The organism is Neisseria animaloris, from assembly GCF_900637855.1.
GTDB classification, from domain to species: Bacteria; Pseudomonadota; Gammaproteobacteria; order Burkholderiales; family Neisseriaceae; genus Neisseria; species Neisseria animaloris.
Genome location: NZ_LR134440.1, coordinates 403701 through 458153, shown reverse-complemented (window position 1 = coordinate 458153; position 54453 = coordinate 403701). Strand labels below are relative to the sequence as shown.

The window sequence follows — 54453 nt, the reverse complement described above, 5'->3', positions numbered from 1 at the left end:
TCAAGAGTGAAAACAGCTTTTATCCACATTGGCAGTATCGTGATATGACACCTCTACGGTAAGAAGGCTTGACAACTTTAAAAACAATTTAACCATTTGATAAATATAAATTTTATAAAAAGGCTTAAATTTTGTGCAACTATGTAGACACCCTGATTTTTCGGGAAAAGTGCCTGTATTTCACATACTGTCCACAAACTTATCCACAGCTTTTGTGAGTAACCGTGAAAGGCTCGATGGGGCTTGATTTTAGGAGTTTAGCATATTTGAAAAGGGGCTAAATCGGGCTGCGTAAGAATAAAAATTTTATGGTTACGGCCTTTGTAGGCCGTCTGAAATCCGAGTTTTTACTTCAAAATAGCAGCTGAATAATGTTATCTGTTTTCAGCCGTATTCATGAGCCGCAAAGCTTTCAGACGGCCTTGCTCGGGCAGATATTCCGCCAGACCGATAAAATTGCCGTCTTCTGCATAAACCCGAACTGGTGTACTTTCCGGCACTTCCTCCTGATAGTCGGGCCGTTGGCCGAATTTCAGCATTTTCACCCTGCTTTCGGGTAGGGTGATGCGGGGCAGGTGGGAAATCAAAACGTCGCATGGCAATAGCAGAGCATCACGTTCGGGTTCGCTTGAAGTTTCCAATTGTTGGAGAGTATGGGTTTCGCCGATGGTAAAACCGGCGGTTTCGGTACGGCGCAAGGCGGTCAAGTGGGCGAAAGTGCCGATGTGTTTCGCAATATCTTCGCTCAGGGTACGGATGTAAGTGCCTTTGCTGCAACGCACGTTAATAACAGCTTGCGGAGCGGTAAAATTTTCAATATCAATGGAATAGATGATGATGTCGCGCGGTTTGCGCTCGATAACGATGCCTTTGCGGGCATATTCGTAAAGCGGTTTGCCTTCGTGCTTGAGCGCGGAAAACATCGGCGGCACTTGGTGGATGGCTCCGGTAAGTGCTTGGCAGGCCGTCTGAAATTCTGTAAGGGAAATATCGGCGCGGGCGGTAGCAATGATTTCGCCTTCGATATCGCCGGTGCTGGTAGCCTCACCCAGCTTTAAGGTGGCGGTGTAGGCTTTGTCGGCATCAAGCAGGTACTGGGCAAACTTGGTGGCTTCGCCGAAGCAGACCGGCAACAGGCCTGTAGCCAGCGGATCGAGTACGCCCGTGTGTCCGGCTTTTTCGGCACGGTAAAGGCGGCGGGCTTTCTGCAAGGCGGTGTTGCTGGACAAGCCGGTGGGTTTGTCCAGCAGAAGCACGCCGTTTACGGGGCGTTTTTGCGGTTTGTTCATGCTTTCGGACGGCCTTAGTCTTCTACCGGTTTTTCTGCTGCAACTTGTTCGATCAGATGTGAAATGCTCATGCCGCGCTCCAGCGATTCGTCGTATTTGAAGTGAAGCTCGGGGATTCGGAAAAGCTTGATGCGTTTGGCCAGTTCGCTGCGCAGATAGCCTTTGGAATGCTCCAATGCTTCTTTGGTGATTTCACGGGTGCTGTCGTCGAGCACGGTGTAATACACGGTGGCGTGGCTGTAATCGCGGGTAACGTCTACTTCGTTGATGGTGATGAAGCCTGCGCGCGGGTCTTTCAGGCCGGTGCGTACCAGCTCCGCCAGTTCGCGCATAATCTGCTCTTTTACACGGTCTTGGCGGGCATAGCCGCGTTGTGGTTTTCTCATGATATTCCTTAATAATCAATGATGCCGTCTGAAAAAAGTTTCAGACGGCCTGAGTAATCAATAGCCGTAATTATAGCTTAAAAGCGGATGGGACGGATAAGGTAAGGCCGTCTGAAAAAGGTTTTCAGACGGCCTCGGTTATTTATGCCAAACCTAAATAACTTTTTAAGTCTTTCCAGAATTGCGGTTCCAGCTTCAGCAGATAAGCAATCAACGGCAGGTTGCCCAAAGCCACGGCGAGATAAAGCAGCGTAATGCTGTCAAACAGCCACAGCAGCGCGGCACTTATCAGCGCGGCGGTTACCATAAACATACCGTTGACGATGTTGTTGGCAGCAATGGCGTGGGCGCGGAAGGTGTCGGTGCTGGCGGTTTGCAGCCAAGTGTAAAGCGGCACGGAAAAGAAGCCGCCGAAAAAGCCGATGGCAATCATGGTGAGCATGACCGGATAGGCATTGGCTTGCGATAGAAACCACATGATTCCCTGCAGTTCGGTAAAGCGCCGGCCGTGGGTCAGCCAAACCAGCAGCAGGCCGCCGGCCGTTAATCCGATGGCACCGACCGTTACCAAGCCCAGATGCAAACGGTGGTGGCTGATTTTGGCACACAACACCGAACCTGCGGCAATGCCTATCGAAAACAGGGCCAGCATCATGTTGAACACATTGTCGTTGCCGCCGAGATGGATTTGCGTGAAGGTCGGCAGTTGGGTGGTATAAACCGAACCGACAAACCAAAACCACGAAATGCCGATAATCGCCGCATACAGTTTGCGTTGGGCGAAGGTGTGTCGCAGCAGCGCGAATGTGCCGCGGATAATGTTCGGCTCGATACGGGTTCCGGTGTCTTTAGCCGGTACGGAAGGCATAAACAGGCTCGCCAACGTGCCGCCGACCGCCACCAGCATCACCAGAGTGCCGACAATATGCGGCGGCACACCTGCCACGGCGGTGCCGAGAATCTGGCCGAGCAGAATGGCGATAAATGTGCCCGATTCAATCAGACTGTTGCCCATAATCAGTTCTTTATCGTTGAGGTAGTCGGGCAGGATGGCATATTTCAACGGGCCGAACAGTGTCGACTGTGTGCCCATGCAAAACAGGCAAAACAAAAGCAGCGGGGCGGATTGGATGTAGAAACCGAAAGCCGCCACCGACATCACCAAGATTTCCAGCAGCTTGATTACCCGCGCCAGAAGGGCTTTGTCGAATTTGGTACTGAGCTGCCCGGAAATGGCGGAAAACAGAAAATAAGGCAGAATAAACAGCAATGCGCCGAGATTTAGCATTTGGCTGGCGGGTAAAATATCGTTTTTGCCCAAGCCGTAGAAGCTGATCATCACAAAAAGCGCGGTTTTGAACAGATTGTCGTTGAATGCGCCGAGAAACTGCGTGCCGAAAAGCGGTGCGAAACGGCGGCCGGTGGAGAAGTTCAGATTATCTTTCAGGCTCATTTTGATTGTCTTTTTCTTGATCAAAGTCGGGATTCAGCCTGTCGGTAGAGTCGTCATCCATCAGGATGCGGTGGGCAGGGCCTTCAAGGTCGTCGAATTGTCCGGTTTTACCAGACCACCAGAAAAAATAAGCAATCAGAAAAGCCAAAATAATGCTGATAGGAATCAGGATGAATACGCTTTCCATTACACCATTCCCGTTAAATCGTTAAGCACCAACGTTTGGCCGCCGATGCTGAAATATTCGTTGCGGATTCGGCCGATAGCGGATTCGTCGTCGAACAAAGCGACGCAATCTTTCTCGACCGCCCAATAAAGAGGCTGCGCGGCATTTTGATAAGGTTCCAGCGCATGTACGGCGGCGGTGTTTTGCGGAGGTTGCTCGCTTTGCAGTTTTACCGCAAAACGGCCGCTTTGCGGCGGATTTTCCGATTCGTTGTCGGGCAACATAATCAAAAAGCCCAGATGTTCGCCTGCTTGGGTGTGGATACTGAAGTAGTGCATGATGGTTTTCAGACGGCCTCAGATAAAGAATTCAAGTAATGCAATAGATTGAAGTATAAAGGATTGCTCGGAAGCGGAAGGTTTCAGACGGCCTTTTATCCTCACCCGCTGATTTTGTCCGACAAACCCACTTCGTGCGGATTGATGCGGGCATTGTCTTCCTGCCCCAAACCAATCAATTTGCGTAGGCGCGTGATGTAGGCATTGACATCCAACCCGCGTCCGAAACGTTGTGCTTCCCAAATCGTTTCCGCCAGCGCATCGGCCATATCGTGTTCAGCTTTCACCCAGTCGCCCGCATGTTTCGCACACAGTTTTTCATGAATGGCGCGGATGCCCGGCGGTTGGTCTATCGCCGCCTGCTCCTGTATTGAAAGGTGCAGCGACATATGCAGAAAAGGATTGGTTTCGCCTGCTTCCGGTGTCCAGTTTTTATCCAGATAGTCTTCGATGTTTTCCAAGTAATGATGATATTCGGGATGCGCTTCGATAATCCGCAATGCTTTTTGCTGTAAAGCATCCATTTGCAAAGGCAGCATACGCCGCTGCCAGACTTGCGCAAAAAAACGGCGCACATCGTGGGTGTTCACATCATACATGGTTTGAAATCCGCGGCTGTTGTTTTCAGACGGCCATTATAACCGATAAGGCCGCCTGAAAGCCTTCATATGGTTTTCAGACGGCCTCGTTACTTTCATTGGCAATTTACCCGCAACACGCGTATAATTACCCGTTCCTATCTGGGGGCGATCTTGGTTTCGACGGGGGTTGCGAAGCAGATGCGGGCATACCGGGGTCTCAGATTCCCGTAAAACACTGAACGAAAATAGTCGCAAACGACGAAACTTACGCTTTAGCCGCTTAAGGCTAGCCGTTGCAGCAGTTGGTCAATGGGCTGTGTAGCGCAAGCTACCGCAACGTCATTTTACATTGACTGGTTTTCTGTCGGGTTACTTGGCAGAGAATAAGATTTAAGGTAACTGGTTTCCAAACAGCCTGTCTGTCGGCGGAATGGGAACGAGATTCTAAGTAGGCAAGACTAAGTATGTAGAACGCTTTGTAGAGGACTTTCGGACGGGGGTTCAATTCCCCCCGCCTCCACCAGCTTAATACCCGTAAAACTTTTTGGTTTTGCGGGTTTTTTGTTGCTTGAAAAGAAAAAGATTTGCGAAAAGAGTGAATTTGAGAACTGGATTTCTATTTCCGCTGTGTGCAAAAGAAGCGGATAAATTGAAATACGCGATATTAAAGTGAATTTATCTGCACAATTTACATTATCTATACTTGCAGTAAGAACGGTTTTTATTTATATTTTCTCCTAATAATAAAACTAAGTCTCATTAAGATTACGGAATTAGGAGCACACAATGTTTGTATGTATCTGCAATGCTATTACAGACCGTCAAATTCAGGAAACCGTAGCAGCCGGTGCGAGCAGCTTGAGCGATTTGCAGGCTCAATTGGGCGTGGCCACTTGCTGCGGATGTTGCAGCGATCTGGCTGCCTCTTACTTAAATGGCAGCAATCCAACACAAAGCACTGTTACCGCAGGCATCAACGTACAAAGTTGATTGCCGGTTGTTCATCTTTTCAATGCAAAAGGCCGTCTGAATAATTTCAGACGGCCTTTGTTGTTTGATGATTCGGAGTTTAGTAATGTATCACGCTGCGGATGGATTTTCCTTCATGCATCAGATCGAATGCTTTGTTGATGTCCTCCAACGGCATGGTGTGGGTAATGAAGTCGGAAAGGGCGAATTCGCCGTTCATGTATTGCTGGATGATGCCCGGCAGTTCGCTGCGGCCTTTGACACCGCCGAACGCGGAACCGCGCCATACGCGGCCGGTAACCAGTTGGAACGGGCGGGTGCGGATTTCCGCGCCGGCGGGTGCCACACCGATAATCACGCTTTCGCCCCAACCTTTGTGGCAGCATTCCAGTGCCGCGCGCATGATGTCCACATCGCCGACGCATTCAAATGAAAAGTCCACGCCGCCGTCGGTTATGTCGATAATCACTTCTTGAATGGGTTTGTCGAAGTCTTTCGGATTGATACATTCGGTGGCACCGAGTTTTTCTGCCATCGGGAATTTAGAAGGATTGATGTCGATACCGATAATCCGGCTTGCTCCCGTCATTCTGGCACCGATGATTGCAGCCAATCCGATGCCGCCCAAGCCGAAAATGGCTACGGTGTCACCGCGTTTTACTTTGGCCGTGTTCATCACCGCGCCCATGCCGGTGGTTACGCCGCAACCGAGCAAGCACACTTCTTTTAAGTCGGCTTCGGGTTGGATTTTGGCTAAAGACACTTCGGCCACGACGGTATATTCCGAAAAGGTGGAGCAACCCATGTAGTGGTAAATCGGCCGGCCGTCTTTAAAGAAACGCACGGTACCGTCGGGCATCAGGCCTTTGCCTTGCGTGGCGCGTACCGAAGAGCACAGATTGGTTTTGCCGGATTTGCAGAATTTGCATTCGCCGCATTCGGCCGTGTAAAGCGGAATTACGTGGTCGCCGGGCTTGACACTGGTAACTCTTTCGCCCACGGCTTCCACAATGCCTGCTCCTTCGTGGCCGAGCACGCAGGGAAACACGCCTTCGCTGTCTTGCCCGCTTAAAGTATAGGCATCGGTGTGGCATACGCCGGTGGCGATAATGCGTACCAGCACTTCGCCTTTTTGCGGCGGCATCAAATCCAATTCTTCGATTTTCAGCGGTTCGTTCGGTGCCCAAGCAACCGCGGCACGGGTTTTAATGTAGTTCATAATGTTCTCCTGTCGGCTATGAATATTTCGGAAAGGTTTTGACATACCCCACCCACTATATTTATTTGATATACGATTTCACCAATGCGATTGCATCGTCAATGCTTTGGTGCAGAGTTTGGTGTTGCGGGTTATCGCAGTTTGCATGACCGAAAGATTCTCTCAGATGGCTTTCCATCACATCGCGCATCAGGCCGTTCACCGCACCGCGAATGGCGGCAAGCTGTTGCAATACCTCGGAACATTCGGCTCCGGATTCGATTTGTCTACTCAAGGCTTCGGCTTGTCCTTGAATGCGGCGGAGGCGGTTACTATGGGGAGTATATACAGAGAGTGGGACAGAGTAAAGGAAACGGATAGTCGGATTTAACTAAAAAATGATATAAAACAAAATATTGAAATTTCTGCATGCTCTAAAGAAGCAATAAGCAAGAGGCCGTCTGAAAATCAATTTCAGACGGCCTCTCGAGAAAAAGAATATTGGGGAAAGTTATAAAAACTTATACCACTCCTTTTTTCTCCAAATAGCTTTCGTAATCGCCCAGATAGTGTTCGTAACCGCCTTTGCCGTCCAGCTCGATGATTTGCGTGGCCAACGAAGACACAAACTGACGGTCGTGCGATACGAAAATCAGCGTTCCTTTGTATTTTTCCAAAGCCATGTTTAAGGATTCGATACTTTCCATATCCATGTGGTTGGTCGGTTCGTCCATAATCAACACGTTCGGTTTCAGCAAAATCAGCTTGCCGTAAAGCATGCGGCCTTTCTCTCCGCCCGAAAGCACCTGCACTTGTTTAACCACGTCGTTGCTGCCGAACAGCAAGCGGCCGAGCGTACCGCGGATAACTTGTTCGTCGTCGCCTTCCTGACCCCATTGGCGCATCCATTCGGTGAGGTTCATGTCAACATCGAAGTCATTTTCGTGATCTTGCGGATAGTAGCCGACGTTGGCTTTTTCCGCCCATTTGATGGAGCCTGAATCAGGTTGGACACCTTCGCCGTATTCGGGATTGAATGCACCGGCCAACAATTTCAGCAAGGTGGATTTACCGGCACCGTTGGGGCCGATAATCGCCAAACGCTCTCCGGCTTCCAAAATAAAGCTCAGGTTTTTAAACAATTGGTTTTCAAAGCGTTTGCTCAAACCTTCCACTTCAACGGCTTGGCGGTGCAGCTTGGCTTTTTCGTCGGTTTCAAAGCGGATATAAGGGTTTTGACGGGTAGACGGTTTAACCTCCACCATTTCGGCTTTGATTTTATCGGCCTGTTTCAGACGGCTGGTCGCTTGGCGGGCTTTAGATTTGTTGGCCGAGAAGCGCGCCACGAATTCTTGCAGTTCTTGCAGCTTTTCTTTGGCTTTGGCGTTGTCGCGCATGGCGCGCTCGCGGGATTGTGCAGAAGCCAGCATGTAATCATCGTAGTTGCCGGGGTAGATGGTGATGCTGTTGTAATCAACATCGGCCATATGCGTGCAGACTTCATTCAAAAAATGGCGGTCGTGCGAAATGATGATCATGGTCGAATCGTATTCGTTCAACACACCTTCGAGCCAACGGATGGTGTTGATGTCCAAGTTGTTGGTCGGCTCGTCGAGCAGCAATACGTCGGGCTTGGAAAATAAGGCTTGTGCCAGCAATACGCGCAGTTTGAAGCCGGGAGCCACTTCGCTCATTTGGGCATTGTGCAATGATTCTTCGATACCTACACCGCTCAACAATTCGGCCGCGCGCGCTTCGGCGGTGTAACCGTCGTATTCGGCAAACTTGGCCTCCAATTCGGCAGCGTGCATGTAATCGTCTTCGGTGGCTTCCAAATTGGCGTAAATGGCATCACGCTCGGTCATCGCCGACCACATTTCGGTGTGCCCCATCATCACCACGTCCAGCACGCGCATATCTTCATAGGCAAATTGGTCTTGGCGCAGTTTACCCAAACGCACGCCGTTTTCGATAGCTACTTCGCCGCTGGTCGGCTCCAAATCGCCGCCGAGAATTTTCATGAAGGTGGATTTACCCGAACCGTTGGCACCAATCAGCCCGTAGCGGTTGCCTTCGCCGAATTTGACAGACACGTTTTCAAATAGCGGCTTCGCGCCGAACTGCATGGTTATGCCGTTGGTAGAAATCATTGATGTAAACCTTTTGGAAAATGAAACATTTAAAGGGTGTAATTATAGCATATTTTGAAAAATTTCTTGATGATAGGGCCGTCTGAACATACCGTTTGATTTAAAAACAGTATGTCTAGACGGCCCGATACTGCTGTTGGCGCGATTAAGATGCAAGGCTGCCGAAACGGCCGTTGTTGAAATCGTTGATGGCTTCGCGGATTTCTTCCACGGTATTCATCACAAACGGGCCGTAGCCGACCACTGGCTCTTTAATCGGCACGCCGGAGAGCAACAGTATTTTCACTTCTTCGTTGCCTGCGGCGATATCCACTTCACCGCCGCCGTTTTCAAAACCGACCAATTGGCCTGCACCGGCACTGTCTTTGCCGTTAAACACTGCTTGACCGCGCAGCACAACCATAGAAAGGCTGTGGTCGGCGGGGATGGTTAAGGCAGCTTCTTTACCGGGGCGGATAACCACGTCCCACACGTTCATTTCGGTGTGGGTATCGGCCGCACCTTTGATGTTTCCGTGTTCGCCTGCAATCAAACGCAGATGGCCGGCACCGTCGGGCAGCTCCACTACGGGAATGTTCTCTTTAGCGAGATGTTGATAGCGCGGCGGTGTGTTTTTGTCTTTTGCCGGCAGGTTTACCCACAGTTGCACCATCTCGAAAAGGCCGCCCGCTTTGCTGAATGCTTCGGAATGGAACTCTTCGTGAATGATGCCGGCACCGGCGGTCATCCATTGTACGTCGCCTTCTTTAATCACGCCGCCTCCACCTGTTGAATCGCGGTGTGCCACTTCGCCGTGATAAGCAATGGTAACGGTTTCAAAGCCTTTGTGCGGGTGTTGGCCGACACCGCGGGGGCTGCGTGCTTCGTTGGGCGCGAATGTGTAAGGTGCGGCGTAGTCGAGCATCAAAAACGGGTCGGTGCCGCGGTCGGCATCCATGTGTGAAAACAGGGGTTGAACCAAAAAGCCGTCTCCAACCCAGTGTTGGCTGTTGGCGCGGTAGATTTGTCGCACGTTTCTCATGGTGTTTCCTTTCGTTATTTTAATTTTTAATGATGTGTGTTTGCTCGTGTTATAGTCAATCAAATTATTTTTAATGCAAGGCAGCAAGCCGCAGACAGTACGGGTAGTACGGAACCGATTCTGTTACCGCTTCAGCGGCTTACACAATCGTTCTCTTTGAGCTAAGGCGCAGCAACGCCGTAGTAAAACAAGTTGATTGACTTTAGTGCATTTGCTGCATACCCGCGGCTTGCGCTTCCCTCAGTTTGGCGGGGGTAACGTCGGTGCCTTCGGGGTCAACCACGGTTACGGTGGAGAGCATATTGTTGATTTGTCCACACACTTGGCGGATGTAGGCTTGGCGCAAAACATCGCGTTCGGCGGTTTCGGCTTCGCTCAGGCCTACGGTTTTGGCTTTGCGGGCCAGCTCGTTGATACGGTCTAATTCTGCAATACGCATGATCGGCTCCTTGTGTGGTTGAGGCCGTCTGAAATCCGGTTTGCCGTTTTTCAGACGGCCTCTTCGGTTATTTGTCAATTGCCCGTTATTTTTTACTGGGCTTTTTTTATCGTTAGGCGTATTATACGTAGTACAAATTTTTATACAAGTACGCACATTTTTTATACTGTAAACAATACGGCAACAGAGTGGAATATGAACAGCTATCACGAATTAAACGGTAACTGCTGCCCGGTCAGCACCACGCTCGATATCATCGGCGGAAAGTGGAAAGTTTTGATTTTGCATCATTTAAATACGGAAACCCGCCGTTTCAACGAATTGCAGAGGCTGATGCCCGCTGTAACCCAGCGCATGTTAACCCTGCAACTGCGCGAACTGGAAGGCGACGGTATCGTTCATCGCGAAGTGTATCCGCAGGTGCCGCCCAAAGTGGAATATTCGCTGACCGAGTTCGGGTTGACGTTGATGCCGGTAATCGAAGCCATGCACCGTTGGGGCACGGAATATGCGCTGGAGTGTGCAAAACACAAGGCGCAGAAAAGCTGACGGCAGGCCGATTGACACTTTTATAAGCATGGGCGGATGCGGATATAGTTCAAGGTGTTAAGGTGCAGCGGGTGCAGACCGATGAAACGAGCGGGTAGGGCGCAGAACAGCAATGTGCCGCAGGCGGTAAGTTTGCAAAGTTTTCTTGTTTGAAAAATGAAAACCGCCCGCAAAAGCCGGAAATTTATCCGACTTTTGCGGGCGGTTTGATGTTTCAGACGGCCTGATGCCGTTTAACGCTTGTTTATTTAGCTTGGGCGTTCCAGCGCTCGATCGATTCTTTAATTACTTCTTTGGCTTCGGCCACATCACCCCAGTGTTCCACGGTGGTGGAACCGGGTTTTTTCAGGGCTTTGTATTGGTTGAAGTGGAATTCGATTTGTTGGATCAACTGCTTGGGCAAATCGGCCAAACTGTTGTAGGCGTTGCCGTTGTTACGGTCGTCGGCGGGTACGCACACGATTTTGTCGTCCACTTCGCCGTCGTCCACAAACTTCATCACGCCGATGATTTTGGCTTCCAAAAATACGCCGGTAGCCAAAGGCTGTTCGGTAATCAGCAATACGTCAAGCTCGTCGCCGTCTTCATCGAGCGTTTGCGGGATGAAACCGTAGTTGGTGGGTTTGGCGAAAATGGCGGGTTCTACGCGGTCGAGTTGGAAGGCGGCCAGTTTGCGGTTCCATTCGATTTTGTGGTTGCTGCCTGCGGGAATTTCGTTCACTACGTTGATGATGCCGCCGTCAACGTCGCCGGGAGTAAGAATCTGATTGAAATCAGCCATGATGAATCCTTGTTTCGAGATGGTTTTTAAACGGGTGCGAGTATAACATAAGCTGCATTGAGAGGCCGTCTGAAAGCTCACTTTCAGACGGCCTCGGTTATTGTGCAATCAAACGTGGAAGCTCTCGCCGCAACCGCATTCGTCTTTCACGTTCGGGTTTTGAAACTTAAAGCCTTCCTGCAAGCCTTCTTTGGTGTAGTCCAGCTCGGTGCCGTCGAGATACACATGGCTTTTGGGGTCGACGAATACTTTCACGCCGTAGCCTTCAAACACCAAATCTTCGGGCTGGATATCGTCAACAAATTCCAAAGTGTAAGCCATGCCCGAACAGCCGCTGGTTTTCACGCCCAAGCGGATGCCTTCGCCTTTGCCGCGTTTGGTGAGAAAGTTTTGGATATGGTTGGCGGCTTTTTCGGTTAATGTAATCATCGTCTTAATCCTTTACGCTTACTATGCGGGTGTTTCTTTGCTGAGGGTATTCGTTGTAGGGCAGAGATACCTTCCTTACATGTTTCTCACAGCTCTACGGCTTTTCAGACGGCCTTTATAAACTGTGAGGCCGTCTGAAAATCAGCTTTGCGTTTTAGCCCATTCTACCGCTGCAACAATAGCCGCTTTGGCTTGCGGGCTGTTTTTCCAGCAGGTCGAACCGGTTAACGCCGCGCCTTGCTGCAAAATATCGTCCACATCTGCTGCGGCGAGTTTGGCGGTATCGTCCAAGCCCATTTGCTGCAAGCGTTGCAAAATGGTTTTGCCTACACCTTTTTGTGCCAGCAGCGATTGGGTTTCGGTTTCGGTAAAAGGCATAGCAGGTTCCTTTTTGTAAACAGACTGATTGCCTAGCTGCATGAAACCTTTTGCAAAGATTACACGCCTTTTTTCTTTTTGTAGTCCGAAACAGCGGCTTTAATCGCGTCTTCGGCCAAAATCGAGCAGTGTACTTTCACCGGCGGCAGTTCCAATTCTTCGGCGATGGCACTGTTTTTAATCGCCAAAGCTTCATCAAGGCTTTTGCCTTTTACCCATTCGGTAATCAATGAAGAAGAAGCAATGGCCGAGCCGCAACCGTAGGTTTTGAACTTGGCATCTTCAATCACACCTTCGTCGTTCACTTTGATTTGCAGTTTCATCACGTCGCCGCAGGCAGGCGCGCCCACCATGCCGGTGCCGACCGATTCGTCGTTTTTGTCGAACGAGCCGACGTTGCGGGGGTTTTCGTAATGATCAATCACTTTATCGCTGTATGCCATGATGTGGGTTCCTTGTGTATATATTGGCTTATTCGGTTTATCTAAGGCCGTCTGAAAGGAAATTCAAGACGAATTAAGTTTTTGTTTTAAAAAATATAGTATGTGGTTAGTGATGGCTTTTGCGCGTTATTTCGTCCAGTCTTCTACCGATAAATCAGCAATCTGTTGGAAAGCGGCATCGTTGCTGACCAACACTGCGCTTACGGCGGAAGCATGGGCGGCAATCATCATATCTAAAGATGCCAGATTTTTACCCGACTGCTCTGCCTGCGCTTTAAATTTTCCGTAATGCGTGCTTGCTTGCTCGTCGAACGGCAATACGCCTATACGCAATAAAAGTTCATGCACTGCACGATGCAGCTTGGCCGCATCAGGTTTTTTCGCCAAGCCGTACATTAATTCGGCATGAGTAACCGCTGAAATATATAAATCAGACATCGGCACGCTTTGCAATTTTGCCATCACATTCGGCTGACGGCGCAGGATATGGCTCACAATGTTGGTATCCAAAAGATAGCGCATGTTTTATTCCTGCCAGTCTGCAAACGGATCGCGTTGCTGTATGGAGGTATTGCGTTCAATGGTATCGCTTTCGTCAAGCTCCGATGCTGCGGCGATAAAACCCTGCCAGTCGCCCGGACGTTGCGACAGAATCACATCGCCCGTGGCTTCGTCTCGGCGGATATACACTTCATCACCCGTAAATCGGAATGCAGCAGGCAGCCGCACGGCTTGACTACGGCCATTTTGAAAAAGTTTGGCGGTTTGCATGGCGGTTTCCTTGTGTGGGTAGGGATAATTTTAGTGTAAGGGTTTAATTGGTATTTATCAAGGTATATATCTTTCGGTTTCAGACGGCTTCATAAACATGAATGTTAATGTTCTGCCCATTCAACCGTATTCAAATCAATTCCTTCTTTAAACATTTCCCATAGCGGAGAAAGTTCGCGCAGTTTGCCGATTTTGGATTTAATCAGTTCGGCGGCGAAAGCTACTTCTTCTTCGGTGGTCATGCGGCCGAAGGTGATGCGCAGGGAAGAGTGCGCCAGTTCGTCGTTGCGGCCTAATGCGCGCAAAACGTAGCTGGGTTCCAGCGAGGCGGAGGTACAGGCGGAGCCGCTGGATACGGCGAGTTCTTTTACGGCCATGATCAGGCTTTCGCCTTCGACGAAGTTGAAGCTCACATTGAGGTTGGTGGCGACGCGGTGTTCCAAATCGCCGTTGATATACACTTCTTCAATGCCTTCGATGCCTTTGAGGAAGATTTCGCGCAGCTTGAGGGCGTGGGCGATGTCTTGTTCCAATTCCAAACGTGCCAAACGGAAGGCTTCGCCCATGCCGACGATTTGGTGGGTGGGCAGGGTGCCGGAACGGAAGCCGCGTTCGTGGCCGCCGCCGTGGATTTGGGCTTCGAGGCGTACGCGGGGTTTGCGGCGTACATAGAGTGCGCCGATGCCTTTGGGGCCGTAGATTTTGTGGGCGGACATGGAAAGCAGGTCGACTTTGGCGGCTTCTACGTCTACAGGGGTTTTTCCGCAGGCTTGGGCGGCGTCAACGTGGAAGATAATTTTGTTTTCGCGGCAGATTTCGCCGATGGCGGGAATGTCTTGAATCACGCCGATTTCGTTGTTGACCCACATCACGGAAATGAGGATGGTGTCGGGGCGGATAGCGGCTTTGAGTTCTTCCAAATCAATCAGGCCGTTTTCCTGCACGCCGAGGTAGGTTACTTCAAAGCCTTGGCGTTCGAGTTCGCGCATGGTATCCAAAACGGCTTTGTGCTCGGTTTTAACGGTGATGAGGTGTTTGCCTTTGGTTTTGTAGAAGTGCGCCGCGCCTTTGATGGCAAGGTTGTTGGATTCGGTGGCGCCGCTGGTAAACACGATTTCTTTGGAATCGGCGTTAATCAGTTTGGCAATTTCGAGGCGGGCATTTTCTACGGCATCTTCTGCCACCCAACCGAAGCTGTGGCTGTTGGAAGCTGGGTTGCCGAAGGTTTCGGTTAAGTAAGGAATCATTTTTTCGGCCACGCGTTTGTCAACGGGGGTGGTGGCGGCGTAGTCGAGATAAATGGGGGTATGAACGGTCATGGTTTGGTCTCTTTCGTTTTTATATTTCGGTATCTTTAGTGGATGTGGGTGAAGGTAACGACTTTGCCGTTGCTTTCGTTTTTCTGGTCGACAATGTTTTGCAGGGTAACGCTGCTTAGGTAGTCGTGAATGGTTTTGTTCAGGCTTTCCCACAATTCGTGGGTTAAGCAGGCGGTGCCGTTGTTGCAGTTGGCTTTGCTGCTGCACTGCGTGGCATCGAGTTTGTCTTCGGCTGCGGCGATAATTTGGGCAATGTTGATTTCCTTCGCCGGCGCAGCCAAGATATAACCGCCGCCGGGGCCGCGCAGGCTTTCTACCAAACGGGCGCGGCGCAGTTTGCTGAACAGCTGCTCCAAATAGGATAGGGATATGTTTTGCCGCTCGCTGATGGCGCTGAGTTTGACTGCGCCGTTTTGCGCGTTCATCGCCAAATCAATCATAGCGGTAACGGCAAACCGGCCTTTGGTGGTTAATCGCATAATGGTTTTTGTGGTTTATGTATTAGTATACTGTTGCGAATTGTCTAATATCTGAGTGTTTCAGTCAAGTATATAAAGGCTGATGTGATTGCTTGTTTTTATGAGAGGAATAAAAATGTTTGTAGTGCTTTGTTGTTTAGATTTTGTATTTGCAGGCGATTTAGACCGGATATATTTCAGATGAGCTCAGGAGATGATGTAGTAAGGAAAATTCAGGTGAAAAAAGCATTTGCAATATTTGGTGGCTTGGTATAGATTTATGTCCGATTGTTTTCGGATTCATAATTATGCCGTCTGAACGTTTTTAAGACGGCTTTGTTTTATAGTTTTATATCCGAAATGCAGCTATTCCAATAACACCATACAACAAACAATACACCGAGGTGAGCTAAGTATGAAACGCGATTTGAGCAAAATGACCTGTATTGAAGACTTGCGCCGTGTTGCACAGCGCAAAGTGCCGAAAATGTTTTACGATTATGCCGACTCAGGTTCGTGGACTGAAACGACTTATCGTGAAAATACTACTGATTTTCAAAAAATTAAATTCCGCCAGCGGGTATTGGTAAATATGGAAGGCCGCAGCTTGGCGACTAAAATGGTTGGCCATGATGTAAAAATGCCGGTAGCCATCGCTCCAACCGGCTTTACTGGTATGCAGCATGCCGACGGTGAAATTCTGGCTGCGCGTGCGGCGGAAAAGTTCGGCATTCCGTTTTCTCTGTCTACTATGTCCATCTGTTCGATTGAAGACGTGGCTGAAAATACCAGTGCACCATTTTGGTTTCAGCTGTATGTGATGCGTGACCGCGAGTTTATGGAAAACCTGATTAAACGTGCCCAGGCGGCGAAATGTTCTGCTTTGATTCTGACCGCAGACTTGCAGGTTTTGGGTCAACGCCACAAAGACATCAAAAATGGTCTCTCAGCACCGCCTAAACCCACATTGACTAATTTGATTAATCTGGCTACCAAACCCGAATGGTGCATGAAAATGCTCAACACCGAGCGCCGCACATTCCGTAATATTGTCGGTCATGCAAAAAACGTGGGTGATCTGTCTTCATTGTCTTCTTGGACTTCGGAGCAGTTTGACCCGCGCTTGAGCTGGGATGATGTAGCCCGCATTAAAGACTTGTGGGGCGGTAAGCTGATTATTAAAGGCATTATGGAGCCGGAAGATGCCGAGTTGGCTGTGAAAAGCGGCGCGGATGCAATTGTAGTGTCCAACCACGGTGGTCGTCAGCTCGACGATACCATTTCTTCTATCAAAGCTTTGCCGGATGTGGTGAGTGCGGTTGGAAGCGATATCGAGGTATGGTTGGATAGCGGTATTCGCAGTGGCCAAGATATCCTCAAAGCATGGGCACTGGGTGCTCGTGGTACCATGATCGGCCGTGCATTCCTTTATGGTCTGGGAGCTTATGGCGAAGACGGTGTAACCCGTGCATTGGAAATCCTGTATAAAGAAATGGATGTTTCTATGGCATTTACCGGCCATCGTGATATTCAAAATGTAACTGAAGATATTCTGGTAAAAGGCACTTATTAATTTAATTTTTCTTTTAGTGGTAATGAAACGGCTAAATCATTTTTGAGAAGATTTAGTCGTTTTTTTTCTGGATGTATAAAATACGAAAGGTGGTTTCAACTTGCAGGTAAGAATACATCCGAAAAGAAAGCTTCGGAAGGCAGCTTGCATTTTTCTTCCAGCAGTTTTTTTGCATCCGTTATCATCGCCGCTGAACCGCAGGCATACACTTCATAAGCATGTAAATCAGGATAATCCTTGGCAGCAAGATCTTGAACATAGCCTATAGCTCCCTTCCAATTATTTTGTGGGCGGGAGAGCACAGGAGTGAAACGGGCTTGGGGTAATTGAGAGATCAAATCAGCAGCAGTTTGCAATTGGTATAAATCGGTTTCTGTTCTCGCTCCCCAGTAAAAATGTACAGAACGTTTATCGCCGTTAATGATCATGCTCCGCAATATACTGGCAATAGGAGCAAATCCTGTGCCGGTGGCCAGTAAAATTATAGGTTTTTTTGTGTTTTTGAGAGTGAACGTACCTAAAGGGCCGCGGATGCGCAGGATGGATTTTTCTTTTAAGACGGCCTTTTCACTAAACAACAGCTCAGAGAATAATCCACCTTCCCGGTAACGGACATGCAATTCCATCACGTCAGTTCGGTTGGGACTGCTGGCAATTGAATAACTACGGTTGTTGCTGTCTTTTAACAGCACGTCGATATATTGACCCGGCCAAAATGCAAATGGAGGTGCTTTAGGTAAAGCCAGTGTAATAATGACTACATCGTGAATACGATGGATATTTGAAATCCGGGCAGGAAAGGTTTTTACAGGAGGGGTATTTCTACCATTATAGCCTGGTACTTTTAGTTCTATATTGCTCTCTGCTGTGCTGCAACACATTAAGATTTTGCCTTTTTTTTGTTCTTCCTTGCTTAATGCCATTTCTGCATGCGGTCCTTGCTTAACATTACCGTTGAGCACTTCAGCTTTGCATTGTCCGCAAATACCGTTTTGGCATGAGTTGGGTAGATTAAAGCCATGGCGTTTGGCCGCAATTAGAATCGGTTCGTTGTTATTGGTAGTGAAAACAGCTTGATCTGGTGCAAGGATTACAGTGTAAGTCATTTTGCATTTAGCTTTGAGAGAAAACGGGATTATAACGGATTATGCCTCAATAGCTGTATGATTACATGGTGGAAAATGAAGATTGTAGTGAATGGGTTATATTGTAGAAAAATTAAATTTTGTAGATATAACAATGGATAAAAAGAAGAGGTACTTATTTTATCGGGATGTTAAGGACTTTATTGTGATTTGTACGATCAGGCCGTCTGAAAAAGCTTTATTTCATTAAAGCTGAGTTTTCAGACGGTCTGTAAATTACATTTACACCAGTTTCGCTTTAAGCAATTCCTGCACCTGCTGCGGATTGGCTTTGCCTTTGCTGGCTTTCATCACTTGGCCCACCAGCGCGTTGAAGGCTTTTTCCTTACCAGCTTTGAACTCTTCCACCGATTTGGCATTGTTAGCCAATACTTCGTCAATAATTTTCTCAATGGCTCCGGTGTCGGTCATCTGCTTCAAACCGTCGCGTTCGATAATGGCTTCGGCATCCAAATCGCTGCTCCACATCGCTTCAAACACCTGTTTGGCGAGTTTGTTGCTTAATGTGCCGTCGGCGATTTTCGCCACCAATCCGGCCAAGCGGTCGGCTTGAATCGGGCTTTCAGACAGGCTTAAAGCTTCTTTGTTTAATGTAGCGGCCAATTCGCCGTTCATCCAGTTCGCTACCAATTTACCTTGTCCGCTGGCTTGGGCGGCGGTTTCAAAGAAAGCGGCTTGAGAGCGGCTGGCGGTTAACAAACGGGCGTCGTAGTCGCTTACGCCGAAATCGGCTACGAAACGCTGTGCCATTTCAGACGGCAGCTCAGGCATTTCGTCTTTCGCTTTTTGAAGCTGGCCGTCTGAAATCATCACCGGCAATAAATCGGGGTCGGGGAAATAACGGTAGTCGTGTGCATCTTCTTTCAGGCGCATCACGCGGGTTTCGCCCTTATCGGGGTCGAAGAGCATCGTTGCCTGCTGCACTTTGCCGCCGTCTTCGATAATCTCGATTTGGCTTTCCACTTCATAATTAATCGCCTGTTCTAAAAAGCGGAAAGAGTTTAAGTTTTTGATTTCGCGGCGCGTACCGAATTCCTGCTGGCCTTTCGGGCGCACCGATACGTTCGCATCAATACGGAACGAGCCTTCCGCCATATTGCCGTCGCAAATATCCAGCCACGTTACCAAGCCGTGCAAAGCTTTGGCATAAGCCACAGCCTCGGCTGCGGAACGCATTTCCGGTTCGGAAACCACTTCCAGCAGAGGCGTACCGGCGCGGTTGAGATCGATGCCTGTCGCACCGCTCAAACCTTCATGCACCGATTTACCCGCATCTTCTTCCATGTGCGCACGCGTTACATTGATGGTTTTGACTTCGTCGCCGACCACAATTTCCAACTTGCCGTGTTCCACAATCGGCAAATCCAACTGGCTGATTTGATAGCCTTTGGGCAAGTCGGGGTAGAAGTAGTTTTTACGGTCGAACACGTTTTTTTGGTTGATTTTCGCATCCAAAGCCAAACCGAGCTTGATGGCCTTTTCCACCACCTCGCGGTTCATCACCGGCAACACGCCCGGCAAAGCACATTCCACCACGCTGGCATGCGCGTTCGGCTCGGCACCGAAAGCGGTGGAAGCACCGCTGAAAATTTTGGATTTGGTATTTAATTGGACATGGATTTCCAGTCCGATTACGGTTTCCCAGGTCATAAGGGGGTCTTTCTCTAAATAGTAATGATAAATAGTGAATCTGAAATGAAACCATTTCTTTAAATTGATACTTATTGTATGTGGAAATGGCTTTCTAAACAATCAAAATATCCAACATGAAAACAGATGATTTAAAACTATTTGGCATTCATGTCAAAACCCTTCGGTTAAGTAAAAACTTAAGTCAAGAAGAGTTGGCTGAACGTGCAGGTATGCATAGAACATATATCGGCATGATTGAGCGTGGAGAACGAAATCCTGCATTGCTCAATCTCATCCGCTTAGCTAAAGCTCTACATATTCCCTTATCCCAACTTGTTAATTTTCTAGACAAGGAAAATCATGAAACTGATTGATGCTTATCCATTTTTACAAGAAAATCAAGGTCGTCCGCTGATTGACTTAAAAACAGAGTATCAAAATCGCTTTCCCGAATACTTACCTTTTGATATGAAGATCAACAAAGGTGGTGTAGGCCAATTTCTAGAAAAACTTATTGGATTGAAAAACACTTCTTCCCTTACCGATTTTACAGACGGTGAACTGAAAACCAATAAATCGGATATTTCAGGCAAGCCTTTGGAAACAATGTTTATCTCTCAAATATCCAGTTCATTTGATGAGTTAATCAATGATGAGCTAACTTTTAAAAACAGCTGGATTTACCAAAAAATCCGCAATATGTTATATGTACCCATCTGCAAAGTTAGTGATAATCCTGATAATTGGTTTATCCACTCTGCGTATCATATTTGCTTAGATCATAATCCTATGGTTTACCAACAACTTGAAAAAGATTTTCTTGTTATTCGCAAACTGCTAAATCAGGATATACGGGAATTAAGTGATGGGTTTATCCATACATCAAATGGAGAATTCATTCAAATCCGATCAAAAGATTCCAAACGTTCAGATGGCACTTATAATCCGATTTTTTCAACCACTCACAATCGCTACGTTTCCAATAAAAATCATGCCTTTTATTTTAAAAAGGAATTTATGAGAGCTATTCAGACTGGCACTTGGGTAGTTCATAAAATCATTTAATCATTTTAACGGCAGATTATTTTGCCGTTAATTTTTTCTTTGCCAATTCAAAAAATCCCGTTTCTAACTCACACCCACAAAATTTCCTCTCGTTTTTTAATGCAGCTATACCTGTCGTTCCACTTCCCATAAACGGGTCAAAAATCAAATCTCCTACATTGGAGGCTGCCTGAATGCACCTCTCAACCAAAGCCAACGGTTTTTGTGTCGGATGCTTGCCCAATGCTTTTTCTGCTTTACTTGGCGGTGCAATTTGCCATACACATTTCATTTGTTTATCGTTGTTTTGTGCTTTCATTACATCATAATGAAAAGTATGCTTGGCTTTTTTGCTTTTCTTCGCCCATAGCAGTGTTTCGGTTGAATGTGTGAAAAAACGGCAAGATAAATTCGGTGGCGGATTGGGTTTTTCCCATGTAATGTTGTTCAAAATATGGTAGCCGATAATTTGCATCAGGTAGCCTACCAAGTAAATATTATGATAAGTACCGCATACCCATATTGTGCCGTTGGGTTTCAATAGTGCGTAAGATAGGCGTAACCACTCTTCGTAAAATTCTAAATCGGCAGATAAACCTTGCGATTTGTCCCACTGACCTTTATTTACCGAAACCATTTGCCCGTTTTGGCAGGTAAAACCATCATTGGATAAAAAATAAGGCGGGTCTGCAAAAATCATATCGAAGCAGCCGTTTGGATATTTATCCAAAATACGGCGCATAACGGTTAAAGCATTTTCGTTATAAATCACGAGGCCGTCTGAAATATGTTTTTTCAAGCCAATATGGTAAGCCGCTGCTTCTTCTTTTAACCGGTTAAATTCACTCGCCATATATCGCCAACAATTCGCCTACTTTTTGCCTACTGCTACCTTTTGCTGCAATATTTCTTTGCACGTCAATGGTTTCTAATCGTGCTTCTTTGTAAATCTCTCGGGTAAAGGCTGTATCATGATTGGAAATCAATACACCTTGAGATTGTATTGAAATTTGTTTGGCTGTTTCAGCTAAACGGGTTTGGTCATTTAAATCAAATCCGCCTTTAGCATAAGCGGTAAATGAAGCTGTTTCACTCAAAGGCACATAAGGCGGATCGCAATACACGATATCGTCGCCATTTGCCAAATCCAAGGCCGTCTGAAAATCAGCACACATCAATTCAATACGGTTGGCTTTTTCGATAAATGCCAACATTTCCATTTCAGGGAAATAAGGTGTTTTGTGGCGGCCGAAAGGCACATTAAAAGCACCTTTGCTGTTATATCTGCATAAACCGTTGAATGCGTGTCGGTTTAAATAAATAAATAAAGCAGAACGTTCGCTTAATTCTCGAGAAGAATTAAATTTTTCCCGTAATTCGTAAAAGCGAATTTCCTGATTGTTTTCTAAAGTAAAAAAAGAACGAGCATAATCAATAAACTGCTGTTTTTCTTCTTTAAGTATATGAAATAAACCAATTAAATCAGGATTGGTATCGTTTAACAAATAAGCTTCAAAATCCAAAGCCATTGACACGGCAGCAGAACCCGCAAACGGTTCGATAAGGCGTTTGCGGGGTTGTTTAGGCAGATTAAATTCAATAAATGGGGCAAGTTTGAATTTCCCACCAGCCCATTTTAAAAAGGGTTTATTCATTACCATCTTTGAATTTCTGATGTCCGTCCCTGTATCCTAAATTATATGCATCTTGTGCAGATTTATGCCTCACAGTACCTGCTTGACTAAAAGGTAAGTTTAATTCAGATAAAGAACGTTTTTTTATATTATTCAGCCCATCAGAATGACCAGCGTCATAAGCGCAACCTGCGCAAAGATGCCGGCCTTGCTCTGGACTTTGGCTATCTGGCAATTGTTTAAAATAATCTGCGTAGCGATGGTTTTGCTTACAAATACTCATATTGTTTTCCCAATTTAAATTGATTGCGAAGGCGTTTTAATATGCCAATCGCTCTCCAGCTGCATCTGATGCGCCACGCCCAGCAATTTCGCTTCGGCGAAATAATTGCCAATCAACTGTACGCCAATCGGCAGGCCGTCTGAAGAGAATCCCGCGGGCAGAGTCATGGCGGGGAGGCCGGCGAGGTTGACGGCGATGGTGTAGATGTCGCTCAGGTACATCTGCACAGGGTCGTTAATGTTGCTGTTCAGTTTGGGTGCGGCGGTGGGGGCGGTAGGTGCGAGGATGATGTCGCATTGTTGTAAGGCCGTCTGAAAATCGTTGGTTACCAAACGGCGCAGTTTTTGGGCTTTGAGGTAGTAGGCGTCGTAATAGCCGTGGCTCAAAACGTAGGTGCCAATCATGATACGGCGTTTGACTTCGCTGCCGAAGCCTTCGGCGCGGGTGTTGCTGTACATTTCTTCCAAGTCGCCGAATCGGGCGGCGCGGTGGCCGTAGCGTACGCCGTCGTAGCGGGATAAGTTGGTGCTGGCTTCGGCCGAGGTCAAAACATAATATGCGGGGATGGAAAGCTCGGTTTGCGGCAGGCTCACTTCTACCATTTCTGCGCCTTGTGCTTTAAGCAGGTCGATGGTTGCTTGAATGGCTTTTTGTACGTCTGCGCTCATGCCTTCGCCGAAGTATTCTTTGGGCAGGCCGACTTTCAAGCCTTTGAGGGGTTGGTTTAAGTTGTGGGTGTAGTCTTCTTTAGCACGTTCCAAGCTGGTGGAATCGCGTTCATCGAAGCTTGCCATGGCATTAAGTAGAATGGCGCAGTCTTCGGCTGTTTGCGCCATCGGGCCGGCTTGGTCGAAGCTGGAGGCGTAAGCCACCATGCCGAAACGCGAAACGATGCCGTAGGTGGGTTTGATGCCGGTAATGCCGCAATGCGAAGCGGGTTGGCGGATGGAGCCGCCGGTGTCGGAGCCTAATGCTGCCGGTGCCAAGCGGGCAGCGATAACGGCTGCGGAACCGCCGGAAGAGCCGCCGGGCACGTTTTCTAAATTCCACGGATTTTTAGTGGCGCCGTCAAACGAGGTTTCGTTGGTCGAACCCATGGCGAATTCATCCATATTGGTGCGGCCGAGCGTTACCATGCCTTCGTTGAGCAGGTTTTGTACGACGGTGGCGGTGTAGGGGGAAACGAAGTTATCGAGCATTTTGCTGGAACACGCGCTTCTCCAACCTTGTTGGCAAAAGATGTCTTTAAAGGCAATGGGTACGCCGGTGAGGATACCTGCGTTGCCGGCGGCCAAGCGTTCGTCTGCGGCTTTGGCTTCGGCAAGCGTTAATTCTTTATTCAGGGTGGTGTAACCGTTGATGGCGGGGTTTCGGGCATCAATGGCGTTGAGGTATTCTTGCGCCAGCTCGGTGGCGGAAATTTTTTGGGCTTGCAGCAATTCGCTGGCTTGTTTCAGGGTGTATTGGGTCATTTTATGTTCAACCGTATGATTCAGACGGCCTTAAATATTGGCTGGTGGGAGGCCGTCTGAAAATATTGCTATTACATTAACAGTATGTGTTTCACACAGGCGGTTTGATTAACCGTAAGAAATGTGTTTTATGTGCCGGTTATTCTTCGATAACTTGGGGAACGATATACAGGCGGTTGCGCACTTCGGGGGCAACGGCTTGGTATTCGGCGGCATGGTCGGTTTCGGTTACTTTGTCTTCACGCAAACGCAGGGCAACTTCGTGAGGATGTGCCATCGGTTCGATGCCTTCGGTATTTACCGATTGCATTTTTTCAACCAATGAAAATATGTCGTTCAATTCTTGAAGGTTTTGCGCTTTTTCAGCATCTGTCAGGCTCAGGCGGGAAAGTTTGGCAATTTTTTCCACATCGCTCAAGGTCAGGGCCATAAAAAATCCTTAATTTTCGATTAGCAAAATACTTAATATAAGGTATCATTACGTGTTTCTTCAATGAAATGAAGAATTATAACCGAAAACCAATGCTGCGGCATGGCGAATTTCAGTAAGCATTACGTCAAACAGGCCGTCTGAAAAGCCATGCCTATCCGCTTTCTGCATGCCTTAAAAAAATATTGTTATTGAATTTATTCTGTTCAGGAAATCCCCATGTTTCGCTTTTTTACCCGCTATTTCTCTAATGACCTCGCTATTGATTTGGGCACGGCCAATACTTTAATTTATATCCGTAATAAAGGTATTGTTTTGGACGAGCCTTCAGTAGTTGCTATGCAAACAGATGCTTCTCACGGTAAAAGCGCTATTTTGGCGGTGGGCACGGAAGCAAAAAAAATGTTGGGCCGTACGCCTGGTAGCATTCAGGCTATCCGCCCGATGAAAGACGGTGTAATTGCTGATTTCAATGTTACTGAAAAAATGCTGAAGCAGTTTATTAAAAAAGTGAATAACAGCCGTTTTGCAGCAGCCCCGCGCATCGTAATTTGCGTGCCTTGCGGTTCAACCCAAGTGGAACGTAAAGCCATTCGGGATTCGGCATTGGCGGCAGGTGCTTCCACGGTGAATCTAATTGAGGAACCGATGGCTGCAGCGATTGGTGCAGGTTTGCCGATTGAAGAAGCTACCGGCTCTATGGTGGTGGATATTGGTGGCGGTACTACTGAAGTGGGGGTGATTTCTTTAAGCGGTGTGGTGTATTCGCATTCCATCCGTGTTGGCGGTGATGCGTTTGATGAAAGCATTATCAATTATGTGCGCCGCAATTACGGTATGTTAATCGGCGAAGCTACTGCTGAAGAAATTAAGAAAAGCATCGGTTCGGCTTTCCCTGGTATGGAGGTAAATGAAATTGAAGTAAAAGGCCGTAATTTGGCAGAGGGTATTCCGCGTGCCTTTACCATCAGTTCCAATGAAGTATTGGAAGCATTAACCGAGCCATTGAATCAAATCGTTCAATCGGTAAAAAATGCTTTAGAACAAACGCCGCCTGAGTTGGGGGCGGATATTGCCGAGCGAGGTTTGGTGCTGACAGGTGGTGGCGCTTTACTGAAAGGGCTTGACCGTTTATTGGCGGAAGAAACCGGCTTACCTGTGATGATTGCTGAAGATCCGCTTACTTGTGTGGCACGCGGTTCAGGTAAGGCACTGGATATGATCGGTAAATTGAATTCTATATTCGTGGTTAATCCGTAATTTTGAAATGCTGCCAGAGCTATGTCTGAACCGTCTTTAAATTTCGCACAAAAAGGCATTAAACCTATTAGCAAACTGGTTGTGTTGTCTATTGTCAGTATTGCTTTGATGATGCTGGATAGTCGTTATTCGGCTGTACAACATGCTAAAGGATATGTGGCAACAGTGCTTTATCCGTTGCAATGGTTGGCCAATCAGCCAGTACAGTTGTATCGATATACGCATGGTTTTTTACAGTCACAAGCCAATTTAATGGCAGATAACCACCGTTTGGTAGCTGAAAATGGCCGTCTGAAAACATTACTTGGCCAAGCTGAATTACACCAGCGGGAATTGGGTGAATTGAAAAAATTGCAAGGTTTGCAGCAAAACGGTATTCAAGTAACAGGCAGTGCAGAAGTTATTTCCAATGGTAAAGACCCCCTGTCCGACAAATTGATTTTGAATAAAGGCAGCCAAAGCGGTTTGCGAGCCGGAGATGCGGTAATTGATCAGAACGGTTTAATTGGACAAATAACGCAAGTGCAATCGCTTAGTGCCGAATTAACATTAATTACCAATAGTAAAATGGTTATTCCTGTTATGGTTGCTAGAACAGGGGAACGAAGCCTTCTTTATGGAAATGGTGGTACAGTGAATTTACGTTATTTCCCTACCGACGCTGATTTGCGACCTAAAGATATTTTAGTTACTTCGGGTTTGGACAGCGTATATCCCGCAGGAATTCCTGTGGCGGAAATTCTGCAGGCGGTGAAATCTTCCGGTATGCCGTATTACCAGGTTTCATTAATGCCGCTGGCCGCATTTAGAAGCAGTAAATACGTGTTGACCTTGCCACAACAAACACCTCCTTCTCAATTATTTACACACCAGTAGAGCATAACTTTTAGTCTGTATTATGACTGATTTTGAAGATTTTCATAGCCGTGTGCCGAAACGCATTGTCATTTCCAGTTTCATTGTTGTTATGTTGCTGGATTTTATGCCGTTTCCGTTTGAAGTGTTTTTTTGGCTACCTGAATTTACTGCACTGATTTTGCTTTATTGGGCACTTCACAGACCTCAGCTTATTGGTGTAGGGGCAGCTTTCCCGATTGGTTTATTGATCGATATAGGGACAGCCGCACCTCTCGGGATGCATGCACTATCTTATATGTTGATGATATTTATCATTCAACAGCGACAAAGGCAGATTATATTGTACAGTTACGGTTTTCAAGCTGTTGCAATATTAGGAGCCTTGCTTTGTAACCGTATAGCATTGGCATTTATACGGTTGTTATATGATCATCGATTTACTGATTTACCAGGTTTTATTGCGCCTTTCGTTGGAGCATTACTGTGGCCGTTGCTAAGCAAAGTCATGCTTACAATTCTCAATTCACGCCGTCTTCGCCGATGAAAACACCTCGTCAATATCGTAAACCTGCTCAAGATACGGCAACCAGCCAAAGAGATTATTTTCTCCGGCTGGTTGTGGCATTTGTGCTGATAGTGGTTCTTTTTATGGTGTTATTGGGGCGTTTTGTTTATCTACAAATATTCAAGCATGAAGAATACGTAGTTAAAGCTAATACAAACCGTATTTCTTTAGTACCAACTGCTCCAATACGGGGGCAAATTGTCGATGTAAACGGTGTAGTGTTGGCACGTAATTATCCTGCGTATTCACTTGAAATAGTTCCAAGTCAGTTAGAAGGCAAAATAGATGATACGATAGAAGCATTGCGTCGTTATGTGGAAATTACCGATAGTGATTTAAAGCGTTTCAAAAAGTTTCGTACAGAGTTCCGTTCTTACGAAAATATTCCACTTAAACTTAAATTACAACCTGAAGAAGCTGCAAGGTTGGCTGCACAGCTCTATCATTTTAAAGGTGTCGAAATTAATGCACGTACATTTCGTGAATATCCCTATCCTGAATTGACTGCCCATTTCCTCGGGTATATCGGCCGAATTAGTGACCGTGATCAGAAAAAGATTGATGAAGATAATTTAACAGCCTTGTATCGAGGAAGCACTCATATCGGTAAATCGGGGCTGGAGAGTTTTTACGAACTTCAGCTACACGGATCTCCCGGTTATCAAGAGGTGGAAAAAGATGCTTATGGCAATGTGGTCAGAATATTAAGAACTATGCCTTCTAAAAGCGGGCAAACATTGCGTTTGGCGATGGATATCCGTATGCAACAGGAAGCGGATCGTCTTTTAAACGGTCGAAGAGGGGCAATTATTGCTATTGATCCGCAAACTGGCGGGATTTTGGCATTTGTCTCTAAACCTTCATTTGATCCTAATCTGTTTATTGATGGTATTGATACGGAAAATTGGAAACGACTGAATGAAGATTGGGAACGTCCATTAATTAACCGGGTAACTCAAGGACTATATCCCCCAGGTTCCACTTTTAAACCTTTCATGGGTATGGCTTTGCTGGAGAGTGGAAAAATTACTCAAGATACAGTGGTACCTGCTCCCGGAGCTTGGAGCATTCCCGGATCACGCCATTTGTTTCGGGACTCAGTACGGCGTGGACATGGTTCTGCTAACTTAAGTAAAGCAATTCAAGTTTCTTCTGATACATTTTTCTATCGTTTGGGATATGAATTAGGTATTGATAAAACTGTTCCTTATTTAGCCGAGTTCGGGTTGGGAGATCAAACAGGTATTGATTTACCGCATGAATATAAAGGCGTATTACCATCTAAAGAATGGAAAGCTAAACGTTTCACTAATGCCAAGAGTGAATCTGCACGAACATGGAATCCATCCGAAATGGTTTCAGTCAGTATCGGGCAGGGTTATAACGCATACACGCCCTTACAAATGGCCCATGCCACAGCATCACTAGCTAATAACGGAGTAGTGTATCGACCACATTTGGTAAAAGAATTACTAGATCATGAACGTCGTGAGATTACATTGATTGATCCTAAACCGGTTCGTATCATCCCATTTCAACAAAGTAATTTTGAATATATTAAACAGGCTATGGCCAAAGTGTTGCAACCGGGCGGAACGGCACATCGTATAGGTTACGGTATGCCGTATAGTATGGGAGGGAAGACCGGTACGGCACAGGTAGTGCAGATTAAGCAGGGGCAGACGTATAATGCTGCAGCACTTGCAGAGCAGCACCGCGACCATGCTTGGTTTATTTCATTCGCTCCCGTTGAAAAGCCACAGATTGCTATTGCCGTTTTGCTTGAAAATGGAGGTTGGGGCGCAAGTGCTGCGCCGTTGGCCCGAGGTTTAACGGATTTTTATTTATTGAAATTAAAAGCAGGGCAAAATATGCCGAAAGATATATCTGTTGCCATTAAGGAGGATCAAGTAGAAAGTAATGCGTCAAAAGCAGCGAGTGAGTCTATTGTGAAAAATCCTGTTCCATCTGTTTTTCAGACGGCCTATGACGCTGTGAGAATTCAGTCGGCCTCTGGAGTTGTAAAATGAATATAAATGAAGAAACTATGTTGGGGAAAATTAGACGCATTATTTGGGAGCCTATGGATCCATGGTTGTTCTACGCTATGTTGGCTATTTATATTATGAGCCTGTTTTTACTGTATTCTGCTGATGGGCAGGAAATCGGCCAACTCGAAAATAAAACTATCCATACGATATTGGCCTTTATTTTGCTATGGTTTATTGCCCGCGCACGTACGCAGGTTTTAGCGTCTTTTGCCCTGCCAATGTATGCAATCGGTGTGGTTTTGTTGTTAGGTGTGCATTTTTTGGGAATAACAGTTAATGGTTCTACTCGTTGGCTGAATATCGGTATAGGCCGTATTCAGCCGTCTGAAATCATGAAAATAGCACTACCAATGATGGTGGCTTGGTATTTTCAAAAATATGAGATGTCATTACGCTGGTATCACTATTTAGGAGCATTACTATTAGTATTGGTGCCGGGAGGGCTGATTTTAAAACAACCCGATCTAGGTACCGCTACATTGATTATGGCATCTGGTTTATTCGTTATTTTTTTTGCAGGGTTGCCTTGGAAAGTTATTTTTACTGCCATTATTGGATTTATGGCTGCATTACCGTTAATTTGGAATTATGGCATGCACGATTACCAGAAAACTCGAGTGATGACCTTGCTTGACCCTACTCAAGATCCGTTAGGAGCCGGCTATCATATTATTCAATCGATGATTGCCATTGGCTCTGGTGGTGTATGGGGAAAAGGATGGCTGAATGGCACGCAAACTCATTTAGACTACATTCCTGAGGCAACTACCGATTTTATTTTTGCAGTTTATGGAGAAGAATTCGGCTTAATCGGTAATGTTTTGTTGTTAGTAATTTATCTTTTAATTCTTGGACGCGGTTTATATATTGCAGCTAAAGCCCCCACACTTTATAGCCGTACTTTAGCCAGTGCATTAACGATGACATTTTTTTGTTATGCTTTTGTGAATATGGGAATGGTCAGTGGTATTTTGCCTGTAGTTGGTGTTCCGCTACCACTGGTTAGCTATGGTGGTACAGCAACATTATCGATTATGGTGGTATTAGCATTATTGATGAGTATAGGTAATCAGCGCCGCAGTTAGGATAGTAATAAATAAAAGGATATACATAATGGGACTAGAAATCGGCAAATTGATACTTGCCTTCATGGTGTTGATTAACCCTTTTGGCGCATTGTCGATTTATTTAGATTTAACCCGTAATCTCAACACAAGAGAGCGCCGTAAAGTTGCACAATTAGCTTCATTAACAGTTTTGATTGTAATTACAGCATTTACCCTGACTGGCGGGGTAATTTTAAAGTTGTTGGGTATTAGTGTCGGCTCATTTCAAGTGGGTGGTGGTATTTTGGTATTATTGATTGCCATTTCTATGATGAATGGTGGCAATAATCCGGCTAAACCGGATGTCGGAACTGAGGAAAGTAATGATATTACCATTCAACCTAAGCAGGTGCAAAATATTGCTGCTATTGCAGTAGTACCATTGGCTATTCCTATGATGATAGGTCCGGGGGGAATTTCTACGGTTATTATTTATGCATCGGCAGCCAAAAATTATTGGGATATTTTTTCTATTCTTGCTGCTGGTTTGATTATTAGTTTGATTTGCTTTGCTGTACTAATGACTGCAATTAGTGTTAGCAAATGGCTGGGAGATACAGGCTTAACTATCCTTAACCGTATTATGGGTATGCTGTTAGCAGCTGTTTCTATTGAAATTATTGTTGCTGGAGTGAAAGCATTATTTCCTCAATTAGTAGGGTAGACTAAAACGGTAGTTTTAATAATTTATCAATGCTCAATAGAAAAAATATTCATATAAAAAATACCCAGCTATAAAATAAAGCTGGGTATTTTTATATTTTAAAATTTTTGCTGAAATTGAAATGATCAGCTTCCTATCAGTTTCAAGCGTTGACCTGGGGTAACTGAGCGAGTGTTACGATTCCAGCGACGGATATCATTAACATCAACATTAAAACGAGTAGCAATAGTATTTAATGTGTCGCCCTTACGTACAGTGTAAGAAACATTACGTACTACATTACGTTGTACAGGGGCTGCAGTAACTTTTAGAATTTGGCCTTTACGTATACTGTTACCCTTGATGTTATTTACAGTAATCAAATCAGCTACACTTAAATTATAGCGTTGGGAAATATTAAATAAGGTATCACCTGCAGCTACGCGATGAGTAGTAGCTGCAATTTGTTGTGCCGCAGCGTTAGCACGCGCTAAACGTGCTTCAGTACGTTGTTGTTGTTTGGTTCGGCTGGCAACTATACGATCAACTCTCGCTTTAGTGACAGTTTCTTCTTCCAACTGGGTAAGCGTATTTCTAATGCGGTCGATAGCATTAATGCGATCTTGTTCAGTATCATTTACCAAAGCCATTAACGCATCTTCAGATTCGGCAGCCACAGGAGAGCGGTTAGGTAATGGTAAAGGTTCAGATATCGCCAAGTCTATAGGTTTAGATGGCGCCGGCTCAGGAGCCGGTGCTATTGACGTTTGAGTAGGTAATGGCAGGGGTTCTGCTACAGCTAATACGTTTTCCTGAATATTTTTAATTTCAGTTTTATTTTTTGCTGTAACAGTTAAATCTTCCGGAGCTGCATTTTTTGCAACGAGAGATGCTGCTATAGAGATTGGGGTAGAAGAAGTAGCAATACGAGTTTCAGGAGAAGCTTTCGGTTTATTGGATATGATTGCAATAGGAGCCGATTCAGATTCGGATAGCTTGATATCATTGGCTGCGAGAGTAGTACGACTAACAGCATACTGCAGTGATGCAGTATTTTCACGATAGCTATCGGGAGTAATACTGGTGTTTCCATCCACACGAACATAATTAAAACCGTTATTTCTATTGATGCTACCTTTTGCAACCAATAAATTGCGTCCGTTAGCTAAAGAATTACGGCTTGTATTGTTCAGTCGCTTGAGCTCTGCAACACTCATACCTGCTTCGGCAGCAATTTTGCTTAACCGGGTTTTTCCGCCTGCCGTGTATAAATCCCAGGAAATCAAAGTTTCAGGTCTGGCATTGCGGTAATTTTTTTCAAAGGTAGAGGTTGCATGAACCGGCAGTAATAATTTACGGTTTGCTTTGGGTACAAATACAGGAGCGTTGAATGCGGGATTAAGGGCTAAAAATTCGCTTTCACTAATATTGGCTAAGCGAGCAATAGCATTTGTATCAATCGGCTTGTCGATGCTAACGGTTTTAAAGTAGGGTTTATTCTCAATTTCACTCAAGCCCATGCCAAAAGCTTGCGGGTTTTTCACAATATTGCGGACGGCTAGTAGTTTGGGAACATAATTGCGGGTTTCTGCAGGCATGCGCAGATTTTCATATACGGGAGCCAAACCTTGGGCCCGTGCACGGTTGATAGCACGGCTTACGTTGCCTTCACCCCAGTTATAGGCAGCCAAGGCCAATGACCAGTCCCCAAACATGCGGTGCAGATATTCAAGGTAATTCAGTGCGGCATTCGTAGCTGCGTAAACATCATGACGGCCATCGTATAGAGCAGTACGCTCCAATCCAAAGTGGCGACCTGTAGCAGGCATAAACTGCCATAAACCAGACGCACCGACATGTGATTTGGCTTTGGTAACAAATGCACTTTCAATAAAAGGCAGTAATGCAATTTCGGCAGGCATATTGCGCTTTTTAACTTCATTCGCAATATGGTACATATAGGGTTTGCTGCGATTTATTATGCGATCGAAATAAGCACGGCCCGCAGAGAATTTACTCTCATGGCGGCGCACGAGCTCGGAATTAACTTCGGCCATGCGGAAATCTTTACGCATGACATTCCACAAACTACCGGATGAAAGGTTTTTTTGTTCTTGGTCGAGCAGTGATGAGTTCAAGCGCATCATCGCCATCCCTACTTGGTTGGAAGGAGCGGCGTGGCTATATGCCGCGCCTGAAACCGCCGATACACCAGTAACGGCTAAGGCTATAGATTTTAGTTTTGCCATAGTCTTGAAATATACTGTTAATAGTGATTTTGAATGCAATGGATAGTAATGTCTGAATGAAATATCGTCAAGATGTTATTAAGAAAAATATTTGAAATAATTTAAATGTTTACTTTGTAAATCATGCCGTCTGAAAAGATTTTTTACGGTATAAATTTATGGCGGTATGATTATATATTTTGAAAAACAGGCTGATTTTATGACGGACAAGGTTTTTGAGAAATGGTTTACGGATACTCTGGTAGGGCGTTATACCGCACATCAAGAGCGTTGTTTTTTTTCACATAGTCTGAAAAGTATTCGAGCCGATAAGATAGTTCAGACGGGGATGGCAGAGTGGCTTGTGCCCTCTGAAAACATGATATGCATAGGGCGCGATGTTTTTATGGATGCATCGTCATTTGCCTTGGAAGACGAATCAATTGATCTACTATTGATGCCCCATGCGCAGGAATGTTGTGTAGAACCTGAAATTTTAGCGATAGAAGCATTCCGCGTTTTAAAGCCGGAAGGGAAAATAGTGCTTACAGGATTTAATCCTCATTCCCTATGGCATTTCAGCCGTTGGTTCGATGGCAACAGACTTCCTGAAAGACGAAGGTGCCGCCCGTTACATCAAGTGAAGCAACAATTCAAATCTTTGGGGTTTGAAATAGAAGGCGGGCAATTCATGGTGTATGTGCCACCCATTAATCATGAAACTTTATTAAAACTGTTGAGTTTTATGGAATTGGCAGGAAACCGTTGGTGGCCTGCTGGTGCGGCGGTCTATGGTTTGGTTTTGGTGAAGCGGGTAGCTGGCGTGCGACCTTTGCCGGAGTATGAGCAGGTGTTGGAGAGCGAAGGTGAAGTAGCTTTGGGAATTGCCAAATTGAAACTGTAACATTTAGTATTATAAAAGGCCGTCTGAAAACTTTCAGACGGCCTTTTTAAGATTTAAAACAAGCTGACAATACCTAAGACAGCCAGTGTCAAAAGAATGGTAAGTGCACAACTAACTTTGGCTATTACCCCGATAATAAAACCGATAAACGTGCCGATACTTACTTTTCCGGCCGACCATAAATCTTTACGCGCCCAGAATTCTCCGACGGCCGCGCCGGTTAAGGGGCCGAGCAGCAGGCCGGGCAGTGAGAAAAATGCACCGACAATGCCTCCGAAAAATGCTCCCCAAATGGCTGTTTTACTTGCTCCGGTGAATTTAGCACCCAACATGCCTGCTACATAGTCTAAAGCCATACCTGCGGCAGCAACGACTCCCAAAAAAATCAGTGTGCCTGTGCCGATGATTTGGTAATCGCCTACATAGGCAAGTATCCAAGCACCTGCAAACATTAGTCCTAAACCGGGGATGGCCGGGTAAATTGTGCCGAGCAAACCGGCCAGTAGAGCAATCAGACCGAGAATAATTAAAATGGTGGTCATGTAAGTTGTCCTTGATTTAAAAAGGCAAAACGGATAAGCAGATTATATTTGGATAAAGCAGGATGAAAGTCGAATCTTTTTAAGGCACTTTTGATTTTCACCCTTTCGGTTTGTTTGCCAGAATATTGATGATTTTTTTGGGGGTAGGCATTTCCACCCTGATTTCGTTACTATCGTCTTCGAGGCCGTCTGAAAAGCGTTGGGGCACGGTTTCGCGATCGAATGCCAAATCGCCGCCATATTTCAATTTCTGCCCGCGTTGCAGGCCGGCAAAGTCAAACAGTTCGGTATCGGCCAAATGTGACGGCACGACATTCTGCATGGCTGAAAACATAGATTCGATGCGACCGGGGAAACGTTTATCCCAATCTTGCAGCATTTCCTTGATTACTTGGCGTTGCAGGTTAGGCTGCGAACCGCATAGGTTGCAAGGAATAATCGGAAACTGCTTCGATTCCGCATAGCGTTCCAAATCTTTTTCTTTCACATAGGCAAGCGGGCGGATCACGATATGTTCGCCGTTGTCGCTCACGAGCTTGGGAGGCATGGCTTTGAGTTTGCCGCCGTAAAACATGTTTAAAAACAAAGTTTGCAAAATATCATCGCGGTGGTGGCCAAGTGCAATTTTGGTGCAGCCCAGCTCTTTGGCTACACGGTACAGCACGCCGCGGCGTAAACGGCTGCACAGCGAGCAAGTGGTTTTACCTTCTTCGATAACGCGCTTAACCACGGAATAAGTGTCTTCTTCGACGATTTTATAAGGAACGCCGATGCTTTCGAGGTATTCGGGCAAAACATGCTCCGGAAAGCCGGGCTGTTTTTGATCAAGGTTGACGGCAATCAGTTCAAAATCCACCGGCGCACTGGCTTGCAATTGCCGCAAGATGTCCAGAAGGGCGTAGCTGTCTTTGCCGCCGGAAAGACAAACCATGATTTTATCGCCGTCTTCAATCATATTGAAGTCATTAATGGCATCACCGACGGCATGGCGCAGGCGTTTGTTTAATTTATTGTTTTCGAGTTCGTGTTTTGATTTTTTAGACATTTCGGTAAAGCAGGGCAAACGGATAGGAAAGGGCAGAATTGTACCTGAAAACTTTCCGGTAATGTTCGGCATCCATTTGCAGGCCGTCTGAAAAATGACAGCCCCTGTGAATATAAGCTAGAATAGTTTAACAATTGTAATGACAATGCAATCAGGCATGAATCACTTTTCTTTCAATATAGTAGGTTGGCGGGCGGTTAGCCGTTATTTTTCCGAACGCGCACAATGGCAGGCATGGGTTTCAGACGGCCTGACCGGTAATGAAACCGAATACAAACCGGCGCTTTCATTTTTACCGGCGATGCAGCGCCGGAGATTGGGCGCATCTGCACGGCTGATGTTTGACGCTGCATGGGAGCTGGCGGAGCAGACTGAAAATTGTCCGTTGGTATTTGTTTCGCACGATGGCGAGTTAAACCGCAGTTTTGAATTATGGTTGGCTTTATTAAAAGAAGGCGATGTATCGCCGACTTCGTTCGGCTTATCGGTGCATAATGCATTAGCCGGGCAATGGTCGATGTTGCGCGGCGATATGAGTGAGAATACCGCTTTATCGGTACAACTCGACGGTTTGGAAACCGCTTTGGCCGAAGCATATGCGTTATTGTGCGAAGGGGCAGGGCGGGTATTGGTTGTTTTGGCAGACGATCCGTTGCAACCCCAATATACGGTTGAGGCCAAACGTGCACCGTTTCCTTATGCTTTGGCAATGTTGTTGGAAAAAGGCGGACACTATACCGTATCCATGATGCCGTCTGAAAATAACTGCTTACATCCGGTTAAACAATATTACGGTGCTTTAGATTGGATACGTTTCATGCTTTCAGACGGCCTCGAGCATATGCAGAATTACGGTTCCCGCCGTTGGCTGTGGCAGAAGCAAAAATGAACCGCTTGGACTGGTTGCGCCGTTTTATGGCCACGTTGTTCGGTTTCGTGCTTTTCGGTGTGGCCGGATTGATGTTTAAAATCGTTTTACTGCCTTATACTTTGAAAAGTACCAAAGGCGATATCAAACGGCAGCTAAAAGCACGACGGCTGGTGGGGCACATCTGGAAAGTTTTTGTGTGTTATACACAAATTTCCGGCGTGTTAGATGTGAAATTCGACGGCTTAGAAAAACTTGGCAGACCTGGGCAGTTGGTATTGGCAAACCATCCGTCGTTATTGGACGTAGTATTGTTGATTAGCCATGTATCGCAGTTGAACTGCATCGTAAAAAAAGATTTGCTGAACAACCCCGCCATGAAAAGTCCGATTCTCGCCGCAGGTTATATTCCCAACGAGGAATCCATGGAAATGCTGGACGAAGTGGATGCCGTATTAAAAAGCGGCCAAAGCCTGCTGATTTTTCCCGAAGGCACGCGTACAAAGTGGGACGGAAAAATTAAATTACACCGCGGCGCGGTATCGATGGGATTGCGCAGCGCTATGGTGATTACGCCCGTTTGTATTAAAATAAGCCCGCCTAATTTCAAAAAAGGCCAGCCTTGGTATAAAATCCCATCACGCAAAGTACATTACGAAATTACCGTCGGCGAAGACATCAATCCGCAAGATTGGCTTGCCGAAAAACCGTTGCCGATAGCTGCCCGGCGGTTGAATGATTATTTGCAAGATTTTTTCACACGGAACACAATATGAGTTTAGAAACACAAATCAAACAACTGATTATCGACAGCTTGGGTTTGGAAGACATCACTGCGGCAGATATTGAAACCGATGCCCCGCTTTTCGGTGATGACGGTTTGGGATTGGATTCAGTTGACGCCTTGGAATTGGGTTTGGCGGTACAAAAAACCTTCGGTTTTCAAATGGACGGCGAACAGCAAAACCTGCGCGAACATTTCGCCAGCGTGCAAACATTGGCCGACTTTGTCCGTAACCGGCAACAGGCTTAAAGGAGCAACGATATGACAGAACAGGAAATCCGCCAAATCTTGACTGATGCACTGGTTAATCTGTTTGAAATCGAGCCTGAACGCATCCGCCCAGAGACCAATCTCTATGAAGATTTGGAGATTGACAGCATCGATGCCATCGACCTGATCGATTACATCAAACGTCAAACCGGCCACAAACTGTTGGCGGAAGACTTCCGCAGCGTACGCACCGTCGAAGATGTCGTACAGGCCGTCTTAAAAAAAAGCACGGCTGAATAAACGTGAAAGCGGCAGGGCAGATACTGCTGGTTTTTCTCAGCATTGCATACCCGTTGTTGTGGTACTACGGCCGCAACAACGGTGTATTTTTTTGGCTCGCCGCCTTAATGTGCTGCCTTTGGCTGGTTCGTGCCGCTATCCAGAAAACCCGCGGGCAGCGGGTTGTTTCATTGATATTGGCTGCTTTTTTTGCCGCCGTTCTATTTTTCAGACGGTCTGACAGCATGTATTGGTATCCTGTCGCCGTCAACGCCTTGATGCTTACCGTATTCGGTAGCAGCCTCTTCGCCAAACAAACTCTTATCGAACGTCTTGCCCGTCTGCAACACCCCGACTTGCCTCCAGAAGGTGTGTATCATACCCGCCGCGTTACCCAGATTTGGTGCGGCTTTTTCTTCTTCAACGGTAGCATTGCCGCTTTGCTTATATATCTAGAGAAATTCGACTGGTGGGCGGTTTATACGGGCATTGTTTCGTATGTATTGATGGGCGTGTTGTTTGCGGGTGAGTGGGTTTACCGGAAAGTGGTGTTGAAGGTTTGAGGCCGTCTGAAAAGATTACTATGTCTGCATGGCAAGTTGTGTGATAAATATTTCTAAAGTGTGTCATCAGTTAGCATTACAGCGGTGTTTTCAGTCGAAATTCTACTGCCGCGTTGAAAGTGCTGAAGCTGGTAGAGTGGTCGCTGCAAACGTGGTTATATCGAATATTGAGCAATAGCTTGGCAGGGGTGGTTTGGAGTGGAATAAAGAGCCGCCTGAAAGCAAGCATCTGTTTGTGTTGGTTATTTAAGGTGAGGCAAACTAATGGAAATCATTCTTTCTTTTTTCAAAAGCATATTTTTCTTTTGGAATAGAAAAAACCTTAAAAAATATTTTCAAGGGGAATTTGAACCGACAGAAGAGGAATTGGTAAAAATACAATCTTTTTTCAAATATTTGGATGAATCGGCCCATCTTCGCGAACAAGATAGCAAAAAACAATATTTTTATGATTTAAACAGGCAGCTTGAGCAGAAAAAAATACCTTATTTCAAAGAGCTTTCTGCGGAAGAGTTGGACTTTTTAATGGAACGGAAAATAGGTTTGGACGGAATATTAGATGTTGTTTTTGCAAAAGGCGGCGAAGATGAAAAAATAAAACACGGCTATTGGCGGCGGAAAAGGCAAAAATTAAGATTTGATAATCCTGAAATAATAGGGTTCTTGATGATGGTAAGCATCTTAATAGGTTTATCAGTTCCGTATATTCTTTCATTTGGTATTGACTATACGTTACATGGTATTCAGTTATTACCTATTTGGTGTTGTGTAATTTGTTTTCTATGTTTTCCATTTATGATGATACCGGACAATATTTCAGAAGTATTTAAAAGGCTTAACCAAGAAAAGTACGCAGTTATCTTTCAAGGCATATCGAATGACGGCTCTGATAACGAAAGCAAAAAAACGGCGGTTTAGTTACATGATATATAACCTCTCTCAAGTCCTATCCCCAACCCTTCCGCAAACCACCTTAATCGCCACCGACCCCGATTGGACGCGCGCCGATTTCAACCGCGTCGTTATCTGCCTTTCAGGCCGTCTGAAAACACAAAACGTGCAAACTGCCGTTTTGTGGTTTGAAGATGCCGCGTTTTTTGCCTGCGCGGTGCTGGCGGCGTGGCATGCGGGGGCGAAGGTTTTGTTGCCGCCGAATTTGGCGCGGGACAATGTGGATTGGGGCAACACGGCGGATGTGTGGCTGACGGATGCGCCGCATGAAAAAGCATTTTCAGACGGCCTTCATGCCGATAAGGTTTACAGTATTCCCGCGATGTTGAGCGACATGCCGTCTGAAATCACGATGCCGGATAATCTGTTGATTCCTGCCGATGCCGAAGCCTGTCTGAAAACGTCTGGCTCGACCGGCGGGGCGCAGGTGATTGTGAAAACGGCGGCTCAAATGGAAGCGGAAGCGTTGGCTTTGGCAGAGGCCGTTCCTTTCGGGCGCGACCATCCGGCGGTTATCGGCAGCGTCAGCCCGCAGCATATGTATGGATTTACCTTTCGCTTTGCACTTGCGCTCACGATGGGTTGGACGATAGACCGCTTGCAAAATGTGTACCCCGAAACGCTGTTGGCGGCCACCGCAGCTTGCGGAAAATGTGTTTGGATTGCCAGCCCGGCGGTGTTGAACCGCTTGGGCGAAGCGCGCAACTGGCAGGCGGTGGGCGGTAGAGTAGCGGGGATTGTATCGGCTGGCGGCGCATTGCCCGCAGCAACCGCCGATTTGCTCGAAAAGTACGCCGTACGTCCTTTTGAGATTTACGGCAGCACCGAAACCGGCGTGATTGCATCGCGTCGCCACAGCATCGAATGGCAGCCCTTTGCCGCCGTGGAAATCGGGCAGGACGAAGACGGCGCGCTGTGGGCGCAATCGCCGTGGACAAACGGCCGCTTTCAAACCGCCGATATGGTGGAAATGCAGCCCGAAGGCTTTTTACTGCTGGGGCGGAAAGACCGGATTATCAAATTTGAGGACAAGCGCGTGTCATTAAACCAAATCGAACACGACCTGCTGGCACATGAATGGATTGCCGATGCCTATTGCGGCCAGCACCCCCAGCACAAACGCCCCGCAGTGTGGGCGGCGTTGAATTCAGACGGCATCCAAGCCTTGCAGGAACGGGGCAGGGCGGCGGTGGCGGCGGTTTTAAAACAGCACCTCGCCGCCACGCAAGACACGGTTGCCCTGCCGCGCTACTGGCGTTTTACCGACAGCCTGCCGCGCAATGCCCAATCCAAAATCACGGCGGCGGATTTTCAGACGGCCTTTACCGAAGCGCAAACTGCGCCCGTTTGGAAAGAAAGGCCGTCTGAAATTGCCGCAACCTATATGTTTGAAGGCCGCGTGCCGTTGGATTTGGTGTATTTCGGCGGGCACTTCGCCACATTTCCGCTGGTGCCGGGCGTGGTGGAACTGCAATGGGTGCGCGATTTGGCCGAACGGTTTGAATGGGGCAAACAAAACATCATCCGCGTGGAAAACCTGAAATACCAACAATTCCTGCGCCCGCATCATGAAGTGTTTGCAGAGTTGAAATACGATGCGGATAAAAACAAACTGACGTTTAAGCTGGAAAACCATGAAGCGGTGTGTGCTTCGGGGCGGATTGTGTTTGGGGCGATTAACGAGTAAAACCTGTGAAGAATTTTGATTTCAAACTGTGGTTTGCATTTTTACTTATCTTTTTCATTCCTTCTTTGGTCAATATTGTCAGGCTGCATTTTATCGGGAACATGCCTGACGAGTGGGGGTTTAATATTGCCAGCCAAATTCAATGGCTGAATATTTTGTATGAAATTGTAAAAGAAGCTTTTTTAATCCCTTTGTTTTTCATGTTGGCTAAGGCGCTGAAAGAAGGAGAAGAAAAGCTGTTGCAAAACACGGCGGGCGGGTTGATGGCGGTAACGTTTATACATGCCGTTTTATGCGTTGCGGTTTTCTTTTTTGCAGAGCAATTTCTTGCAGGCGTAAAGCAAACTCCGCAATTGATTGCCGATACTGCGGCATATATCAAGTTGGAATCCATAGCTATTTTGTTGTCGGTTGTGGTGGAATATTTGATTGTGTATCTGGCAATCATTAAAGATTTCAAGCGCATAATCCAGTTGTCGTTATGGAAAATGACTCTTCTCATTGGAACGGATATTCTGTTCATTTCGGAAATGCCTTTTTCGCTGGCTTTGGGTGTGAAAGGCATTGCGTTATCCAATATCTTAATCAATTCGATTTTGGCCGTTTTCGTGCTCTCGCACGGCCGTTTTCGGCAATTTTTTGCAGCGAACCGGCTGGGATTTGATTTGGATTGGTTTAAAAACTGGATGAGGTTGGGTTCTTTTTCGGGCTTGGAATCCCTGCTTAGAAATGCGGCGTTTGCTTTTATGATACTCGGTATGGTAAACCAAGTTGGCGAGCAGGGAGCTTATTGGGTGGCCAACAACATCATATGGGGCATTTTATTGGTGCCTTCGCTGGCGTTGGCCGAGGTAGTGAAAAGAGATGTAGCCAACAGCGTAGACGCCGTGCGCTTGAATACTCTGACTTATTTGAAATGCACGGTATGTTTTGTGTTGCTTTGGTTGGTATCCATCCCTTTGTGGAAGCCTTTTTTAACACAGGTTTTACAAGTGGGGCAGGCCGAAACCGTTTTGGAAATTATGTTGGTTCAAACCGCTTTTTATATTGTTTTTATGTTTAATTACAGCGTGTTGGATTCAACGATTAAAGGGCTGGGCGTAACCAGATACATGCTTTACCAATCTATTGTTGTAGATGTGGTTTATTATGGGGTGGTGTTCGCTCTGTATAAGGCAGGCGTTGTGCAGATGTCTTTGCTGAATATTTCGCTTATTTTCGGTGGGGGGATGCTCATCGATATGCTGCCGACGGTTTGGCTGTATGTGAAGACGCTCCGTAACCACAATATCCGCATTGCCGATTTGGTTAGATAATCTGCTTTTCGCAGGAGTAATAATATCTTTAAAAAAGCGAGTTTATGCCGTCTGAAACACAATCATCGATATTCGCAGATGGCCTAAAGTAGATAAATGACTGATAACACATGATTATGAAAACCCTAGCTCTGATCCCCCACTACAACCACCCGACCACCATCACCCAAGTTGCCCAAGCCATGCGCGGGTTCGGGTTGGATGTGCTGATTGTGGACGACGGTTCGCGGGCGGACTGCAAACCGGTATTGGACGCTTTGGCGGAACAGGACGGCATTCATGTTGTGTACCGGCCGGTCAACGGCGGTAAAGGCGCGGCGGTAAAAGCGGGGTTGAAATACGCCGAAGGGCAGGACTATACCCATGTTTTGCAGGTGGATGCCGATGCTCAGCACCATTTGGCTGACACGGAAAAGTTGCTGGCCGCTGCGGCGCAACATCCCGAAGCAGTTATATGCGGCTGGCCGCAATACGGCAGCGATGCGCCGAAATCGCGGCTTTACGGGCGTAAAATCACCGATTTTTGGAATATGGTGCATACGTTTTCCACCGATATAAAAGACGGCATGTGCGGTTTCCGCCTTTATCCGCTCGCCCCTGTGCTGGCTGCGGTGCGAGAAGAACGGGTGGGCGACCGCATGGATTTCGACACGGAAATCCTTATCCGCCTCTATTGGCGCGGCGTGAAACCGGTGTGGATTAAAACGCCGGTGAAATACGAAGCCGGCGGCGTGTCGCATTTCCGTGCGTTTGACGATAATGTGCTGATCAGCAAAATGCACGCGAGGTTGTTTTGCGAAATGGTGTGGCGGCGGTTGGGCGGGAAGCTGTGAGAGGCCGTCTGAATTTTTTGAATGGTAGTGCGGTCGATCAATGAAAAATAAGAGATAGAAATTATGGGTAAAGCGACTTTTACATTAACCGTATTGATGCTGCTGGCAGCGTGCGGAAAAAGCGGGGCGAGCGATTCGACGGAGAGGCCGTCTGAAAAAACGTATGCGCAGCAGGCGGTGAAGCTGTTTCATACGGCTTGTGTGGGTACGGGGGCAAACGAGGAAAAATTATCGGCTTGGGCCGAACAGGCTAAGTTGTTGGAGCTGGATGAGCAGCAGAAGCGGCAGTTTAACTTTGAGCCTGAAGCCAAACGGGCGTGGGGCATACATTCCGCGGAAGGCGGGCGCTTCTTTTTGGTTTCCGGCAAGGCATATTGTTCGGTAAAAGCGAAAATGGCCGACCAAGCTACCGTTGAAAGTGAAATGAAGGCATTGGCAGAACAAGTAACCGACTCGATGGGCTTGTCAAAGCGGGTGGTCAAAGAAGGTGTGCTGCCTAATGTGCCTACGGCGAAACAGACGGTTTACGCTTTGGAAAAACAAGGTGCGCCGTCGGGTATGATGTTATCGGTTTATACGGACAGCAGCCCCGAAGCCGGAGCGCAGGCAGGGCTGAATCTGCGTTTTATCGGTTCAGACCAATAACAGGCCGTCTGAAAATATGAATAAGGATACGAAAGCAAACGGACATTGGGCAGCTCAAAACGAGCGCGGCAACCGCCTGTTTTTGGGCATTACCACGCTGATGGTGAAATATCTGCCTGCGTTTCTGATGAACCCGTGCATTTGGTTTGTGGTGCTGTATTTCTACATCACTTCGCCCAAGCAGCGGCGCAATATTACGCGCTACCAGCAGCGGCTTCAGACGGCCTTTCTCGATGTGCGCCTGCCTGAAAAGATGCCGGTGTTGAGGCAGTTTGTGGCGTTTGGCGAGGCGGTGTGCGACCGTTTTGCGGTGTGGCAGCGCACCATCCGTTATGAAGATTTGGTGGTGGAAGACCCCGATAATATTTATGCGGACATGGAGCAGTGCAATTCGCGCGGGCAGATTTTTGCGTGTTCGCATGTGGGCAATGTGGAAATCTGCCGTGCGTTGGTGTCGCATCATCAGGGCTTCAGGCTGAATGTGTTGGTGCACAGCCGCCACGCGCAGGCGTTTAACGAGGCGTTGGCCAAAGCGGGGGCGGATGAAATCCAACTGATTCAGGTAACCGATTTGGATGCGGCGGTGATGATGGAGCTGCATAAGCGCCTTGATGCGGGCGAGTGGATTGCCGTCGCCGCCGACCGCATACCCGTGCGCGGGGAAAAAACGGTAACGGCGGATTTTTTGGGTGCGCCGGCAGAAATGCCGCAAGGGGCGTGGTTGTTGGCCGGTTTGTTGAAAACGCGGGTAAACACGCTTTTCTGCGTTAAGCAAAACGGGCGTTATCATCTGAAACTGCGGCGTTTTTTGGATACGGCCGATTGGAAGCGCAGTGAGCGCAGCGCAGCGGTACAGGCGGCGGCGCAGGGTTTTGCAGACGTATTGGCACGCGAATGTGCGCAAAATCCGCTGCAATGGTTTAATTTTTACGATTTCTGGAACGATGAACACAATGGCTAAACATGTTTATTGCCGCCACGGTATAGAATTGGAAGTGCCGTTTTTCGATGTCGATGCCATGCATATCGTGTGGCACGGCCATTATGTGAAATATCTCGAAGTGGCGCGTTGTGCGTTTCTCAGCGCCATCGGTTACGATTATCGGGAAATGGAGCGGCAGGGTTTTATTTGGCCGGTGGTGCAGATGAACCTGAAATATGTGAAGCCCGCCCGTTTCGGCCAAAAAATCCGCGTGGATTTGGCGGTGGTCGAAATCGAAAGCTGCCTGCGGATTGACTATACGATTGCCGATGCCGAGAGCGGTTTAAAGCTCACGAAAGCCGGTACCACACAGGCAGCGGTGTCGCTGCAAAGCGGCGAGATGCAGTTTGAAACCCCTCAAAGCTGGTTGGAAGCGGTAAGAAGCCATCCGACGTTTCAGGCCGTCTGAAAACGAGATTCCGGCGTGGGCGGCGAATTTAAGTATCAAGGAACCATCATGACTCTTTCCGAAATGCTCCGGCACCGCCGTGCCGTCCGCCATTACGATGCCGATCAAACCTTAAACAGCAGTAAAGTGCGCGAATGCCTCAAGCTGGCTCAACTGGCACCGAGCAGCTCCAATATGCAGCTTTACGAGTTTTACCATATCAGCAACCCCGACACCCTTAAACAACTTGCCCGGGCATGTTTGGGGCAGGGGGCTGCCGCAACGGCGCAGCAGATGGTGGTATTCGTTACCCGCCAAGATTTATACCGCAAGCGCGCACAAGCCGTGTTGGATTTCGAACGCGGCAACCTCAGCCGCAACAGCCCGCCCGACAGACTCCCCGGCCGTCTGAAAAAAATGGAATTTTATTACGGCAAACTGATGCCGTTTATCTATGCCCGCGGTTTCGGCTTGGTGGGTTTGTTGCGCCAAATAATCGCCCGCAGCATCGGCCTGTTCCGCCCGATTGTGGTCGATGTTTCAGAACAAGATGTGCGCACGGTTGTTCACAAAAGCTGCGGCTTGGCGGCGCAAACCTTTATGCTGGCGATGGCCGAACAAGGTTACGATACCTGCCCGATGGAGGGCTTGGATACCCGAATGGTAAAACGCATTCTCAAATTGCCGCGCGGCGCCGAAATCAATATGATTGTTTCCTGCGGCATACGCAAAGAAAACAAAGGCATCTGGGGCGAACGCTTCCGCCTGCCGTTTGAAGATGTTTACCGCGAAATTTAAGCAAGAAAGAACACGATGAAAAAACCGATATTTGCCGTTGCCTTAACCGCATTCAGCCCGCTGTTGTGGGCATTTTCAACCGCCGAACTTTCCCAAACCCTGCAAAAACCCGACAACGTGCAAGGTGCGTTTACCCAGCAGCGTTATCTCAAATCACTCAGCAAACCGATGACCACCAATGGCCAATTTGTGCTGGTGCCCAAACGCGGCATGCTGTGGCACATGCAAAAGCCGTTCGACAACCGCCTGCGCGTGCGTTCAGACGGCATCATGCAATGGAACGGCAAAAACTGGGTTGCCGCCAACACAAGCAAAATGAGCGGCCAAACGCAGCAAATCAAACTGTTTCTCGACTTGCTCGGCGGCAACACGCAAGGGCTGGAAAAGCAGTTCAACCTGCAACTTTCCGGCACGCAGCAAAAATGGACGCTGCGTTTAGACCCGAAAACCGCCCTGATGAAGCAGATCTTTACCCGCATCGACATCAGCGGCGACGATGTGGTGCGCCGCATCGAATTAAACGAAAAACAAGGCGACCGTACGGTTATGCAGTTTGAAAACGTAAAAACTGGTCAAAGTTTAGATGAATCTGCGAAACAGGCGTTACAGTAAAAGCTGTTGAAATATCCGGGTTTTGAAAAGGAAATTTTATGAATAAATTGATGACTTTACTGGCTGTACCTGCAATCGTGATCGCGGTCCCTTGCGCTGCCGCACAAACCACCGGACATCCTTCACAAGTGCAACTGCAACAGAATATGGATACCGTATTGCAGATAGCACGGAATAAATCTTTGAACGAGCAGCAAAAAATCAAACAGATCGAAGGCTATGCCAACCGTTATCTGGATTATCAACGTATCTCTGCATTGGCGGTCGGCTTGCCATGGCGGCAATTTACGCCCAAACAAAAAACCGACTTCATTGATGCGTTCAAAGAAATGATTATCGGTATGTATTCCCATTCTGCATTGCTGGGGGCCGAAGATGCTCAAGTCAAACTATTGCCGAAATTTGTTGAAAACGGCAAAAATAAAGTGGATGTGTTTACCGAAGTGCGCACTAAAAACGGTAAACAATACGAAGTAGCATATCAATTGTATCAAGTCGGTTCGGTATACAAAGTCTACAATATCCGTGTCGACGGAGTGAGCTTGGTTACAGTTTATCGTAACCAATTCAATGAGTTAATCAAACAAAAAGGTATTGACGGCACAATTGAAGTGCTGCGCAACAAAGGTTTGAAGAAAGCTGAATCTTTAAGCTGAGTTTTTAATCAAAGAGCTGCTTATTGATCGGAGGCCATCTGAAAATATTTTGAATTAATTTTTTCAGACGGCATTAAAACCCCTTGTTTTTACAAGGGGTTTTGTTTAAGCAATGTAAACCAATCTGATTAAACGATTTCAGCTTTGGTAATCACAACTGCATCTATTGGTACATCGGAATGATAGCCATGGTTTTTGGTTTTTACGCCTTCAATGGTATCCACCACATCTTGGCCTTCCACCACTTTACCGAATACGGCGTAGCCCCAACCTTGCAGGCTTGGCTCGGTATGGTTCAGGAACGTATTGTCTTTAGTATTAATGAAAAATTGCGAAGAAGCAGAGTGGGGCGCTTGTGTGCGCGCCATTGCGATAGTGTATTTATCATTCTTCAAGCCGTTTTGGGCTTCATTCTGAATCGGGGCGCGACCGGCTTTTTCTTTCATGTTTTCATCCATGCCACCGCCCTGAATCATGAAGCCTTTGATCACACGATGGAAAATCAGGCCATCGTAGAAACCGTCTTTAACGTATTGCTCAAAATTGGCAGCAGTAACCGGTGCTTTTTCGTGATTCAGCTCAATACCGATGGTGCCGAAATTGGTGTGCAGTTTAATCATGGAAATATTCCTTTCGTAGTTATATGAAATGCCAGCCGAGGCCGTCTGAAATGATTTCAGACGGCTTGTTGTTCAAATTAATTTTGGAGATCGAGCCAACGTTCCGCATCCAAAGCGGCTTGGCAGCCCGAAGCTGCACTGGTAATGGCTTGCCGGTAAGTAAAATCTTTTACATCGCCTGCGGCCCAAACGCCTTCAATATTGGTAGCGCCTACATTGTCGCTGCTGCCGCCTTTGGTTTTCAGATAACCGGCTTCGTTCATGTCGAGCTGGCCTTTGAAAATATCCGTATTAGGCTGATGGCCTATGGCAATAAATACGCCTTTTACCGTAATTTCTTCGGTGTGGCCGTCATTAAACTTCAAACGCGCACCGGTAACACCGTTGCTATCGCCAAGCACTTCATCCAAATGTGCATTCAGTTTCAAGATGATTTTGCCTTCTTCCACGCGCTTCATCAGTTTGTCCACCATGATTTTTTCGGCACGAAAAGAGTCTCGGCGGTGGATAAGGGTAACGGTATTGGCGATATTGGCCAGATACAAGGCTTCTTCAACTGCCGTATTTCCTCCGCCGACTACTGCTACATCTTGTTTTTTATAGAAAAATCCATCACATGTAGCACATGCGGAAACACCTTTCCCCGCGAATGCTTCTTCACTCGGCAAACCCAGATATTTGGCCGACGCTCCGGTAGCGACAATCAAAGCATCACAAGTATATTCGCCCATATCGCCTTTGAGTGTAAAAGGGCGGTTTTGTAAATCTACGGTATGAATTTGGTCGAAAATCATTTCTGTGCCAAAACGTTCCGCATGTGCTTGAAAACGCGCCATCAATTCAGGGCCTTGCACACCGTCGGCATCGGCGGGCCAATTGTCCACCTCGGTAGTCGTCATTAACTGACCGCCTTGGGCGATACCGGTAATCAGGGTTGGTTGGAGATTTGCGCGTGCGGCGTAAACCGCAGCAGTGTAACCGGCAGGGCCGGAACCGAGAATAATCAATTTGCTATGTTTGCTCATGCTTTTTCCTTGTTTTATATCAGTTTTCAGATGGCCTCAAATGAAAAAAGCTGTCTGAATAAGTAAAACAAAGCCGTTGAACAATATTTCAAACGGCCTCAAACTCATTTAACGTCGACGGCCAAAACTGCTGCGGCGAGCCGGTTTGCGGTAATTAGGCTGTGCTTTGTTGGTTTGGCGATAAGTTGGTGCGGCTGCTTTATTTTGTGCAGGAACTGTTTTCGTATTCAATTGTTGGCTGGTGCGGCGTTGTGCTTGAGCCGACTGGTAATAATTAGCCTGAGCACGGCGCACGGCAGGGGTATCAGCCTTGGCTTTTTGAAATTTATTTGCTAAAGCATTGCCGATAAACGCTCCGGCAGCAGCCCCGATCAAACTTTGCAGCAACCAACTACCGGTGGATTGATCGTAAATGTATTGTTGGCCGTCTTTGCCTGTTACAGGTTCGCCATTATTGCCATTGGCCAAAAATTCAGCGGGAATGGTTTCCTGAACCGCACTGGCAGCCAGTTCATAAACAGTATTGTCTTGCGGGCTATTTTGCTGTGCAAGTTGTTGTTGCAAAGCTTCGATTTGTTTTTGCTGCTGTTCAAGTTGAGCTTGAGTACTGTCTTTACAAGCAGCAAGTATAAATGCCGATAAAACTGTTAAAGCAAGGGTTCGTTTCATTATTGTTCCGTATAAGCTAGATGAACAAAGATAAGACGGCAATGTAGCCGAGATTTCCGATGAAATTCAATATGGGGGAATACATCATTTTATCAAGAATCAAAAAATAGAATTAGGATTTAAAATTCATATCGGTTTTGTTGTCAGTATTTATTAGGAGAGGATATAAGTTTTTTATATTTATATATTCGCATAATATTCGCATAATCATAATTATGTTAAATTATTGCTATAAATATATAACTACATCTCTAGAAAATTGGTTTAAATGATCAATCTTCAGAGATGCAGTTCAAATTTCAAGTCAACTATTGCAGCGGTTTCATATGCATCACTTCCATTAGGAAGTTTGTAAACGCCGGATTAGAAGGTTTATTTTTCATATTAGGCCAACGTTGTTTCCAGCCTTTCAAAGCATTCTGGATATACAATTTAGACTGCTCGGTAGTAATTGTACCGCGTTGGCTATCTACTGCAGAACGTAAATAAACTTCATACATGCTATCATCTACAGTATTACGTCCGACTTGCTGAATACGGAAACGGTTAAGATATTGTGCTGCTTGTACTTTGGTAATCTGTCCTTGGCTCACTTGATAGCTCAAACGGGTAGCTTCATCGCGAATTTTGGATACATCAGTCCAATGGTTTGCAGCCAAACGGTAACTTTCCGACGGTTGCTTTTTCACATTAGTCGGGCGAACGGGCACTTCTCTCAGTGTCGGCATATAAATAGTTTCGCAGCCGGCAAGTGCCCCCAATAAGAATAAGAGTGTGATATGCTTTTTCATACCACACATTATAATCAGATTTAACAGATAATCCAACAATCAATCACAGGCATTTGCATCACGCTAGATTGTTCATACTAACTAAAAGGCCGTCTGAAAGCGGCCTTTGAAATATCATGGAAATATTATGCTAAATCAGCAAATAATGGTGTAGAAAGGTAACGTTCACCATAAGAAGGAATCAGCACAACAATCAATTTATCTTTGTTTTCAGGTTTTTTTGCCAATTCCAAAGCACTCCATATTGCTGCACCTGAAGAAATACCGACCAGAATGCCTTCTTTTGCAGCTGTCGCACGGGCGGTTTCAAATGCTGCTTCATTCGATACTTTGATAATTTCATCATACACTTCGGTGTTCAAAATGCTTGGCACAAACCCTGCTCCGATACCTTGAATCGGATGCGGCCCCTTCTCTCCTCCACTCAATACAGGCGATGCTTCGGGCTCTACTGCTACAATTTTTACTTCTGGCTTGCGTGTTTTCAAGACTTCGCCTACTCCGGTAACCGTGCCGCCGGTGCCCACGCCGGCTACAAAAATATCTACTTGTCCGTCAGTATCGCGCCAGATTTCTTCGACGGTGGTTTTACGGTGAATCTCGGGGTTGGCTTTATTATCAAACTGACGCGGCATAAAGTAACTTTCCGGATTTTCATCCACCAGGGACTGTGCTTTGGCAATTGCTCCGCCCATACCTTCTGCGGCGGGAGTTAGGATCAATTCCGCTCCGAAAGCACGCAATAGCATACGGCGTTCTTTGCTCATACTTTCAGGCATAGTAATAGCCAATTTATAGCCGCGTGCGGCGCATACCATTGCTAATCCGATACCGGTATTGCCACTGGTGGCCTCTACGATAATGGTGTTCTTATTAATTTTGCCGGCCTTTTCCGCTGCTTCAATCATTGATACGGCAATACGGTCTTTAACGCTGCTTCCCGGGTTGAAAAATTCCAATTTGGCAACTACGCGACCGGGCAACCCTTCACTTAAGCGATTCAGTTCTACCAGCGGGGTATTGCCGATTAAATCGGTAATATTATGTGCGATGTTCATGTTTTTGCTCCTAAAGGAAGTCAATAAATTTCGATAGGCGGCATCTTACAAGTTATGCCGTCTGAAAAACCAATATCTAATTTTTCTTTCTTTATAACTTTTGGTTGTATAGTTTTGCTTTCAGACGGCCTATTAATACCGTATCTGCAAAACGGCTATCAAAACACAGGCCGTCTGAAGAAACAGAGCAAGCAATAACCCCAGCTTCAATTGACTGCTGCTGAAGCGGTTTGCCTGTTCATGCATGATATAACTGCGGTGCAGATAAAAAACACTTATGATAACGGCTTGCATACCGAACCAATATAAAGGTTTCAATACATACATTTGTAAAAGTGCGGGGAAAACATACGGTGTAATGCCTGCCGGGAAACGTGACCATACTGCAAGTGCCAACATTGCAGATACTATAGTCATCAGCATCCCGCTTACTGCAAACAGGCTTAAAAAGCTATTGCTACCTTCAGCATGCCACATTGCTTTTTCGTCAGGAATTTTTTTCCAGCGGTTTACAAAGAAAAACAAACTTGCCAAAGTGATGTAGAAATGTGGAATATACAATGTAATCAGATGGGTAATGCCCCAAATACCCGGTATCAGACGAGCACCGACTGTTCCGAAGCCTAACCATAAAAGTATACTGCCCCACATCCATTGGAATTCATCTGATTTATAGGTTGCAGTAAAAAATATGGATATGTAAGCAGCTAAAATCCATAAATCCAAACTTACAGCCATTTAACGGTAGCCCATAATGCGTGACAATGCCGTTCCGATTGCTTCGGCCATCCGTTCAATCCACTCTGTTTCCAAACCTTCGGCAAAGCGGTTTACATCTGTATCGGCAGCCAACAATACCGCTCCCGTTTTGTTTCCGATAGGTACGGGCAGTTGCAAGAAACTTTCCGGCACAATTTCACTTTGGGGCAGTAAATTCCGCATTTCTTTGCTGATTTTATTACCCAGAACAGGTTTTTTCAGTGCTGCGATTTCCGAACGCGCTTTATGGCCGGCTACCAATATTTCTTCCGGAATTCGTGCTTTGTTTTTGGGTTCTGCAACCAATGCCAACTTAAATTGGCTTATCCCGAAACCGTCTTTCAATACTTGATATAACGCCTGCACCAATTGGCCGATTGTATTTGCTTTTAGTAATTGCAAATCCAATGCTAACAAACGTTCAATCGTTACTTTGTTAGCTTCCGAATCGGTCAGCATATTTTCAAGCTGATCGGCCATTTTATTGATTTTTAATTGGGATGCTACAAGCTGTGCTTGGGCGAAAGAACGGATTTTTTCATCCCGTAAGCGAATGCCCAATTTATCGGCATGCTCCGCCAGAAAGTCAGGATGAGCTTTTAAAAATTCTAAAATGCTTTCTTTATCCATATTAGTATTTCAACTCACCTTCAAAAACGGTTTCAACAGGACCAGTCATTGTTACATCACTACCCTCTTTCCATGTTATATATAGATCGCCACCGGGTAAACTAACGCATATTGGTTCTTCGGCATCCAATAACCCCAAACGGATACCTGCTACTGCGGCTGCACATGCTCCGGTGCCGCATGCCTGAGTTTCTCCCGTTCCGCGCTCATAAACACGCAAGCAGATATGCCGTTTATCCAATATCTGTACAAAGCCGACATTCACTCTCTCGGGAAATTGTTCATGCGATTCAATGATTTCCCCCCAGCTCTCCACCGGTGCGGTTTCTACATCTTCTACTACTATAACGGCATGCGGATTTCCCATGTTTACACAACTTACCGGAATCGATTCCAAACCGGCCAATACGATATGTGTTAAAGCATCCGCTGCTTCTCCTGCGGCAGGAATAAACGGTATTTCAGACGGCATGAAACGCGGTTTTCCCATATTTACCGAAACCAAACCGTTTTCCGCCAAACGGGGTACGATCACGCCATGTGCCGTTTCAACGATGATTTCATGCTTATCTGTTAATCCTTTATCGAGCACAAAACGTACGAAACAACGTGCTCCGTTGCCGCACTGCTCTACTTCGCTACCATCCGCATTAAAAATACGGTAGCGGAAATCTACCGCATCGGAATCTGCTTTTTCCACTAGCAACAATTGGTCGAAACCGACTCCGAGGTGGCGGTCTGACCAAAGGGTTAACGGTGCTTCTTTAGGGTTGAATGACTGATTGATACCATCTATTACCATGAAATCATTACCCAAACCATGCATTTTGGTAAATTTAAGCGTTTTCATTGCCTTTTCCTTCAAGCAGACTCTGTATTCTCTTATCTATTAAGATTTTAAGACGGCCTTCATATGTCGAAGATAAATCAAAGGCCGTCTGAAAACTGAAAGATTTTACACTATATCACTATGATTGTTTCCTGTTTTGCTGTTCGTATGTCGAAAGCTTTGATAAATATGCTGACAATAATCTAAAGAAATATAGGAAAAAAGAAAATATGAATTTCATCGTTGTACAAAAGAGACAAGCGGAAGCTTAATAAGATAATCGGTATTTTATTATTTTTGAAAATGGTATCATCAAAACAAAAAGTAGAAAAACATATAACTATTTGTTTATAAAAAATTATTAAATAAAAATATTCATTCTCTCAAAAAAACGAAACAGTATTTTTCAAGCAGAAAACAACCGTTTGTCAAAATAAAAATCCGATTATCTTCATTCTTGTATTGCAAAGTTATTTCTCTGCATGCAGAATACATATTCATACAAACATACAGATGCTTTACATCTATTTGATCGGTAATTTATGCCCAAGCAAAAAACATACGGCACAAAAAGCACATTACCCATTTAAATGCATTACTAAACGAGGACAACACCATGAATACCCGCCGCATTCTTTCTACATTGACTGCTTTTGCTTTGTTGGCAGGTTCCCAAGCAGCACTGGCAGAAAAAGTATCGTTTTATCAAAGAGCCTCCGAAGCCTCTGCCCCGATTTCCGGTAATGTTGCCATGCGTTTAACCATCGGTATCGACGGTGCCGTAAGCAATGCACGTGTTGTTCGCAGTAGCGGCTCCAAAGTTATCGACGCAGACGCAGTAAAATGGATGGAAGCCCAATTTATGCGCCCTGTAACTAAAAACGGTGATCCTATTGAATTCAGCGTTGTGAAAGAAATCAATTTCAGCACTTCATCTGTTATTCAAGCCAGTTTGAAACGCTGATGA

The 54453-nt window shown here is 46.4% G+C and carries 65 protein-coding genes and 1 other RNA gene; 29 read left to right on the top strand and 37 right to left on the bottom strand.

Annotation, left to right across the window (positions count from 1 at the left end; genetic code table 11):
- Nucleotides 1–374: 374 nt before the first annotated feature.
- From truB to EL216_RS02185, 6 genes are all read right to left on the bottom strand, one after another.
- Nucleotides 375–1289 (bottom strand): tRNA pseudouridine(55) synthase TruB, encoded by a 915-nt coding sequence (gene truB, locus EL216_RS02210; RefSeq protein WP_085389839.1) that lies wholly within the window; start codon nucleotides 1287–1289, stop codon nucleotides 375–377.
- 14 nt (nucleotides 1290–1303) lie between these two features.
- On the bottom strand, nucleotides 1304–1675 hold the full coding sequence (gene rbfA, locus EL216_RS02205) for a 30S ribosome-binding factor RbfA (protein ID WP_085389838.1): 372 nt from the start codon (nucleotides 1673–1675) through the stop codon (nucleotides 1304–1306).
- Between the two features lie 142 nt (nucleotides 1676–1817).
- Complete coding sequence (locus tag EL216_RS02200; protein ID WP_085389837.1) at nucleotides 1818–3128, bottom strand: MFS transporter; 1311 nt, start codon at nucleotides 3126–3128, stop codon at nucleotides 1818–1820.
- The gene (ccoS, locus tag EL216_RS02195) at nucleotides 3112–3315 is read right to left on the bottom strand and encodes a cbb3-type cytochrome oxidase assembly protein CcoS (protein ID WP_085389836.1); all 204 of its coding nucleotides are present in this window, start codon (nucleotides 3313–3315) and stop codon (nucleotides 3112–3114) included. Before ccoS ends, EL216_RS02200 begins: the two co-directional genes overlap by 17 nt.
- Nucleotides 3315–3632, bottom strand: a complete 318-nt coding sequence (locus tag EL216_RS02190; protein WP_085389835.1) for an HLGFF motif protein — start codon at nucleotides 3630–3632, stop codon at nucleotides 3315–3317. The genes ccoS and EL216_RS02190 overlap by 1 nt, the downstream gene beginning before the upstream one ends.
- A gap of 101 nt (nucleotides 3633–3733) precedes the next feature.
- Complete coding sequence (locus EL216_RS02185; protein ID WP_085389834.1) at nucleotides 3734–4231, bottom strand: DUF1841 family protein; 498 nt, start codon at nucleotides 4229–4231, stop codon at nucleotides 3734–3736.
- A 143-nt stretch (nucleotides 4232–4374) separates the two neighbouring features.
- Between EL216_RS02185 and ssrA the strand changes: the two genes are divergently transcribed.
- Nucleotides 4375–4736: a transfer-messenger RNA gene (gene ssrA / locus EL216_RS02180) on the top strand.
- Between the two features lie 263 nt (nucleotides 4737–4999).
- Nucleotides 5000–5203 (top strand): (2Fe-2S)-binding protein, encoded by a 204-nt coding sequence (locus tag EL216_RS02175; RefSeq protein WP_085389833.1) that lies wholly within the window; start codon nucleotides 5000–5002, stop codon nucleotides 5201–5203.
- Nucleotides 5204–5282: 79 nt separating this feature from the next.
- Here the strand turns inward: EL216_RS02175 and EL216_RS02170 are convergent, their stop codons facing one another.
- From EL216_RS02170 to EL216_RS02150, 5 genes are all read right to left on the bottom strand, one after another.
- Nucleotides 5283–6401, bottom strand: a complete 1119-nt coding sequence (locus EL216_RS02170) for an S-(hydroxymethyl)glutathione dehydrogenase/class III alcohol dehydrogenase (RefSeq protein WP_085389832.1) — start codon at nucleotides 6399–6401, stop codon at nucleotides 5283–5285.
- Between the two features lie 61 nt (nucleotides 6402–6462).
- Nucleotides 6463–6675, bottom strand: coding sequence for a metal-sensing transcriptional repressor (locus tag EL216_RS02165; protein WP_456298996.1), 213 nt, complete (start codon nucleotides 6673–6675; stop codon nucleotides 6463–6465).
- A 226-nt stretch (nucleotides 6676–6901) separates the two neighbouring features.
- Nucleotides 6902–8530 carry an ABC-F family ATPase gene (locus tag EL216_RS02160; RefSeq protein WP_085389830.1) on the bottom strand — a complete coding sequence of 543 codons (1629 nt, stop codon included), beginning with the start codon at nucleotides 8528–8530 and terminating at the stop codon, nucleotides 6902–6904.
- A 145-nt stretch (nucleotides 8531–8675) separates the two neighbouring features.
- A complete protein-coding gene (locus EL216_RS02155; protein ID WP_085389829.1) occupies nucleotides 8676–9551 on the bottom strand; it encodes a pirin family protein in 876 nt (291 codons plus the stop codon).
- 202 nt (nucleotides 9552–9753) lie between these two features.
- Nucleotides 9754–9990 (bottom strand): DUF896 domain-containing protein, encoded by a 237-nt coding sequence (locus EL216_RS02150; RefSeq protein ID WP_085389828.1) that lies wholly within the window; start codon nucleotides 9988–9990, stop codon nucleotides 9754–9756.
- Nucleotides 9991–10185: 195 nt separating this feature from the next.
- Between EL216_RS02150 and EL216_RS02145 the strand changes: the two genes are divergently transcribed.
- Nucleotides 10186–10539, top strand: a complete 354-nt coding sequence (locus tag EL216_RS02145; RefSeq protein WP_085356721.1) for a winged helix-turn-helix transcriptional regulator — start codon at nucleotides 10186–10188, stop codon at nucleotides 10537–10539.
- A gap of 244 nt (nucleotides 10540–10783) precedes the next feature.
- Here the strand turns inward: EL216_RS02145 and EL216_RS02140 are convergent, their stop codons facing one another.
- From EL216_RS02140 to iscR, 8 genes are all read right to left on the bottom strand, one after another.
- On the bottom strand, nucleotides 10784–11320 hold the full coding sequence (locus EL216_RS02140; protein ID WP_085356722.1) for an inorganic diphosphatase: 537 nt from the start codon (nucleotides 11318–11320) through the stop codon (nucleotides 10784–10786).
- A gap of 108 nt (nucleotides 11321–11428) precedes the next feature.
- On the bottom strand, nucleotides 11429–11749 hold the full coding sequence (gene iscA / locus EL216_RS02135; RefSeq protein ID WP_054600303.1) for an iron-sulfur cluster assembly protein IscA: 321 nt from the start codon (nucleotides 11747–11749) through the stop codon (nucleotides 11429–11431).
- 141 nt (nucleotides 11750–11890) lie between these two features.
- A complete protein-coding gene (locus tag EL216_RS02130; RefSeq protein ID WP_085389827.1) occupies nucleotides 11891–12127 on the bottom strand; it encodes a recombinase RecA in 237 nt (78 codons plus the stop codon).
- A 59-nt stretch (nucleotides 12128–12186) separates the two neighbouring features.
- Entirely contained in the window at nucleotides 12187–12570 is a 384-nt protein-coding gene (gene iscU / locus EL216_RS02125) for a Fe-S cluster assembly scaffold IscU (RefSeq protein ID WP_085360421.1), read from the bottom strand.
- Nucleotides 12571–12696: 126 nt separating this feature from the next.
- Nucleotides 12697–13092 (bottom strand): type II toxin-antitoxin system VapC family toxin, encoded by a 396-nt coding sequence (locus EL216_RS02120; protein WP_085360419.1) that lies wholly within the window; start codon nucleotides 13090–13092, stop codon nucleotides 12697–12699.
- A 3-nt stretch (nucleotides 13093–13095) separates the two neighbouring features.
- Entirely contained in the window at nucleotides 13096–13341 is a 246-nt protein-coding gene (locus EL216_RS02115; protein WP_085389826.1) for an antitoxin, read from the bottom strand.
- A gap of 104 nt (nucleotides 13342–13445) precedes the next feature.
- Complete coding sequence (locus tag EL216_RS02110) at nucleotides 13446–14660, bottom strand: IscS subfamily cysteine desulfurase (protein ID WP_085389825.1); 1215 nt, start codon at nucleotides 14658–14660, stop codon at nucleotides 13446–13448.
- Nucleotides 14661–14695: 35 nt separating this feature from the next.
- Complete coding sequence (gene iscR / locus EL216_RS02105; RefSeq protein WP_054600297.1) at nucleotides 14696–15139, bottom strand: Fe-S cluster assembly transcriptional regulator IscR; 444 nt, start codon at nucleotides 15137–15139, stop codon at nucleotides 14696–14698.
- Between the two features lie 394 nt (nucleotides 15140–15533).
- Between iscR and EL216_RS02100 the strand changes: the two genes are divergently transcribed.
- The gene (locus tag EL216_RS02100) at nucleotides 15534–16691 is read left to right on the top strand and encodes an alpha-hydroxy acid oxidase (protein WP_085389824.1); all 1158 of its coding nucleotides are present in this window, start codon (nucleotides 15534–15536) and stop codon (nucleotides 16689–16691) included.
- A gap of 95 nt (nucleotides 16692–16786) precedes the next feature.
- On the opposite strand, the gene EL216_RS02095 is transcribed toward EL216_RS02100, so the two are convergent.
- Both EL216_RS02095 and gatB read right to left on the bottom strand, forming a co-directional pair.
- The gene (locus EL216_RS02095; protein ID WP_085389823.1) at nucleotides 16787–17797 is read right to left on the bottom strand and encodes a 2Fe-2S iron-sulfur cluster-binding protein; all 1011 of its coding nucleotides are present in this window, start codon (nucleotides 17795–17797) and stop codon (nucleotides 16787–16789) included.
- 261 nt (nucleotides 17798–18058) lie between these two features.
- Nucleotides 18059–19486, bottom strand: a complete 1428-nt coding sequence (gene gatB / locus EL216_RS02090) for an Asp-tRNA(Asn)/Glu-tRNA(Gln) amidotransferase subunit GatB (RefSeq protein ID WP_085389822.1) — start codon at nucleotides 19484–19486, stop codon at nucleotides 18059–18061.
- 116 nt (nucleotides 19487–19602) lie between these two features.
- On the opposite strand from gatB, the gene EL216_RS02085 reads away from it, so the two are divergent.
- Together EL216_RS02085 and EL216_RS02080 are read left to right on the top strand one after the other, a co-directional pair.
- Nucleotides 19603–19842 (top strand): helix-turn-helix domain-containing protein, encoded by a 240-nt coding sequence (locus EL216_RS02085; RefSeq protein WP_085389821.1) that lies wholly within the window; start codon nucleotides 19603–19605, stop codon nucleotides 19840–19842.
- The gene (locus EL216_RS02080) at nucleotides 19829–20533 is read left to right on the top strand and encodes a MutH/Sau3AI family endonuclease (RefSeq protein WP_126300826.1); all 705 of its coding nucleotides are present in this window, start codon (nucleotides 19829–19831) and stop codon (nucleotides 20531–20533) included. The genes EL216_RS02085 and EL216_RS02080 overlap by 14 nt, the downstream gene beginning before the upstream one ends.
- A 16-nt stretch (nucleotides 20534–20549) precedes the next feature.
- Here EL216_RS02080 and EL216_RS02075 read toward each other — a convergent pair whose 3' ends face one another.
- The 5 genes from EL216_RS02075 to gatC all read right to left on the bottom strand — a co-directional run bounded on the left by EL216_RS02075 (nucleotide 20550) and on the right by gatC (nucleotide 24331).
- Nucleotides 20550–21365 (bottom strand): DNA-methyltransferase, encoded by an 816-nt coding sequence (locus EL216_RS02075; RefSeq protein WP_085389820.1) that lies wholly within the window; start codon nucleotides 21363–21365, stop codon nucleotides 20550–20552.
- Nucleotides 21355–22173 carry a DNA adenine methylase gene (locus tag EL216_RS02070; RefSeq protein ID WP_085389819.1) on the bottom strand — a complete coding sequence of 273 codons (819 nt, stop codon included), beginning with the start codon at nucleotides 22171–22173 and terminating at the stop codon, nucleotides 21355–21357. Before EL216_RS02070 ends, EL216_RS02075 begins: the two co-directional genes overlap by 11 nt.
- The gene (locus EL216_RS02065) at nucleotides 22160–22429 is read right to left on the bottom strand and encodes a hypothetical protein (protein WP_085389818.1); all 270 of its coding nucleotides are present in this window, start codon (nucleotides 22427–22429) and stop codon (nucleotides 22160–22162) included. The genes EL216_RS02070 and EL216_RS02065 overlap by 14 nt, the downstream gene beginning before the upstream one ends.
- A gap of 14 nt (nucleotides 22430–22443) precedes the next feature.
- Nucleotides 22444–23901 (bottom strand): Asp-tRNA(Asn)/Glu-tRNA(Gln) amidotransferase subunit GatA, encoded by a 1458-nt coding sequence (gene gatA / locus EL216_RS02060; protein WP_085389817.1) that lies wholly within the window; start codon nucleotides 23899–23901, stop codon nucleotides 22444–22446.
- Nucleotides 23902–24040: 139 nt separating this feature from the next.
- The gene (gatC, locus tag EL216_RS02055; RefSeq protein ID WP_054599055.1) at nucleotides 24041–24331 is read right to left on the bottom strand and encodes an Asp-tRNA(Asn)/Glu-tRNA(Gln) amidotransferase subunit GatC; all 291 of its coding nucleotides are present in this window, start codon (nucleotides 24329–24331) and stop codon (nucleotides 24041–24043) included.
- Nucleotides 24332–24550: 219 nt separating this feature from the next.
- Here gatC and EL216_RS02050 point away from each other — a divergent pair, with 219 nt between their 5' ends.
- Genes EL216_RS02050 through EL216_RS02025 form a run of 6 tightly spaced genes read left to right on the top strand, consistent with a single transcriptional unit; the run spans nucleotide 24551 to nucleotide 30835 of the window.
- Nucleotides 24551–25591, top strand: coding sequence for a rod shape-determining protein (locus tag EL216_RS02050; RefSeq protein WP_085389816.1), 1041 nt, complete (start codon nucleotides 24551–24553; stop codon nucleotides 25589–25591).
- 21 nt (nucleotides 25592–25612) lie between these two features.
- Nucleotides 25613–26467: a rod shape-determining protein MreC gene (mreC, locus tag EL216_RS02045; RefSeq protein WP_085389815.1), complete on the top strand. Its 855-nt coding sequence runs from the start codon at nucleotides 25613–25615 to the stop codon at nucleotides 26465–26467.
- A gap of 22 nt (nucleotides 26468–26489) precedes the next feature.
- A complete protein-coding gene (mreD, locus tag EL216_RS02040; protein ID WP_085389814.1) occupies nucleotides 26490–26993 on the top strand; it encodes a rod shape-determining protein MreD in 504 nt (167 codons plus the stop codon).
- On the top strand, nucleotides 26990–29044 hold the full coding sequence (gene mrdA, locus EL216_RS02035; RefSeq protein WP_085389813.1) for a penicillin-binding protein 2: 2055 nt from the start codon (nucleotides 26990–26992) through the stop codon (nucleotides 29042–29044). The genes mreD and mrdA overlap by 4 nt, the downstream gene beginning before the upstream one ends.
- A complete protein-coding gene (rodA, locus tag EL216_RS02030) occupies nucleotides 29041–30150 on the top strand; it encodes a rod shape-determining protein RodA (RefSeq protein ID WP_085389812.1) in 1110 nt (369 codons plus the stop codon). Before mrdA ends, rodA begins: the two co-directional genes overlap by 4 nt.
- Before the next feature lie 28 nt (nucleotides 30151–30178).
- The gene (locus tag EL216_RS02025; protein WP_085389811.1) at nucleotides 30179–30835 is read left to right on the top strand and encodes a MarC family protein; all 657 of its coding nucleotides are present in this window, start codon (nucleotides 30179–30181) and stop codon (nucleotides 30833–30835) included.
- A gap of 125 nt (nucleotides 30836–30960) precedes the next feature.
- On the opposite strand, the gene EL216_RS02020 is transcribed toward EL216_RS02025, so the two are convergent.
- Nucleotides 30961–33063, bottom strand: coding sequence for a lytic transglycosylase (locus EL216_RS02020; protein ID WP_085389810.1), 2103 nt, complete (start codon nucleotides 33061–33063; stop codon nucleotides 30961–30963).
- Nucleotides 33064–33229: 166 nt separating this feature from the next.
- On the opposite strand from EL216_RS02020, the gene EL216_RS02015 reads away from it, so the two are divergent.
- Nucleotides 33230–33946 carry a class I SAM-dependent methyltransferase gene (locus EL216_RS02015; protein WP_232005257.1) on the top strand — a complete coding sequence of 239 codons (717 nt, stop codon included), beginning with the start codon at nucleotides 33230–33232 and terminating at the stop codon, nucleotides 33944–33946.
- A 53-nt stretch (nucleotides 33947–33999) separates the two neighbouring features.
- On the opposite strand, the gene EL216_RS02010 is transcribed toward EL216_RS02015, so the two are convergent.
- Nucleotides 34000–34488, bottom strand: coding sequence for a DUF456 domain-containing protein (locus EL216_RS02010; RefSeq protein ID WP_085389809.1), 489 nt, complete (start codon nucleotides 34486–34488; stop codon nucleotides 34000–34002).
- Nucleotides 34489–34585: 97 nt separating this feature from the next.
- Nucleotides 34586–35533, bottom strand: a complete 948-nt coding sequence (ttcA, locus tag EL216_RS02005; protein ID WP_085389930.1) for a tRNA 2-thiocytidine(32) synthetase TtcA — start codon at nucleotides 35531–35533, stop codon at nucleotides 34586–34588.
- Nucleotides 35534–35678: 145 nt separating this feature from the next.
- On the opposite strand from ttcA, the gene EL216_RS02000 reads away from it, so the two are divergent.
- The 15 genes from EL216_RS02000 (at nucleotide 35679) to EL216_RS01930 (ending at nucleotide 47105) form a co-directional block, all read left to right on the top strand.
- The gene (locus EL216_RS02000) at nucleotides 35679–36422 is read left to right on the top strand and encodes a beta-ketoacyl synthase chain length factor (RefSeq protein ID WP_085389808.1); all 744 of its coding nucleotides are present in this window, start codon (nucleotides 35679–35681) and stop codon (nucleotides 36420–36422) included.
- Nucleotides 36419–37177: a lysophospholipid acyltransferase family protein gene (locus EL216_RS01995; RefSeq protein WP_085389929.1), complete on the top strand. Its 759-nt coding sequence runs from the start codon at nucleotides 36419–36421 to the stop codon at nucleotides 37175–37177. The genes EL216_RS02000 and EL216_RS01995 overlap by 4 nt, the downstream gene beginning before the upstream one ends.
- Nucleotides 37174–37434 (top strand): phosphopantetheine-binding protein, encoded by a 261-nt coding sequence (locus EL216_RS01990; protein WP_085389807.1) that lies wholly within the window; start codon nucleotides 37174–37176, stop codon nucleotides 37432–37434. The genes EL216_RS01995 and EL216_RS01990 overlap by 4 nt, the downstream gene beginning before the upstream one ends.
- 12 nt (nucleotides 37435–37446) lie before the next feature.
- Nucleotides 37447–37695, top strand: a complete 249-nt coding sequence (locus EL216_RS01985) for an acyl carrier protein (RefSeq protein ID WP_085389806.1) — start codon at nucleotides 37447–37449, stop codon at nucleotides 37693–37695.
- Between the two features lie 2 nt (nucleotides 37696–37697).
- Nucleotides 37698–38237 (top strand): COG4648 family protein, encoded by a 540-nt coding sequence (locus EL216_RS01980; RefSeq protein WP_085389805.1) that lies wholly within the window; start codon nucleotides 37698–37700, stop codon nucleotides 38235–38237.
- Nucleotides 38238–38501: 264 nt separating this feature from the next.
- The gene (locus tag EL216_RS01975; RefSeq protein WP_085389804.1) at nucleotides 38502–39155 is read left to right on the top strand and encodes a hypothetical protein; all 654 of its coding nucleotides are present in this window, start codon (nucleotides 38502–38504) and stop codon (nucleotides 39153–39155) included.
- Between the two features lie 4 nt (nucleotides 39156–39159).
- Complete coding sequence (locus tag EL216_RS01970) at nucleotides 39160–40875, top strand: AMP-binding protein (RefSeq protein WP_085389803.1); 1716 nt, start codon at nucleotides 39160–39162, stop codon at nucleotides 40873–40875.
- 5 nt (nucleotides 40876–40880) lie between these two features.
- Complete coding sequence (locus EL216_RS01965) at nucleotides 40881–42191, top strand: MATE family Na+-driven efflux transporter (RefSeq protein WP_085389802.1); 1311 nt, start codon at nucleotides 40881–40883, stop codon at nucleotides 42189–42191.
- Nucleotides 42192–42307: 116 nt separating this feature from the next.
- Entirely contained in the window at nucleotides 42308–43024 is a 717-nt protein-coding gene (locus tag EL216_RS01960; protein ID WP_085389928.1) for a glycosyltransferase family 2 protein, read from the top strand.
- Between the two features lie 63 nt (nucleotides 43025–43087).
- Nucleotides 43088–43669 (top strand): NMCC_0638 family (lipo)protein, encoded by a 582-nt coding sequence (locus EL216_RS01955; RefSeq protein WP_085389801.1) that lies wholly within the window; start codon nucleotides 43088–43090, stop codon nucleotides 43667–43669.
- 16 nt (nucleotides 43670–43685) lie between these two features.
- Nucleotides 43686–44630 carry an LpxL/LpxP family acyltransferase gene (locus EL216_RS01950; protein WP_085389800.1) on the top strand — a complete coding sequence of 315 codons (945 nt, stop codon included), beginning with the start codon at nucleotides 43686–43688 and terminating at the stop codon, nucleotides 44628–44630.
- A complete protein-coding gene (locus tag EL216_RS01945; protein WP_085389799.1) occupies nucleotides 44623–45060 on the top strand; it encodes an acyl-CoA thioesterase in 438 nt (145 codons plus the stop codon). The genes EL216_RS01950 and EL216_RS01945 overlap by 8 nt, the downstream gene beginning before the upstream one ends.
- Nucleotides 45061–45108: 48 nt before the next feature.
- Entirely contained in the window at nucleotides 45109–45837 is a 729-nt protein-coding gene (locus tag EL216_RS01940) for a nitroreductase family protein (protein WP_085389798.1), read from the top strand.
- Between the two features lie 15 nt (nucleotides 45838–45852).
- Nucleotides 45853–46449, top strand: coding sequence for a LolA family protein (locus EL216_RS01935; RefSeq protein ID WP_085389797.1), 597 nt, complete (start codon nucleotides 45853–45855; stop codon nucleotides 46447–46449).
- A 38-nt stretch (nucleotides 46450–46487) separates the two neighbouring features.
- The gene (locus EL216_RS01930; RefSeq protein WP_085389796.1) at nucleotides 46488–47105 is read left to right on the top strand and encodes an MlaC/ttg2D family ABC transporter substrate-binding protein; all 618 of its coding nucleotides are present in this window, start codon (nucleotides 46488–46490) and stop codon (nucleotides 47103–47105) included.
- Between the two features lie 128 nt (nucleotides 47106–47233).
- On the opposite strand, the gene EL216_RS01925 is transcribed toward EL216_RS01930, so the two are convergent.
- The 8 genes from EL216_RS01925 to dapF all read right to left on the bottom strand — a co-directional run bounded on the left by EL216_RS01925 (nucleotide 47234) and on the right by dapF (nucleotide 53507).
- Nucleotides 47234–47725 (bottom strand): peptidylprolyl isomerase, encoded by a 492-nt coding sequence (locus EL216_RS01925; protein WP_085389795.1) that lies wholly within the window; start codon nucleotides 47723–47725, stop codon nucleotides 47234–47236.
- Nucleotides 47726–47802: 77 nt separating this feature from the next.
- On the bottom strand, nucleotides 47803–48750 hold the full coding sequence (trxB, locus tag EL216_RS01920; RefSeq protein WP_085389794.1) for a thioredoxin-disulfide reductase: 948 nt from the start codon (nucleotides 48748–48750) through the stop codon (nucleotides 47803–47805).
- Nucleotides 48751–48858: 108 nt separating this feature from the next.
- Nucleotides 48859–49419 carry a hypothetical protein gene (locus EL216_RS01915; protein WP_085389793.1) on the bottom strand — a complete coding sequence of 187 codons (561 nt, stop codon included), beginning with the start codon at nucleotides 49417–49419 and terminating at the stop codon, nucleotides 48859–48861.
- Nucleotides 49420–49727: 308 nt separating this feature from the next.
- The gene (locus EL216_RS01910) at nucleotides 49728–50219 is read right to left on the bottom strand and encodes a prokaryotic membrane lipolipid attachment site family protein (RefSeq protein WP_085389927.1); all 492 of its coding nucleotides are present in this window, start codon (nucleotides 50217–50219) and stop codon (nucleotides 49728–49730) included.
- A 116-nt stretch (nucleotides 50220–50335) separates the two neighbouring features.
- The gene (gene cysK, locus EL216_RS01905) at nucleotides 50336–51268 is read right to left on the bottom strand and encodes a cysteine synthase A (RefSeq protein ID WP_085389792.1); all 933 of its coding nucleotides are present in this window, start codon (nucleotides 51266–51268) and stop codon (nucleotides 50336–50338) included.
- A 132-nt stretch (nucleotides 51269–51400) separates the two neighbouring features.
- Nucleotides 51401–52006, bottom strand: a complete 606-nt coding sequence (locus tag EL216_RS01900) for a hypothetical protein (protein WP_085389791.1) — start codon at nucleotides 52004–52006, stop codon at nucleotides 51401–51403.
- The gene (locus EL216_RS01895) at nucleotides 52007–52657 is read right to left on the bottom strand and encodes a DUF484 family protein (protein ID WP_085389790.1); all 651 of its coding nucleotides are present in this window, start codon (nucleotides 52655–52657) and stop codon (nucleotides 52007–52009) included.
- A 1-nt stretch (nucleotide 52658) separates the two neighbouring features.
- A complete protein-coding gene (gene dapF / locus EL216_RS01890) occupies nucleotides 52659–53507 on the bottom strand; it encodes a diaminopimelate epimerase (protein ID WP_085389789.1) in 849 nt (282 codons plus the stop codon).
- A 595-nt stretch (nucleotides 53508–54102) separates the two neighbouring features.
- On the opposite strand from dapF, the gene EL216_RS01885 reads away from it, so the two are divergent.
- On the top strand, nucleotides 54103–54450 hold the full coding sequence (locus EL216_RS01885; protein ID WP_085389788.1) for a TonB family protein: 348 nt from the start codon (nucleotides 54103–54105) through the stop codon (nucleotides 54448–54450).
- Nucleotides 54451–54453 lie beyond the last annotated feature (3 nt).

Excerpts from the sequence above, each read along its gene's own strand:
- EL216_RS02075 (WP_085389820.1), bottom strand. The coding sequence starts at position 21,365 with ATGGCGAGTGAATTTAACCGGTTAAAAGAAGAAGCAGCGGCTTACCAT.
- gatA (WP_085389817.1), bottom strand. The coding sequence starts at position 23,901 with ATGACCCAATACACCCTGAAACAAGCCAGCGAATTGCTGCAAGCCCAA.
- EL216_RS02175 (WP_085389833.1), top strand. The coding sequence starts at position 5,000 with ATGTTTGTATGTATCTGCAATGCTATTACAGACCGTCAAATTCAGGAA.
- EL216_RS01975 (WP_085389804.1), top strand. The coding sequence starts at position 38,502 with ATGGAAATCATTCTTTCTTTTTTCAAAAGCATATTTTTCTTTTGGAAT.
- EL216_RS02145 (WP_085356721.1), top strand. The coding sequence starts at position 10,186 with ATGAACAGCTATCACGAATTAAACGGTAACTGCTGCCCGGTCAGCACC.
- EL216_RS01885 (WP_085389788.1), top strand. The coding sequence starts at position 54,103 with ATGAATACCCGCCGCATTCTTTCTACATTGACTGCTTTTGCTTTGTTG.
- EL216_RS02150 (WP_085389828.1), bottom strand. The coding sequence starts at position 9,990 with ATGCGTATTGCAGAATTAGACCGTATCAACGAGCTGGCCCGCAAAGCC.
- gatC (WP_054599055.1), bottom strand. The coding sequence starts at position 24,331 with ATGGCCCTGACCTTGAGCGATGTGGAAAAAATTGCCAAACTTTCCCGC.
- EL216_RS02155 (WP_085389829.1), bottom strand. The coding sequence starts at position 9,551 with ATGAGAAACGTGCGACAAATCTACCGCGCCAACAGCCAACACTGGGTT.
- EL216_RS01970 (WP_085389803.1), top strand. The coding sequence starts at position 39,160 with ATGATATATAACCTCTCTCAAGTCCTATCCCCAACCCTTCCGCAAACC.
- trxB (WP_085389794.1), bottom strand. The coding sequence starts at position 48,750 with ATGAGCAAACATAGCAAATTGATTATTCTCGGTTCCGGCCCTGCCGGT.
- mreD (WP_085389814.1), top strand. The coding sequence starts at position 26,490 with ATGACTGATTTTGAAGATTTTCATAGCCGTGTGCCGAAACGCATTGTC.
- mreC (WP_085389815.1), top strand. The coding sequence starts at position 25,613 with ATGTCTGAACCGTCTTTAAATTTCGCACAAAAAGGCATTAAACCTATT.
- iscA (WP_054600303.1), bottom strand. The coding sequence starts at position 11,749 with ATGATTACATTAACCGAAAAAGCCGCCAACCATATCCAAAACTTTCTC.
- EL216_RS02110 (WP_085389825.1), bottom strand. The coding sequence starts at position 14,660 with ATGACCGTTCATACCCCCATTTATCTCGACTACGCCGCCACCACCCCC.
- EL216_RS02190 (WP_085389835.1), bottom strand. The coding sequence starts at position 3,632 with ATGCACTACTTCAGTATCCACACCCAAGCAGGCGAACATCTGGGCTTT.
- EL216_RS01925 (WP_085389795.1), bottom strand. The coding sequence starts at position 47,725 with ATGATTAAACTGCACACCAATTTCGGCACCATCGGTATTGAGCTGAAT.
- EL216_RS02065 (WP_085389818.1), bottom strand. The coding sequence starts at position 22,429 with ATGAGTATTTGTAAGCAAAACCATCGCTACGCAGATTATTTTAAACAA.
- EL216_RS02170 (WP_085389832.1), bottom strand. The coding sequence starts at position 6,401 with ATGAACTACATTAAAACCCGTGCCGCGGTTGCTTGGGCACCGAACGAA.
- EL216_RS02130 (WP_085389827.1), bottom strand. The coding sequence starts at position 12,127 with ATGCCTTTTACCGAAACCGAAACCCAATCGCTGCTGGCACAAAAAGGT.
- dapF (WP_085389789.1), bottom strand. The coding sequence starts at position 53,507 with ATGAAAACGCTTAAATTTACCAAAATGCATGGTTTGGGTAATGATTTC.
- EL216_RS02000 (WP_085389808.1), top strand. The coding sequence starts at position 35,679 with ATGCAATCAGGCATGAATCACTTTTCTTTCAATATAGTAGGTTGGCGG.
- EL216_RS02115 (WP_085389826.1), bottom strand. The coding sequence starts at position 13,341 with ATGCAAACCGCCAAACTTTTTCAAAATGGCCGTAGTCAAGCCGTGCGG.
- EL216_RS02120 (WP_085360419.1), bottom strand. The coding sequence starts at position 13,092 with ATGCGCTATCTTTTGGATACCAACATTGTGAGCCATATCCTGCGCCGT.
- EL216_RS02140 (WP_085356722.1), bottom strand. The coding sequence starts at position 11,320 with ATGGCTGATTTCAATCAGATTCTTACTCCCGGCGACGTTGACGGCGGC.
- rodA (WP_085389812.1), top strand. The coding sequence starts at position 29,041 with ATGAATATAAATGAAGAAACTATGTTGGGGAAAATTAGACGCATTATT.
- EL216_RS02160 (WP_085389830.1), bottom strand. The coding sequence starts at position 8,530 with ATGATTTCTACCAACGGCATAACCATGCAGTTCGGCGCGAAGCCGCTA.
- rbfA (WP_085389838.1), bottom strand. The coding sequence starts at position 1,675 with ATGAGAAAACCACAACGCGGCTATGCCCGCCAAGACCGTGTAAAAGAG.
- EL216_RS01985 (WP_085389806.1), top strand. The coding sequence starts at position 37,447 with ATGACAGAACAGGAAATCCGCCAAATCTTGACTGATGCACTGGTTAAT.
- EL216_RS01990 (WP_085389807.1), top strand. The coding sequence starts at position 37,174 with ATGAGTTTAGAAACACAAATCAAACAACTGATTATCGACAGCTTGGGT.
- ttcA (WP_085389930.1), bottom strand. The coding sequence starts at position 35,533 with ATGTCTAAAAAATCAAAACACGAACTCGAAAACAATAAATTAAACAAA.
- EL216_RS02185 (WP_085389834.1), bottom strand. The coding sequence starts at position 4,231 with ATGTATGATGTGAACACCCACGATGTGCGCCGTTTTTTTGCGCAAGTC.
- EL216_RS02025 (WP_085389811.1), top strand. The coding sequence starts at position 30,179 with ATGGGACTAGAAATCGGCAAATTGATACTTGCCTTCATGGTGTTGATT.
- iscR (WP_054600297.1), bottom strand. The coding sequence starts at position 15,139 with ATGCGATTAACCACCAAAGGCCGGTTTGCCGTTACCGCTATGATTGAT.
- EL216_RS02070 (WP_085389819.1), bottom strand. The coding sequence starts at position 22,173 with ATGGTAATGAATAAACCCTTTTTAAAATGGGCTGGTGGGAAATTCAAA.
- EL216_RS01940 (WP_085389798.1), top strand. The coding sequence starts at position 45,109 with ATGACTCTTTCCGAAATGCTCCGGCACCGCCGTGCCGTCCGCCATTAC.
- EL216_RS02050 (WP_085389816.1), top strand. The coding sequence starts at position 24,551 with ATGTTTCGCTTTTTTACCCGCTATTTCTCTAATGACCTCGCTATTGAT.
- EL216_RS02200 (WP_085389837.1), bottom strand. The coding sequence starts at position 3,128 with ATGAGCCTGAAAGATAATCTGAACTTCTCCACCGGCCGCCGTTTCGCA.
- EL216_RS01895 (WP_085389790.1), bottom strand. The coding sequence starts at position 52,657 with ATGGATAAAGAAAGCATTTTAGAATTTTTAAAAGCTCATCCTGACTTT.
- EL216_RS02080 (WP_126300826.1), top strand. The coding sequence starts at position 19,829 with ATGAAACTGATTGATGCTTATCCATTTTTACAAGAAAATCAAGGTCGT.
- gatB (WP_085389822.1), bottom strand. The coding sequence starts at position 19,486 with ATGACCTGGGAAACCGTAATCGGACTGGAAATCCATGTCCAATTAAAT.
- EL216_RS02020 (WP_085389810.1), bottom strand. The coding sequence starts at position 33,063 with ATGGCAAAACTAAAATCTATAGCCTTAGCCGTTACTGGTGTATCGGCG.
- ccoS (WP_085389836.1), bottom strand. The coding sequence starts at position 3,315 with ATGGAAAGCGTATTCATCCTGATTCCTATCAGCATTATTTTGGCTTTT.
- EL216_RS01930 (WP_085389796.1), top strand. The coding sequence starts at position 46,488 with ATGAATAAATTGATGACTTTACTGGCTGTACCTGCAATCGTGATCGCG.
- EL216_RS01945 (WP_085389799.1), top strand. The coding sequence starts at position 44,623 with ATGGCTAAACATGTTTATTGCCGCCACGGTATAGAATTGGAAGTGCCG.
- cysK (WP_085389792.1), bottom strand. The coding sequence starts at position 51,268 with ATGAACATCGCACATAATATTACCGATTTAATCGGCAATACCCCGCTG.
- EL216_RS01915 (WP_085389793.1), bottom strand. The coding sequence starts at position 49,419 with ATGAAACGAACCCTTGCTTTAACAGTTTTATCGGCATTTATACTTGCT.
- EL216_RS01900 (WP_085389791.1), bottom strand. The coding sequence starts at position 52,006 with ATGGCTGTAAGTTTGGATTTATGGATTTTAGCTGCTTACATATCCATA.
- EL216_RS01995 (WP_085389929.1), top strand. The coding sequence starts at position 36,419 with ATGAACCGCTTGGACTGGTTGCGCCGTTTTATGGCCACGTTGTTCGGT.
- EL216_RS01950 (WP_085389800.1), top strand. The coding sequence starts at position 43,686 with ATGAATAAGGATACGAAAGCAAACGGACATTGGGCAGCTCAAAACGAG.
- iscU (WP_085360421.1), bottom strand. The coding sequence starts at position 12,570 with ATGGCATACAGCGATAAAGTGATTGATCATTACGAAAACCCCCGCAAC.
- EL216_RS01935 (WP_085389797.1), top strand. The coding sequence starts at position 45,853 with ATGAAAAAACCGATATTTGCCGTTGCCTTAACCGCATTCAGCCCGCTG.
- EL216_RS01955 (WP_085389801.1), top strand. The coding sequence starts at position 43,088 with ATGGGTAAAGCGACTTTTACATTAACCGTATTGATGCTGCTGGCAGCG.
- EL216_RS02010 (WP_085389809.1), bottom strand. The coding sequence starts at position 34,488 with ATGACCACCATTTTAATTATTCTCGGTCTGATTGCTCTACTGGCCGGT.
- EL216_RS02095 (WP_085389823.1), bottom strand. The coding sequence starts at position 17,797 with ATGACTTACACTGTAATCCTTGCACCAGATCAAGCTGTTTTCACTACC.
- truB (WP_085389839.1), bottom strand. The coding sequence starts at position 1,289 with ATGAACAAACCGCAAAAACGCCCCGTAAACGGCGTGCTTCTGCTGGAC.
- EL216_RS01910 (WP_085389927.1), bottom strand. The coding sequence starts at position 50,219 with ATGTGTGGTATGAAAAAGCATATCACACTCTTATTCTTATTGGGGGCA.
- mrdA (WP_085389813.1), top strand. The coding sequence starts at position 26,990 with ATGAAAACACCTCGTCAATATCGTAAACCTGCTCAAGATACGGCAACC.
- EL216_RS02100 (WP_085389824.1), top strand. The coding sequence starts at position 15,534 with ATGAAACGCGATTTGAGCAAAATGACCTGTATTGAAGACTTGCGCCGT.
- EL216_RS02085 (WP_085389821.1), top strand. The coding sequence starts at position 19,603 with ATGAAAACAGATGATTTAAAACTATTTGGCATTCATGTCAAAACCCTT.
- EL216_RS01960 (WP_085389928.1), top strand. The coding sequence starts at position 42,308 with ATGAAAACCCTAGCTCTGATCCCCCACTACAACCACCCGACCACCATC.
- EL216_RS02015 (WP_232005257.1), top strand. The coding sequence starts at position 33,230 with ATGATTATATATTTTGAAAAACAGGCTGATTTTATGACGGACAAGGTT.